At 73.0% G+C, this 56,443-nt stretch carries 50 protein-coding genes, 1 tRNA gene, 1 pseudogene and 1 riboswitch (1 of these 53 running past the window's edge); of the genes and pseudogenes, 13 read left to right on the top strand and 39 right to left on the bottom strand.

Annotated features, from left to right (window positions below; translation table 11 throughout):
• The 4 genes from ACZ3X1_RS17490 to ACZ3X1_RS17475 form a co-directional block, all read left to right on the top strand.
• Positions 1-1,481 carry the 3' portion of a SpoIIE family protein phosphatase gene (locus tag ACZ3X1_RS17490; RefSeq protein WP_467280170.1) on the top strand. The gene continues 1,369 nt to the left of window position 1, outside the view, so the window shows 1,481 of its 2,850 coding nt (coding positions 1,370-2,850); its start codon lies beyond the left edge, outside the window; its stop codon occupies positions 1,479-1,481.
• Between the two features lie 94 nt (positions 1,482-1,575).
• Complete coding sequence (locus ACZ3X1_RS17485) at positions 1,576-3,168, top strand: sugar ABC transporter ATP-binding protein (RefSeq protein WP_467280169.1); 1,593 nt, start codon at positions 1,576-1,578, stop codon at positions 3,166-3,168.
• Positions 3,165-4,187: an ABC transporter permease gene (locus ACZ3X1_RS17480; protein ID WP_467280168.1), complete on the top strand. Its 1,023-nt coding sequence runs from the start codon at positions 3,165-3,167 to the stop codon at positions 4,185-4,187. The genes ACZ3X1_RS17485 and ACZ3X1_RS17480 overlap by 4 nt, the downstream gene beginning before the upstream one ends.
• 50 nt (positions 4,188-4,237) lie before the next feature.
• On the top strand, positions 4,238-5,350 hold the full coding sequence (locus tag ACZ3X1_RS17475; protein WP_467280167.1) for a substrate-binding domain-containing protein: 1,113 nt from the start codon (positions 4,238-4,240) through the stop codon (positions 5,348-5,350).
• Positions 5,351-5,378: 28 nt separating this feature from the next.
• Here the strand turns inward: ACZ3X1_RS17475 and ACZ3X1_RS17470 are convergent, their stop codons facing one another.
• Together ACZ3X1_RS17470 and ACZ3X1_RS17465 are read right to left on the bottom strand one after the other, a co-directional pair.
• A complete protein-coding gene (locus ACZ3X1_RS17470; RefSeq protein WP_390073912.1) occupies positions 5,379-6,290 on the bottom strand; it encodes a hypothetical protein in 912 nt (303 codons plus the stop codon).
• Positions 6,287-7,699, bottom strand: a complete 1,413-nt coding sequence (locus ACZ3X1_RS17465) for a phenylacetate--CoA ligase family protein (RefSeq protein ID WP_356809940.1) — start codon at positions 7,697-7,699, stop codon at positions 6,287-6,289. Before ACZ3X1_RS17465 ends, ACZ3X1_RS17470 begins: the two co-directional genes overlap by 4 nt.
• A 398-nt stretch (positions 7,700-8,097) precedes the next feature.
• Here ACZ3X1_RS17465 and ACZ3X1_RS17460 point away from each other — a divergent pair, with 398 nt between their 5' ends.
• Positions 8,098-8,916, top strand: a complete 819-nt coding sequence (locus tag ACZ3X1_RS17460; RefSeq protein WP_356809942.1) for an IclR family transcriptional regulator — start codon at positions 8,098-8,100, stop codon at positions 8,914-8,916.
• Positions 8,917-9,044: 128 nt separating this feature from the next.
• Here the strand turns inward: ACZ3X1_RS17460 and ACZ3X1_RS17455 are convergent, their stop codons facing one another.
• From ACZ3X1_RS17455 to ACZ3X1_RS17405, 11 genes and pseudogenes are all read right to left on the bottom strand, one after another.
• The gene (locus tag ACZ3X1_RS17455; protein WP_467280166.1) at positions 9,045-9,617 is read right to left on the bottom strand and encodes a GNAT family N-acetyltransferase; all 573 of its coding nucleotides are present in this window, start codon (positions 9,615-9,617) and stop codon (positions 9,045-9,047) included.
• Positions 9,618-10,347: 730 nt separating this feature from the next.
• Positions 10,348-10,421, bottom strand: a tRNA-Pro gene (locus ACZ3X1_RS17450).
• Positions 10,422-10,525: 104 nt separating this feature from the next.
• Complete coding sequence (locus ACZ3X1_RS17445; RefSeq protein WP_362623204.1) at positions 10,526-10,888, bottom strand: MmcQ/YjbR family DNA-binding protein; 363 nt, start codon at positions 10,886-10,888, stop codon at positions 10,526-10,528.
• A gap of 78 nt (positions 10,889-10,966) precedes the next feature.
• Entirely contained in the window at positions 10,967-11,266 is a 300-nt protein-coding gene (locus tag ACZ3X1_RS17440) for a hypothetical protein (protein WP_467280165.1), read from the bottom strand.
• 44 nt (positions 11,267-11,310) lie between these two features.
• Positions 11,311-11,701 (bottom strand): annotated as a pseudogene (locus ACZ3X1_RS17435) (ATP-binding protein); the annotation flags it as partial.
• Positions 11,679-12,110: a DUF742 domain-containing protein gene (locus ACZ3X1_RS17430; RefSeq protein WP_467280164.1), complete on the bottom strand. Its 432-nt coding sequence runs from the start codon at positions 12,108-12,110 to the stop codon at positions 11,679-11,681. The pseudogene ACZ3X1_RS17435 and the gene ACZ3X1_RS17430, both read right to left, overlap by 23 nt.
• Positions 12,107-12,541 (bottom strand): roadblock/LC7 domain-containing protein, encoded by a 435-nt coding sequence (locus ACZ3X1_RS17425; RefSeq protein WP_467280317.1) that lies wholly within the window; start codon positions 12,539-12,541, stop codon positions 12,107-12,109. The genes ACZ3X1_RS17430 and ACZ3X1_RS17425 overlap by 4 nt, the downstream gene beginning before the upstream one ends.
• Positions 12,542-12,558: 17 nt before the next feature.
• Positions 12,559-14,892, bottom strand: a complete 2,334-nt coding sequence (locus ACZ3X1_RS17420) for a sensor histidine kinase (RefSeq protein WP_467280163.1) — start codon at positions 14,890-14,892, stop codon at positions 12,559-12,561.
• Positions 14,893-15,189: 297 nt separating this feature from the next.
• Complete coding sequence (locus ACZ3X1_RS17415) at positions 15,190-16,431, bottom strand: MBL fold metallo-hydrolase (RefSeq protein WP_467280161.1); 1,242 nt, start codon at positions 16,429-16,431, stop codon at positions 15,190-15,192.
• Between the two features lie 145 nt (positions 16,432-16,576).
• Complete coding sequence (locus ACZ3X1_RS17410; RefSeq protein ID WP_467280160.1) at positions 16,577-17,362, bottom strand: SGNH/GDSL hydrolase family protein; 786 nt, start codon at positions 17,360-17,362, stop codon at positions 16,577-16,579.
• A 163-nt stretch (positions 17,363-17,525) separates the two neighbouring features.
• Positions 17,526-18,530 (bottom strand): M23 family metallopeptidase, encoded by a 1,005-nt coding sequence (locus ACZ3X1_RS17405; RefSeq protein WP_467280159.1) that lies wholly within the window; start codon positions 18,528-18,530, stop codon positions 17,526-17,528.
• A gap of 2 nt (positions 18,531-18,532) precedes the next feature.
• A riboswitch (cyclic di-AMP (ydaO/yuaA leader) is annotated at positions 18,533-18,715 on the bottom strand.
• A gap of 308 nt (positions 18,716-19,023) precedes the next feature.
• Between ACZ3X1_RS17405 and ACZ3X1_RS17400 the strand changes: the two genes are divergently transcribed.
• Positions 19,024-19,815 (top strand): tyrosine-protein phosphatase, encoded by a 792-nt coding sequence (locus ACZ3X1_RS17400; protein WP_467280158.1) that lies wholly within the window; start codon positions 19,024-19,026, stop codon positions 19,813-19,815.
• Between the two features lie 45 nt (positions 19,816-19,860).
• Here the strand turns inward: ACZ3X1_RS17400 and ACZ3X1_RS17395 are convergent, their stop codons facing one another.
• From ACZ3X1_RS17395 to ACZ3X1_RS17320, 16 genes are all read right to left on the bottom strand, one after another.
• Positions 19,861-21,267: an aspartate aminotransferase family protein gene (locus ACZ3X1_RS17395; protein WP_467280157.1), complete on the bottom strand. Its 1,407-nt coding sequence runs from the start codon at positions 21,265-21,267 to the stop codon at positions 19,861-19,863.
• Positions 21,264-22,295, bottom strand: coding sequence for an adenosyl-hopene transferase HpnH (gene hpnH / locus ACZ3X1_RS17390; protein WP_356815730.1), 1,032 nt, complete (start codon positions 22,293-22,295; stop codon positions 21,264-21,266). The genes ACZ3X1_RS17395 and hpnH overlap by 4 nt, the downstream gene beginning before the upstream one ends.
• A gap of 5 nt (positions 22,296-22,300) precedes the next feature.
• Entirely contained in the window at positions 22,301-22,978 is a 678-nt protein-coding gene (locus ACZ3X1_RS17385) for a phosphorylase family protein (RefSeq protein ID WP_467280156.1), read from the bottom strand.
• The gene (gene shc, locus ACZ3X1_RS17380; RefSeq protein ID WP_390073893.1) at positions 22,978-25,203 is read right to left on the bottom strand and encodes a squalene--hopene cyclase; all 2,226 of its coding nucleotides are present in this window, start codon (positions 25,201-25,203) and stop codon (positions 22,978-22,980) included. The genes ACZ3X1_RS17385 and shc overlap by 1 nt, the downstream gene beginning before the upstream one ends.
• Before the next feature lie 119 nt (positions 25,204-25,322).
• The gene (locus ACZ3X1_RS17375) at positions 25,323-26,501 is read right to left on the bottom strand and encodes a polyprenyl synthetase family protein (protein WP_390073892.1); all 1,179 of its coding nucleotides are present in this window, start codon (positions 26,499-26,501) and stop codon (positions 25,323-25,325) included.
• Positions 26,498-27,877 carry a hydroxysqualene dehydroxylase HpnE gene (gene hpnE / locus ACZ3X1_RS17370; protein ID WP_362623246.1) on the bottom strand — a complete coding sequence of 460 codons (1,380 nt, stop codon included), beginning with the start codon at positions 27,875-27,877 and terminating at the stop codon, positions 26,498-26,500. The genes ACZ3X1_RS17375 and hpnE overlap by 4 nt, the downstream gene beginning before the upstream one ends.
• On the bottom strand, positions 27,874-28,296 hold the full coding sequence (locus ACZ3X1_RS17365; protein WP_467280154.1) for a hypothetical protein: 423 nt from the start codon (positions 28,294-28,296) through the stop codon (positions 27,874-27,876). Before ACZ3X1_RS17365 ends, hpnE begins: the two co-directional genes overlap by 4 nt.
• Positions 28,293-29,273 carry a presqualene diphosphate synthase HpnD gene (gene hpnD / locus ACZ3X1_RS17360; RefSeq protein WP_390073890.1) on the bottom strand — a complete coding sequence of 327 codons (981 nt, stop codon included), beginning with the start codon at positions 29,271-29,273 and terminating at the stop codon, positions 28,293-28,295. Before hpnD ends, ACZ3X1_RS17365 begins: the two co-directional genes overlap by 4 nt.
• On the bottom strand, positions 29,270-30,154 hold the full coding sequence (gene hpnC / locus ACZ3X1_RS17355; RefSeq protein ID WP_467280153.1) for a squalene synthase HpnC: 885 nt from the start codon (positions 30,152-30,154) through the stop codon (positions 29,270-29,272). The genes hpnD and hpnC overlap by 4 nt, the downstream gene beginning before the upstream one ends.
• Positions 30,155-30,585: 431 nt before the next feature.
• Positions 30,586-31,368 carry an ABC transporter ATP-binding protein gene (locus ACZ3X1_RS17350; protein WP_356811940.1) on the bottom strand — a complete coding sequence of 261 codons (783 nt, stop codon included), beginning with the start codon at positions 31,366-31,368 and terminating at the stop codon, positions 30,586-30,588.
• Entirely contained in the window at positions 31,361-32,290 is a 930-nt protein-coding gene (locus ACZ3X1_RS17345; protein ID WP_356811939.1) for an ABC transporter permease, read from the bottom strand. Before ACZ3X1_RS17345 ends, ACZ3X1_RS17350 begins: the two co-directional genes overlap by 8 nt.
• Positions 32,291-32,384: 94 nt before the next feature.
• Positions 32,385-33,266 (bottom strand): glycosyltransferase family 2 protein, encoded by an 882-nt coding sequence (locus tag ACZ3X1_RS17340; RefSeq protein ID WP_467280316.1) that lies wholly within the window; start codon positions 33,264-33,266, stop codon positions 32,385-32,387.
• A gap of 8 nt (positions 33,267-33,274) precedes the next feature.
• The gene (locus ACZ3X1_RS17335; protein WP_362623259.1) at positions 33,275-34,054 is read right to left on the bottom strand and encodes a CDP-alcohol phosphatidyltransferase family protein; all 780 of its coding nucleotides are present in this window, start codon (positions 34,052-34,054) and stop codon (positions 33,275-33,277) included.
• Positions 34,032-35,093 (bottom strand): iron-containing alcohol dehydrogenase family protein, encoded by a 1,062-nt coding sequence (locus ACZ3X1_RS17330; protein WP_030649386.1) that lies wholly within the window; start codon positions 35,091-35,093, stop codon positions 34,032-34,034. Before ACZ3X1_RS17330 ends, ACZ3X1_RS17335 begins: the two co-directional genes overlap by 23 nt.
• On the bottom strand, positions 35,081-35,833 hold the full coding sequence (locus ACZ3X1_RS17325) for a phosphocholine cytidylyltransferase family protein (protein ID WP_356811936.1): 753 nt from the start codon (positions 35,831-35,833) through the stop codon (positions 35,081-35,083). Before ACZ3X1_RS17325 ends, ACZ3X1_RS17330 begins: the two co-directional genes overlap by 13 nt.
• The gene (locus ACZ3X1_RS17320; RefSeq protein ID WP_467280152.1) at positions 35,830-37,464 is read right to left on the bottom strand and encodes a DUF5941 domain-containing protein; all 1,635 of its coding nucleotides are present in this window, start codon (positions 37,462-37,464) and stop codon (positions 35,830-35,832) included. The genes ACZ3X1_RS17325 and ACZ3X1_RS17320 overlap by 4 nt, the downstream gene beginning before the upstream one ends.
• On the opposite strand from ACZ3X1_RS17320, the gene ACZ3X1_RS17315 reads away from it, so the two are divergent.
• The 3 genes from ACZ3X1_RS17315 to idi all read left to right on the top strand — a co-directional run bounded on the left by ACZ3X1_RS17315 (position 37,441) and on the right by idi (position 40,067).
• Positions 37,441-37,578 (top strand): hypothetical protein, encoded by a 138-nt coding sequence (locus ACZ3X1_RS17315; protein ID WP_356811934.1) that lies wholly within the window; start codon positions 37,441-37,443, stop codon positions 37,576-37,578. The genes ACZ3X1_RS17320 and ACZ3X1_RS17315 overlap by 24 nt on opposite strands.
• Before the next feature lie 430 nt (positions 37,579-38,008).
• Positions 38,009-39,319, top strand: a complete 1,311-nt coding sequence (locus tag ACZ3X1_RS17310; RefSeq protein WP_467280151.1) for a GNAT family N-acetyltransferase — start codon at positions 38,009-38,011, stop codon at positions 39,317-39,319.
• Positions 39,320-39,467: 148 nt separating this feature from the next.
• Positions 39,468-40,067 (top strand): isopentenyl-diphosphate Delta-isomerase, encoded by a 600-nt coding sequence (idi, locus tag ACZ3X1_RS17305; protein ID WP_030649398.1) that lies wholly within the window; start codon positions 39,468-39,470, stop codon positions 40,065-40,067.
• Positions 40,068-40,118: 51 nt separating this feature from the next.
• On the opposite strand, the gene ACZ3X1_RS17300 is transcribed toward idi, so the two are convergent.
• Entirely contained in the window at positions 40,119-40,649 is a 531-nt protein-coding gene (locus tag ACZ3X1_RS17300) for an ATP-binding protein (RefSeq protein ID WP_356811932.1), read from the bottom strand.
• 94 nt (positions 40,650-40,743) lie between these two features.
• Positions 40,744-41,442: an HdeD family acid-resistance protein gene (locus tag ACZ3X1_RS17295; protein ID WP_467280150.1), complete on the bottom strand. Its 699-nt coding sequence runs from the start codon at positions 41,440-41,442 to the stop codon at positions 40,744-40,746.
• 97 nt (positions 41,443-41,539) lie between these two features.
• On the opposite strand from ACZ3X1_RS17295, the gene ACZ3X1_RS17290 reads away from it, so the two are divergent.
• Positions 41,540-42,280, top strand: a complete 741-nt coding sequence (locus ACZ3X1_RS17290) for an enoyl-CoA hydratase/isomerase family protein (protein ID WP_390074653.1) — start codon at positions 41,540-41,542, stop codon at positions 42,278-42,280.
• An 88-nt stretch (positions 42,281-42,368) separates the two neighbouring features.
• On the opposite strand, the gene ACZ3X1_RS17285 is transcribed toward ACZ3X1_RS17290, so the two are convergent.
• Positions 42,369-42,998 (bottom strand): DJ-1/PfpI family protein, encoded by a 630-nt coding sequence (locus ACZ3X1_RS17285; protein ID WP_467280149.1) that lies wholly within the window; start codon positions 42,996-42,998, stop codon positions 42,369-42,371.
• Between the two features lie 154 nt (positions 42,999-43,152).
• On the opposite strand from ACZ3X1_RS17285, the gene ACZ3X1_RS17280 reads away from it, so the two are divergent.
• The gene (locus tag ACZ3X1_RS17280; RefSeq protein WP_467280148.1) at positions 43,153-44,790 is read left to right on the top strand and encodes an ABC-F family ATP-binding cassette domain-containing protein; all 1,638 of its coding nucleotides are present in this window, start codon (positions 43,153-43,155) and stop codon (positions 44,788-44,790) included.
• Between the two features lie 82 nt (positions 44,791-44,872).
• Here the strand turns inward: ACZ3X1_RS17280 and ACZ3X1_RS17275 are convergent, their stop codons facing one another.
• The 5 genes from ACZ3X1_RS17275 to ACZ3X1_RS17255 all read right to left on the bottom strand — a co-directional run bounded on the left by ACZ3X1_RS17275 (position 44,873) and on the right by ACZ3X1_RS17255 (position 51,010).
• Positions 44,873-45,652: an SDR family NAD(P)-dependent oxidoreductase gene (locus tag ACZ3X1_RS17275; protein ID WP_467280147.1), complete on the bottom strand. Its 780-nt coding sequence runs from the start codon at positions 45,650-45,652 to the stop codon at positions 44,873-44,875.
• Positions 45,649-46,836 (bottom strand): MAB_1171c family putative transporter, encoded by a 1,188-nt coding sequence (locus tag ACZ3X1_RS17270; RefSeq protein ID WP_467280146.1) that lies wholly within the window; start codon positions 46,834-46,836, stop codon positions 45,649-45,651. The genes ACZ3X1_RS17275 and ACZ3X1_RS17270 overlap by 4 nt, the downstream gene beginning before the upstream one ends.
• Positions 46,826-47,326 carry a hypothetical protein gene (locus ACZ3X1_RS17265; RefSeq protein WP_467280145.1) on the bottom strand — a complete coding sequence of 167 codons (501 nt, stop codon included), beginning with the start codon at positions 47,324-47,326 and terminating at the stop codon, positions 46,826-46,828. The genes ACZ3X1_RS17270 and ACZ3X1_RS17265 overlap by 11 nt, the downstream gene beginning before the upstream one ends.
• Positions 47,327-47,629: 303 nt before the next feature.
• On the bottom strand, positions 47,630-50,062 hold the full coding sequence (locus tag ACZ3X1_RS17260; RefSeq protein ID WP_467280144.1) for a Tex family protein: 2,433 nt from the start codon (positions 50,060-50,062) through the stop codon (positions 47,630-47,632).
• Between the two features lie 84 nt (positions 50,063-50,146).
• On the bottom strand, positions 50,147-51,010 hold the full coding sequence (locus ACZ3X1_RS17255; RefSeq protein ID WP_467280143.1) for an SCO6745 family protein: 864 nt from the start codon (positions 51,008-51,010) through the stop codon (positions 50,147-50,149).
• 551 nt (positions 51,011-51,561) lie between these two features.
• Here ACZ3X1_RS17255 and ACZ3X1_RS17250 point away from each other — a divergent pair.
• On the top strand, positions 51,562-53,079 hold the full coding sequence (locus ACZ3X1_RS17250) for a M1 family metallopeptidase (RefSeq protein ID WP_362623280.1): 1,518 nt from the start codon (positions 51,562-51,564) through the stop codon (positions 53,077-53,079).
• Between the two features lie 169 nt (positions 53,080-53,248).
• On the opposite strand, the gene ACZ3X1_RS17245 is transcribed toward ACZ3X1_RS17250, so the two are convergent.
• Complete coding sequence (locus ACZ3X1_RS17245) at positions 53,249-54,145, bottom strand: oxygenase MpaB family protein (protein ID WP_467280142.1); 897 nt, start codon at positions 54,143-54,145, stop codon at positions 53,249-53,251.
• Positions 54,146-54,275: 130 nt separating this feature from the next.
• Here ACZ3X1_RS17245 and sph point away from each other — a divergent pair, with 130 nt between their 5' ends.
• A complete protein-coding gene (sph, locus tag ACZ3X1_RS17240; RefSeq protein ID WP_390073879.1) occupies positions 54,276-55,274 on the top strand; it encodes a sphingomyelin phosphodiesterase in 999 nt (332 codons plus the stop codon).
• Here the strand turns inward: sph and ACZ3X1_RS17235 are convergent.
• Positions 55,171-56,112: a recombinase family protein gene (locus tag ACZ3X1_RS17235; protein WP_467280141.1), complete on the bottom strand. Its 942-nt coding sequence runs from the start codon at positions 56,110-56,112 to the stop codon at positions 55,171-55,173. The genes sph and ACZ3X1_RS17235 overlap by 104 nt on opposite strands.
• Positions 56,113-56,443 lie beyond the last annotated feature (331 nt).

The following is a 56,443-nucleotide window of genomic DNA, read 5'->3' as shown; positions in this document are numbered from 1 at the left end:
GCACGGTGGTCCACGGCATCCGCGACGACTGCCCGTTCCACCCCGTCGGCCACCAGGTGCGGCTGGACCCCGGCACCCCCCACATGCGCTGCCTGCAGGGCGAGCCGGCCGTGCTGGAAACCGACCTCCAGGCCACCACTCCGGCCTGGATGCTGCCGGGCATCGAGCACGCCCGGGGGATCCTGGCCCACCAGGTGCACTCCATGATCTGCGTCCCCCTGCTCGCCCGCGGCGTACTGCTCGGCATCGCCGCCTTCTACCGCTCGCAGGACCCGGCCCCCTTCGGGGACGACGACACCCGGCTGGCCCGGGAACTGGCCGCCCGCGCCGCCCTCTGCATCGACAACGCCCGCCGCTACACCCGCGAGCACACCCTCGCCCTGGCCCTGCAGCGCAGCCTGCTCCCGCGCGGCCTCCCCGAGCAGGGCGCCGTGGAGGTCGCCCACCACTACCTGCCCGCCGAGTCCGGGGTGGGCGGGGACTGGTTCGACGTCATCCCCCTCTCCGGCACCCGCGTCGCCCTGCTGGTGGGCGATGTCGTCGGGCACGGACTGCACGCCGCCGCCACGATGGGCCGGCTGCGCATCGCGGCACGCAACTTCGCCGAGCTGGAACTGGCCCCCGACGAGCTGCTCACGCACCTGGACAACCTCCTGGTGCGCCTGGACCGCGAGGAGGACGACGCGAGCGCCACCGGCAGCAACGGCATCGTCGGCGCCACCTGCCTGTACGCCGTCTACGACCCCACCTCGCAGGTGTGCACGATGGCCCGCGCCGGCCACCCCCCGCCCGCCCTGGTCGCCCCCGACGGCAGCGTCACCTTCCCCGACCTGCCCGCCGGACCGCCCCTGGGCCTGGGCGGGCTGCCCTTCGAGACGGCCGAGATCCGGCTCCCCGAGCACAGCACGCTGGTCCTCTACACCGACGGCCTCGTGGGCGGCCGCCACCGCGACATCGACGTGGCGCTCGACCAGCTGCGCCACGCGCTGGCCCACCCGGACCGGACGGCGCAGGACACCTGCCGGGCCGTCATCGAGGCCGTGGCGCCCGAGCATCCGGGCGACGACGTCGCGCTGCTCGTCGCCCGCACCCGTACCGTGCCCGCCGACCGGATCGCCACGTGGGACCTGGCCCCGGACCCGTCCCTCGTCTCCGACGTCCGAGGAGCCGCCACCCGGCGGCTCGCCGACTGGGGGCTGGACGAACTCGCCTTCGCCGCCGAGCTGATGCTCAGCGAGCTGGTCACGAACGCGGTCCGCTACGGCAGCGAGCCCATCCAGGTGCGGCTGATCCACGACCGGACCCTGATCTGCGAGGTCTCCGACGGCAGCAGCACCGCCCCCCACCTGCGGCGGGCCGCCACGACGGACGAGGGCGGCCGCGGCCTGTTCCTCGTCGCGCAGCTCTCCCAGGCCTGGGGCGCCCGGTACACCCCCCAGGGCAAGGTCATCTGGGCCGAATGCGCCCTGGACGCGGCATGACCCGCAATGTCCGGCATGCGGCGATAGCTCCAAGTAGCATCCTGAGTGTTCCGTAACGCAGCATCACCTCCCCCAGGCGGCCCCGGAGAAGTCCGTGCATGACACTCCCGTCACCTCGACGAGCCCGCCCCCGCGCTCCGACGGGGAACCCCTCGTCCGGATACGCGGTCTCAGCAAGCGGTTCGGCGGCACCCTCGCTCTGGACTCGGTCGGCCTCGACCTCCACGGCGGCAGCGTCCTCGCCCTCCTGGGACCCAACGGGGCCGGCAAGTCCACCCTGATCAAGGTGCTCGCGGGGGTGCACCACGCCGACGCGGGCGAGGTGACCGTGGCCGGCCACCCGCTGCCCTCAGAGGCCGCCTCGCGCCACATGTCCTTCATCCACCAGGACCTCGGTCTCGTCGAGTGGATGACGGTCGCCGAGAACATCGCCCTGGGCGCCGGCTACCCGCTGCACCGCGGCCTGATCTCATGGCGGCGGACCCGGGAGCGCTGCGACGGGGCCCTGCGGACCGTCGCCGGGCACCTGGACGCCGACGCGCGCATCGCCGACCTCGCCCCCGCCGAGCGGTCCCTGGTCGCCATCGCCCGCGCGCTGGCGCGCAGCGCCCGGCTCCTCGTCCTCGACGAGCCGACCGCCACCCTCCCCGCCGCCGACTGCGCCCGGCTCTTCGGCGTCCTGCACTCCCTGCGCGACCGGGGGCACGGCATCCTCTACGTCAGCCACCGGCTCGACGAGGTGTACGAGGTCGCCGACACCTTCGCCGTCCTGCGCGACGGCCGCCTCGTCAGCCACGGGCCGCTCGCCCCGTACTCCCCCGCCCGCCTGGTACGGGACATCGTGGGCCACGAACCGGCCCGCCGCCGGCCCGAGCACGCGCCCGGCCCCGCAGCCGCATCCGTTGCCGCCTCCGGCTCCACGGCCGCGGAGCGCCCCGCCGTCCTGAGCCTCGACGGTGTGTCGACCGCCCGCACCGGGCCCGTCGCCCTGGACCTGCGCGAGGGCGAGATCCTCGGCATGGTGGGCCTGACCGGCGCCGGCCACACGCACCTGGGCCGCGCCCTCGCCGGCGCGCTGCCGCTCCTCGGGGGCCGGGCACTGTTGGACGGCCGCCCGTACCGTCCGCACACGGTCGCCGAGGCCCTGCGCTCCGGCGTCGGCTTCGTCGCCGGCAACCGCCAGGAGGAGGGCTGCGCCGCCGATCTGACCGTGCGGGAGAACTTCCTCGCCAATCCGCGGGCCGCCGGTGTGCCCGACTGGCGCTGGACCGGTCCGCGGCGCGAACGCGCCGAAGCCCGCGCCCTGATCGAGCGGTTCTCGGTGCACCCCCGGGACGGCGAGGTGCCCATCGCCACCCTCTCCGGCGGCAATCAGCAGAAGGTGGTCGTCGGCCGGTGGCTGCGGGGGAACCTGCGCCTGCTGATCCTGGAGGAGCCGACCGCCAGCGTGGACGTCGGCGCCAAGGCGGCGATCCACCGCATCCTCGACGAAGCCGTGGCGGCGGGCCTCGCCGTCCTGCTCATCTCCACCGACTTCGGGGAGGTCGCCGACCTCTGCCACCGGGCGCTGGTCTTCGGCCGCGGCGCCGTGGTGGCCGAGCTGGCGGGCGGGACCCTGAACGCCACCGAGCTCACGCGCGCCGCCTCGGCCCTGCCCGCGATCACCGGAAACGGTACGGGCCGGTGATTCGCCGGCGCGCCCACTTCGTCGGCACCTACGGCCTGCTGACCCTGACGCTCCTGCTCTTCCTGGTCTTCTCCCTCGTCCTGCCGGACACCTTCCCGACGATGGACAACGTCTCCTCGATCCTGTCCAACCAGTCGATCCCCGCCATTCTCGCGCTCGGCGTGACGGTCCCCGTCGCGGCCGGCCGGTTCGACCTGTCCATCGGCTACGGCCTGGGCCTGGCGCACGTCATGGTGATGCACCTCATCGTCGACGAGCACTGGCCCTGGCAGTCGGCCTGCCTCACGGTGGTCGCCGGTGGGGCGCTGGCCGGCGTCGTCAACGGCATCATCGTCGAGTTCGCGCGCATCGACTCCCTCATCGCCACGCTGGGCACCGGCAGCATCATGTACGCGGCGACCGGCTGGATCACCGACGGCAGACGGATCGTCCCCGGTCCCGCAGGCCTCCCGGCCGCCTTCACCGGCCTGTACGACTCCAGGTTCCTCGGCCTGCCCCTCCCCGCCTTCTACGTGCTCGCCCTCGTCGCGGTCCTCTGGGTGCTGCTGGAACGGCTGCCGCTCGGCCGGTACCTGTACGTCATCGGCTCCAATCCCCGGGCCGCGGCGATACTCGGCATTCCCACCCACCGCTACTCCGTCGTCGCCTTCGCCGCGTCGGGTCTGATCGTCGGTTTCGCCGGGGTCCTCCTCGCGGCGCAGCAGCAGATCGGCAACCCGAGCGTCGGCCTGGACTACCTGCTGCCCGCGTTCGTCGGCGCCCTGCTCGGTTCCACCGCGATCAAACCGGGCCGTGCCAACGCCCTGGGCACCCTCGTCGCCGTGACCGTCCTCGCCGTGGGACTCGCCGGGATCGGGCAGCTCGGCGCGCAGTTCTGGGCGACCCCGCTGTTCAACGGCGCCACCCTGCTCATCGCCGTCGGCCTGGCCGGCTACTCCGCCCGCCGCCGGCTGCGCGCCGGCGCCACCGCGACCGGAGGGCCCGCACGCGCCCGGCACGGCCGGCAGGACGCCCCTTGAGACCACCCGGCAGCGCACAGAGCGTCAGGAGCACCGTGTACCCCAACCGCATGGCCCTTCTCGCGGCCGCAGCCCTGCTCACGGCGGCCGCCGCCGGATGCGGCGGCGGCACGGCCGGCACCACCGGGCCTTCGGCGGCCGGCTGCCCGGCCGTCCTCCAGGAGGCGCGGGCGGACGTCGGGAAGGCCGAGAGCACCGACAGCAGGTGGACCGGCCCCACGACCGGGCCCGCCGCGGTCCCCGGCAGGAGCATCGTCTACGTCGCGCAGACCATGACCAACCCGGGCGTCGCGGGAGTCGCTGAGGGTCTCCAGCAAGCCGCGAAGGCCATCGGCTGGCAGGTCCGGGTGATCGACGGGGAGGGCAGCCCGGCCGGGATCCAGGCGGCGCTGAGCCAGGCCGTCACGCTCAGGCCGTCGGGCATCGTCATCGGCGGATTCGACCCGCGCCTGACCTCGCAGCAGGTGGCCCGGGCCCGTGCCGCGGACATCCCGCTCATCGGCTGGCACGCGGTCGACGCCCCCGGCCCGAGCACGGACCCGCCGCTCTTCACCAACATCACCACGAAGGTGCAGGACGTGGCGAGGATCAGTGCGGACTGGGTCATCGCCCGGTCCGACGGCGGGGCGGGCGTCGTCCTGTTCACCGACGACTCGATCCCCTTCGCCAGGACGAAGGCCGACCTGATCAAGCGGCGCCTCGCCGACTGCCCCGGCGTGGAACTGCTGGCGTACGAGAACATCCCGATCCCGGACGCGAGCCGGCGCACCCCGCAGGAGGTCTCCTCCCTGCTGTCCCGCTTCGGGAAGAAGTGGACCCACTCGGTCGCCATCAACGACCTCTACTTCGCCGACGCCGCCCCGGCCCTGCGCGCCGCCGGCAGGCCGGGCGGCGGTCCGCCGTCCAACATCGGTGCCGGAGACGGCGATCCGTCCGCCTTCCAGCGCATCAACAGCGGGCAGTACCAGGCCGCCACCGTTCCCGAGCCGCTCTCGCAGCAGGGCTGGCAGATCGTCGACGAGTTCAACCGTGCCTTCGCCGGCCGGCCCGCGAGCGGCTACGTCGCCCCCGTCCACGTGGTCACGGCCGACAACAGCGGCGGGGCCGCCTCCTGGGACCTCCGGGGGTACCAGGAGGCGTACGAGAAGATCTGGCGCGGGTAGCGTCCCGGCCCCCGGTCGTCGTGCCCGTTCAGGCCACCGGCCGGGCCTCGGCGCGTACCGGGGTCCGCCGGGGAGCGTCCGCGCGGTCGCGGCGGAAGACGATGTCGGCCATGCGGCGCTCCGGCCCCCGGCGGCGCAGGACCTGGTAGCCGACGAAGGCGGCCGGGCCGAAGAACACCTGGGCGGGGATGATGCCGGGGGCGTCGCCGGTGGCCGCCGAGATCAGGTGCAGGGCCGCCACGGGCGCCACGGCCCCGAAGAGCACCACCAGGGTGATTCCGGTCCGCAGCCCCGGCTTCCCGTACGCCTTGTAGGCGGTGGTCGTGAAGAGGGCGTAGGCCAGCAGGTCGCCCATGCCGACGACGGCGCCGAGGTCCTCACCGATGCGCAGGCCCGCGGCCGGTGCGTACGGATAGCCCTGGACGGCGTCGGCGAGCTCCTGGGTCAGCGGGACGACCCAGGCGAAGAAGGCGTCGTAGGCGGCGAGGGCGAGCAGGAACCACGCCACGTTCCTCAGCCGCATGCCGCCCTGGACGTTGAGGTTCGTGGCGGAGACGACGACCAGGCCGACGACGCAGCTGTTCGCCACCCAGTACGGCGGCGCGGTCTCGCCGAAGGCCAGGTGCGTGACGAGGACGCTCGCGATCAGCACGGTGATCAGCGCCCAGCGCAGCCGGCCGTTGCCGATGAGGGGCTGGTAGCCCACGGACAGTCCGCCGGCGAAGACCAGGGCGAGCACGACCGGGAGGACGGCGCCCGGCAGTGCGAGGTAGACGTACGGCAGCGCCAGCACGAAGCCCATCATCATGAAGATGTCCCGGCCGTTGAAGACGCCGACGGGCGGCCTCGCCGTACGGACGGCGCGGAAGTAGGCGATGGTGGCGACGACGACCGCGAGGGCCAGGGCCGCGGTGACCGCGAGCTGGAAGAAGACCGTCATGCGTGGCTCCGGGTGAAGGTGTGCTCCAACAGGTCACAGCGGAGGGGGAAGCGGCGCGCGGCCTCCTCGTCGTCCAGCGCCAGGACGGTGACGCCCGCGTCGATGCCCCGGGCCAGCAGCCGCCCGGTCACCTCGGCCGGGGTCGCGGTCCGCGAGGCGACCTCCACGTGGAGGCGGCCGTCGGGCCCGACCTGCGCCCGGTGGCGCAGCGGCCACGGCATGCCCGGGGTGCCGTCCAGGGCCTCCACGACGTCGCGCGGCGTCACGACCGCGTCGGCGGTCCGCAGCAGCGTGCCCGCCTTGCCGAGGATCTGCGAGACGGCGGGCACGGCGGCCAGTTCGCAGTCCGGTTCGCCCTCCAGGGTGCGTACGACGTCGCCGGTGTTGTACCGCAGGACCGGCATGCACTCCCGGTAGGGGTAGTACGGCGTGACGGTCAGCTCCCCGAGCTGTCCGGGGGCGACGGGCTCGCCCGTGTCGAGGCCGAGCACCTCGGTGTACCCCATGTTGGGGTCGATGTGGAGGTGGTGGTGGCTGCAGGTGCGGCCGCCGACGGGCAGCAGTTCGGTCATGCCGAAGTTGTCGCCGACGGTCTCGGCGCCGAAGGTCTCGCGCAGGGCTCGTACGAGGGCCGGCGACACGATCTCGCCGCCGGCGTAGATCGACCGGAGGCCGAAGTCGTCCGGTCCGTAGCCGCGGCGACGCGCCGCGGTGAGCATCCGGGCCAGGTAACTGGGGTTGCCGGTGAGCAGGGTGGGGCGGGTGCCATTGCCGCCGAGGAGGTGCTCGACGGACTCCTCGGGCGGGACCTGGCCGACGACGTGGCAGGAGGCGTTGACAAGGCGACAGACCTCCACGTCCTCCTGCACGGCTGCCGTCGCCCGGGAGCTGAGGTTGATCTGCATCCGGTCGCCGGGGCGGATGTCGCCGCGCAGTACGACGGACAGCGCGATCAGCGCCGGCCAGAGCTCCATCTCGTAGCGGGATAGCCACATCTGGACGGGTCGGCCGGTGGTGCCGGTCGTCTGGGTCGCGAGGTAGGGGGTGCTGCACAGGAAGTCGGCGGGCCGCTCGATCAGGTCGGCCTTGCGGGTGACCGGGATCCGGGTGAGCGTCTGCGTGGTCAGTCCGTCGAGGTCGATGCCGGCGAGCCGCTCCCGGTAGAAGGGCGAACGCTTGGCGAGCCGGCGCACGGTCCGCTGGAGCGCGCGGTTCTGCAGGTCACGGCGCTCGTCCGGGTCGGCGAACGGTCCGTCGGCCAGTTCGTCGACGTCGTCGCCGAGTGAGCCGAACTCCTCGAGCGTGGCGAGAGCGTCGGCGACGAGCCGCTCCACGGCCCGTACGTTCAGCTTCCGGCCGAACACCATGGCCATCGCCACCCGGACCTGCCGGACACCGGTCTCCAGCACGCGTGCCTCCCTAGAACGTGAAGAAAAGGGGTGGGGGCGACATGCCGCCCCCACCCCCCGAATCTGCGTCAGCTGGCAGAGCAAGAACCGAAGAAGACGGCCGTCATGGCACCCATGACGTACTTGAACTGCTTGGCGCTGGTCTTGATCGCGCTCATCGGATCCTCCTTTTGTCGCTCCTGGCGGACGGACGTTCCGCGCCCTGTGAGGGGCCGGTCCGTGCGTCCCTGGGTGACAACACACTGGCGCGATCGAGATGCGCGGGCAATGATCTGGTCCGTTCAACGGACCGGCGGAAGCGGAGGGCGGTACCACCGTTCTTGCTGATGGGCCGGGACGAACGGGGAGTTACGGACACCGTCCGACCGATGGCGTCCGTACGGAAGGGGGTACCGCTCATGGCCAGATCCGGCACTGAGGGGCGGGGTGTACTGGAGGGCGCGTTCGCACTCATGGAGGTGCTCGCGCACGGCGACGAGGTCGGCCTGACCAGGCTGGCGGCGGACGCCGAACTGCCCAAGGCCACGGCGCACCGGCTGCTCGGGCAACTGGTCGCGCTCGGCGCGGTACAGAGCTGTTCGGGCCGCTACCGGCTGGGACCGAGGACGTTCCGGCTGGGGCAGGCGTGGCACCCGGCGCGGGCGCTGCGGGCCGCGTCGGCGCGGCCCTTGCGCGAACTCGCCTCGGCGAGCGGCAGGTTGACTGTCAGCCTGTCGGTTCCCGAGGGGGGCCACGCCATCGTGGTGGGGAGCACGCGCAGCGAGGTGGACGACGTCTTCGCGCTGCATCCCGGGGTCGTACTGCCTCCCGGGAGCGCGGCCGAGCTGGTCCTGACGGCGTCCGCTCCCGAGGCGGGCGCGCCTGCGGGGTGGTCGCGGGCCGCGTGGTCGCGGGAGGCGGCGCGGGCCAGGGAGCAGGGCATGGCCTTCCAGTACGGGCAGTGCGTGAGCGCGCTGTCGTGCGTGGCGGCGCCGGTGTTCTCCGATGCGGGGCAGGTGGTGGCCGCGGTGGCGGCGACCGCGCTGGACGGCAAGCAGATCGCCCCGCTGGGCGAGGCCGTGGTCCGTACGGCGGCGATGGTCAGCGCCAACCTGTCGAGGCTGCCGGCCCCCACGGCGCGGCCGCGCCGCGAGTGGGAGCCCGCCCGGGGTCCGGCGGTCCAGGCCCCGGCCGACCGGGTCCCGCACGCCGTGCTGGCCCCGGCACGGCGGCCCTAGGGAGTGCGTACAGGCGGGGGGCGGCACCCGTCGCCCCCCGCCGCCGGTCGCCCCCCCGCCGCCGCCGGTCGCCCCCCGCCGCTGCCGGTCGCTGCCGGGCCGCCCGTGCGCGCCCGCAGGCGTGGGGCTCAGCGCAGGTCGAGGCGCATCAGGACCCGGGGGTGACCGGCCAGCACCGAGGCGGTTTCGGCGGCGTGCACGAAGCCGGCGCGTTCGAAGTTCTTCCGCAGACCCGCGTACGCCATGGTCAGGTCGGCACGGGCCGTACCGTTGTCGAGGGGGTAGGCCTCGATCGCGGGTGCGCCCTGGGCGCGGGCGAACTCGACCGCGCCGGCGATGAGGGCGTGCGAGATGCCCTTCTTGCGGTGGCCGGGGCGTACCCGGATGCACCACAGCGACCAGACCGGCAGCTCGTCGACGTGCGGGATCGTGCGACTGCGCGCGAAGGAGGTCTCCGCGCGCGGGGCCACGGCCGCCCAGCCGACCGGCTCGTCGCCGTCGTAGGCGATAACTCCGGGAGGGGTGCCGCTGCGGCACAGCTCGGCGACGTACTCGCCCCGCGCCGGGCCGCGCAGTTCGTTGTTGAGCTTGGCCGGGATCCGGTAGCTGAGGCACCAGCAGACGTTGGCCCCGGGGGACTTCGGGCCGAGCAGGGTGCGTACGTCCTCGATGACCGATGCGGGACGAACTTCGATGGTCATGGAACCACAGTGCCACGAGTGACGGCAGACCACCGGCCGACGGGTACGACCGACGGTCACCTTCGAGAGGTCACCCGAGCATGTCCCTGGCAGCTCCCTCTTTCAGCGTGCTGCCTCACCGGTCCCGCCGGTCCTGACCTACCACGTCGCCGACGCCAAGGGCTCCCTCGTCCACAGCGCCGAGGTCCCCGGCGCGAGCGCCGCGCTCAACCCGCCGCCCGCTCCTGCACCCGCCGCTGGACGGTCGACCTCACCGCCGCCACCGTCGACGAACACATCATCGACGACCTCGCCGTCGGGTTCCCCACCCTCAACGAGGACTACCTCGGCGCCGAGAACCGCTACCAGTACGCCATCGCCTTCCCCGACGAGAACGGCCTCGGCCTCCCGACCCCTCGTCCTCGATGCCGCCGGCCCCGACCGCACCGCCACCGTCCACCTCCCGCACCGCGTCGCCGCCGGCCTCCACGGCTCCTGGATCCCCGGCACCCCCACGTCACGGCCCGAGACCGGGCACAACACTCAGGGGCCTGCGACGTGCCACAGCGGGACGGCAGACGTTCGCCGTGTCGTGGGCGTCCTCGCGGGGCAACACCCGGATCACGTCATGGCGGCCGGTCGGCGATTCACGAACATGGTCGGGCCTCGCTGCGCCCCTCGTGGGCCCGGACACACGAAAGGCCGTCCTCCCATGTACGAGAGAACGGCCTCCGACCTGCAAAAAGCAGAGTCGGGACGACAGGATTTGAACCTGCGACCCCTTGACCCCCAGTCAAGTGCGCTACCAAGCTGCGCCACGTCCCGATGCCCGCTGACCTGGGGTTTCCCCGGGCCGAACGCGCATGAGAACGATACCGCATTTCCGTGGGTGGTCGCGCGCGCCTTTCCGCCATCGGTTCGCGGTCAGGTCAGCCGGTGCCCCCGGCCAGCTCCGGGTGGGCCGCAACCAGGCGTTTCGGGGCCGCCTGGAGCCAGGAGTCGATCAGGATGGAGCGCAGTTCGGCCTCGTCCCGCACCGCCGCGAGGCGGACCCGGATCCACGCGTAGTTGTCATCGTGGCCGGCGCGCAGGAAGAACTTCTCCGGTTCCGCCGCGATCAGCTCGGCCCTGTCCTCCTTGGGACACTTCACCCCGATCGAGGTGTCGTCGTCGGCGAGCGCGGCGAAGATCTTCCCGCCCACCCGGAAGGTCGGCATGCCCCATGCCGGTTTTTCGCTGCTGTCCGGGAGGGACAGTGCGACCAGGCGGACGTCCTGCACGGTGGTGGCCATCCCCGGGACTCCTCTCCAGCCTCCTGCTCCGGTGGATCCTCGTCCGACGACCGTAGCCCCCACCACCGACAGGCGTGCTCATGCGCGCCGGTCCTCGCGCTCGTGCAGCAGGGCCACCAGCTCCGCCGCCAGCCCCTTCGCGGTGGCGAGTCCCTCCGTGCCCCACCGCCGCGGCACAACGTCCACCGCGCACACCGTGCCCAGTACGATCCCGCGCCGGAAGACCTGGCGCTCCTCGCCGACGAAGTTCACCCCCGCGTGGGGCGCGCCGAGGACGTCCGCCGCGCGTCGCGCGAAGGCGTCGAGCCCGGTGTCGGCCCGCTCCCCCAGTCCCAGCTCGCGCAGCCGGACGGCCCGCGCGGGCGCCTCCCGGCCCACGGGCGTGAGCAGCAGGCAGGTGACGGACCAGGGCGGCCGGCGTCACCCGTCGCGGAGCTGGTCAGGCGCGTGCCGCACCGTACGACGGGCACCTCGGGCCCGAGGCCCACCGCGTCCCGGACCTCGTCGGGCGTGTAGCGGTGGCATGCGCCGAACTCGTCCACGGCGGCGATGAAGCCGATCCCGCGCCGCTCGAAGAAGTCGACGGCCGGGAAGCAGTCCGCGAGGCGGCGGGTCCGCGATCACCACGGCCCCGAGCGCGCCTGCGGACAATGCAGCGGTCGGCGCCGGCGCCGAGGTCGCTGAGCAGTTCCTCAGGGCTCAGCGGCTCGATCTCGCTCACCGCGCCGCCGAAGGTGGTCTTGCCCGCCCGAAGCCCCCCGCGACCAGGATCTTCAGGGTGACGGGGGCGTCACAGTCGTCGGCGCAGGCCATCGAGCACCGCCAGCAGGAGGGACTGGTCGTCGGCGGCGAACGACCCTCCACCCGGGAACCGGGGCGCCTGCGCCATGACGGCCCCGTACTCCATGAGATCGGACAGCAGCACCTTCACCACCGCGGCGGGGAGCCGCAGCTGCCCCGCCAGCTCGGCGACCGTGACCGCGGCGGCGCCGGCGCACAACCGCAGGGCGAGGGTGTGCTCGGCGCCGAGCGGGACGCGCGGGCGCACCCCGGTCGCGGTCATCCGCGACAGCAGGTCGAGCGCGACGCCCGGTCTGGTCCGGCCGCCGCTGGCGGTGTACGGGCGCATCACCCGCCCCGCCGAGCCGTCGAGCCACGGTGTGTCCCGCCCCTGTCCGTATGCCCCGTACTCCCCGTGCGCCCCCCTGCCGCGGGCCCTCATCGCTCCACGTTCGCGGCGGGCCGCCGGGGTGCGGCCGAGAGGTACGGCCGGACGCTCTTGACCAGCATCGCCATCTCGTAGCCGAGCACGCCGGCGTCGGCCTCCCGGTCGGCGAGGACGGCGAGGCAGGTCCCGGATCCGGCGGCCGAAACGAAGACGAGCGCGGTGTCGAGCTCGACGACGACCTGCCGTACCTCGGCGCCGTCGCCGAAGCGGGCGCCGGCGCTGCGGCCGAGGGAGTAGAGCCCGGAGGCAAGGGCCGCGAGGTGGTCGGCGCTGTCGGGGTCCAGGCCGTGTACGCAGCTCATGAGCCCGTCGGCGGTGAGCAGTACGGCGCTGCGGGTGTACGGCACGCGTTGGACCAGGCCGCTGAGCAGCCAGTCGAGATCCGAGAGCCGGCCGCCGGTCTTCGTCGCCACTTCGCCGCCCATGGTGATGCGCTCCTTCGTCATACCTGGTCCTCCGACTGTGCGAGGCCGAAGCCCCGCCGGAAGGCGGCCATGAGGCCGGGGTCGTGTACGGGTTGCTCGGGGTCGGCGGGAGGCCGCGGTGCGGGCGCTTCGCGCAGCTGGGGCGCGAGGTGCTGCTGGGCCCGACGCCGCGGCAGCACCGGCCTCTCGCCGCCGACGCACTCGTCCCCCGCCCCCTCACCCCGCCGCGTGTCCCGGCCCCAGGCGTCCGCCGCGGGGTCGAGCCCTTGCCCGGCCGCGGACTCGCCCGGCCGTCCGGGCGCCGGTTCGGCCCAAGCCACCGGCCCGGCCACCGCCCCCGTCCCGGACTGCCCCGACGGGTCACCGCCGAGTGCGCCCCACACCGCCTCGGATGCGGTCGATTCGGTCCGCCGTCCCGCCGTCCATCCGCCTGCGGGCGCAGGCGCGGCCTGCGGCCCGGCCTCGAACTCGGCAGCCGGCCCGGCCCCGGGCCCACCCGGCGACCCACCGCCCACCACGTCCCGCAACGCCGCCGCAGGATCAGGCTCCGGCTCGCCCGGCCGGCCGGGCGCCGGTGTGGCCGACGGCTCGGCCGCGGGCGCCGTCCGGGGCAGGACCCCCGGTCCGGCCCACGGTGCCGCCTCGGCGGCCGGCCCCTGCCCGGCCGGCTGCCCGGCCGCAGGCGCAGTCACCTGCGGGCCGGCCTCGAAAGCGGGCCCCGGCCCGGCCTGCCGGTGGGTTTCGGGCTGCTGCCGGGTCCTGGGCTCGGCCGCGGCTCCTGGACGGGCATCCTGCCCGGTACCGGGGCCGGCCGGCGGCCCGCTCGTGGCGGGACCGGCCTCGGGGGCGCCCGACGTCCCCGGCGCGGGGACGGGCCGTCCGGCCGTCGGGTGCCCGGCGCGCGGCTCCGCCCGCGGCCCGGGATCGGGGCTCGGGGCGGGGGCCGTCCGCGGCTCGGTGGGCCGGGCGGGCCAGAAGTCCGGCTGCGGCGAGCCGCCGGGTACGGTCCAGGCGTCCGCCCCCGTCACGGCCCGCCCCGCGTGGGGCTCGGGGCGGGGGGCGGGGATCGTGGGCGGGGCTCCCGCCCGACGCGGCATCGGCATCGGCATCCGCGCCGGCTCCAGCGGCGGCGTCAGCCGCGAGCCCTGGGCCGCCTCCGCGCCCAGCAGCTCCTGCGGCAGCACCAGCACCGCGAGGACGCCGCCGTAGATGTTCGATTTGAGCTCGACGGCGATCCCGTGCCGGCGGGCCAGCGCCGAGACGACGTACAGGCCGATCCGCCCGTCCGCGAGCAGGCTGCGGACGCCGACCTGGTCGGGGTCCCCGAACAGGGCGTTCATCCGGTGCTGTTCCTCGGGCGGCATGCCCAGCCCCCGGTCCTCCACCTCCACCGCGATACCGGCGGTGACCCGCTCGGCGCGCAGCACCACGTCGGTGTCGGGAGGGGAGAACACCGTGGCGTTCTCGACGAGTTCGGCCAGCAGGTGGACGACGTCCGCCACGGCGTGTCCGCGTACGCTGCCGCCCGCCGGCGGCACGACCTTGACCCGGGTGTACTGCTCGACCTCCGCGACCGAGGAGCGCAGCACCTCGCTCAGGTCGATGGGCCGGGTCCACTGGCGGCGGGACGCCGCACCGCCCAGCACCGCGAGGTTCTCGGCGTGGCGGCGGATCCGGGTGGCGAGGTGGTCGACGTGGAAGAGCTCCTTGAGCAGGTCCGGGTCCTCGACCGTGTCCTCCAGGTCGTCCAGCAGCGAGATCTCGCGGTGGACGAGGGAGTGCAGCCGGCGCGCGAGGTTGACGAAGACCTCGACCTTGCGCTCGCTGTCGGACGGGGTGGCCGGTCCGGCGAGCCGTACGAGGGCGGTGTGGGCCTGTTCGCGGGCGCCGCGCAGCTCCTGGGAGAGGAGCCAGAACTCGTCCACGCCGGCCGGGTCGCCGCCGGTGAGCGGCGCGATCGGCCCGCCCCGGACCGGCCGCGGCGGGGCCTCGCCCCGCTCCAGCCGTTCGGCGGCCGTCCGCAGCTCCTGGCGGCCGCGCACGCTGGAGCGGCGCAGGGCCTCGCACCGGTCCCGTACGGCCTTGGCCGCGCGCTGCGCGCCGAGCAGGGCGGCGGCCAGGGCTCCGACCACGAGCAGGGCGCAGCCGGTGAGCACCGGCCAGAGCCGGGCGTCGCGGTCGCCGGCCCCGCCGCCGAGCTGAAGGGTGAAGATCACCGCGGCGGCGCCGCTGAGGGCGGCGGCGAGCGTGGGCAGGAGGGCGGCTCGTACCAGCTGGGGGCTTATCTGCCGGGCGGGACCGGTGACGGCGTGTCTCGACGGGGCGTGGCGGGCGGCGCGGAGTCCGGACATCGGCGTCCTCGGTACGTGGGGCCCGGCCCCCAGCGTTCCCGGGGCCCGGTGTTGATCACCGAATACCCACGCTAGACCTCACCGTCCCGCCCCGGAATGCCAGTTGGCGAACTTCACGGGGCTGCTTCCCGCTCCCGACGGAGCGCTCGCACAGCAGCCCGAATGCGCCGGTCAGGCCGCTGGGGCCGCCCGGCGCCGCCCACGCCCCGCGCCGCCCACGCCCCGGGCCGCCCCCTCCCGGCGCCCGAACGGCGTCGGCCGCCCCCGTGCTGTGGGGCGGCCGGTACCCGCCGCCGGCTACGACCCGACGGACTCCGGCTCCTCCTGCCCGCCGACTGCCGACGACGCCACACGGGCCGCGGTCGCCGCCGCCCCGCCGGCCTCGTGCACGGGCGGCGCCGCGGGCCCGTCGACGGGTCCGCCCGCAGACGCCCCGGCCACGAACGGGCGCCACCACGGTTCGGCGGGCGCGCCCTCGGTTCCGGGTTCGAACGGCTGGCCCGGGATGGGGAGTGCCACGGCCGCTCCGGCCCCCTCTGCGGCGGTCAGGGTGCCCTCGCCGGGCTCGTCCCACGGGTGCGGCGCCAGGTTGAAGGTGCCCCAGTGGATCGGCAGCATCGTGCCGTGCGCGGCGCCGCCCTGGAGGTCGAGGTGGGCGCGCATGCCCTCCTCGGGAGTCATGTGGATGTCGGGCCAGTACTCCGAATACGCCCCGATCTGGATCATCGTGGCGTCGAAGGGGCCGTGCTCGGCGCCGATCTCCGCGAAGCCCGAGAAGTAGCCGGTGTCCCCGCTGTGGTAGATCCGGTGCTCGTCGCCCGCGACCACCCAGGAGGCCCACAGGGTGTGCTGCTGGTTGCGCAGACCGCGGCCGCAGAAGTGCCGGGCGGGGGTCGCCGTGAGGGACAGCCCGTCGATCTTGGTGGTCTCGTTCCAGTCGAGCTCGCGCAGCCGGTCGGCCGGCACCCCCCAGCGCTCGAGGTGCGCGCCGACTCCGAGCGGGACGGCGAAGACCGTGTCCGTACCGGCCAGTGCCTTGATCGTCGGCAGGTCGAGGTGGTCGTAGTGGTCGTGCGAGATGACCACGACGTCGACCTCGCCCAGCGCGGCCAGCGCGACAGGCACCGGGTGCAGCCGCTTGGGGCCGGCGAAGGGGAAGGGGGAGCAGCGATCGCCCCACACGGGGTCGAACAGCACCCGGTGCCCGTCGATCTCCGCGAGCACGCTGGAGTGCCCCATCCAGGTCAGGCGCAGTCCGCTGACCGCCGGCTTCGCCAGGTCCGCGAGGGTCGTGGGGTGCACCGGGATCGGGGCCCCGGGGCTGCGCCGGATCCGCTGCTCGCGGTGGAAGTAGGTCTTCGCGAACTCCGCCATCGACCCCGATGGCCTGCTCCGGGCCCCGACCGGGTTCTGGAAGACGCCGTCGGCGAAGTTCGGCGAGCGGCGGATCCGCTCCAGCCGGGCGCCGGACGGGTCCGCGCCGAAGGCTTCGGGCCGCAGGGCGCGCAGCCGAGGACGGAGGGGACGGGAGCCGGTCAAAGCGCCTCCTGGGAGGGATGGGGTCGGTGCGGTCGCATGGCTACGACCATCCCAACGCGCACCGGCCCCGAAGGATTCCGCTCGCCGCTCCCGCCCCTCGTGTCCTTGTCCCCGTTCCTTGCCCCCGTGCTCTCGTGTGCTGTGGCTACAGCGGCAGCAGGTCCGGCCGCTTCGCCGCGACGTGATCGCCGGAGGACTCGCCGCGCAGCCGGCGGCCGATCCACGGCACCAGGTACTCGCGGGCCCACTGGATGTTGTCGCGGGTCACGTCCACCGACCCGCGCGGGCGCAGCTGCGGCCACGGCTGGTCGGGGTCGGCGGGCACCTCCAGGCCGAGCACCTGGGCGGCGCGCAGTGCGACACGGGTGTGCCCCTCCGGCGAGAGGTGGAGCCGGTCCGCGTCCCAGGCGCGCCGGTCCTGTACGGACTTCAGCGACCAGAGGTCGAGGACCGGGCAGTCGTAGCGGTCGGCGATGGCGCGCACGTGCGCGCTGTACGTCGCGACCTTGCCGCGGAGGTGCTTGAGGACGGGCACCCCCCGGGTGTCGAAGCCCGTGGTGATCATGACGCGGCCGACGGCTCCGGTGAGGTCGGCCACGGCCGCCTCGAACCGCTCCGCCACGTCGTCCGGGTCGCTGCCGGGCCGGATGATGTCGTTGCCGCCCGCGCAGAAGGTGACCAGGTCCGGGGCGAGGGCCTTGGCCCTCGGCACCTGGTCCGCCACGATCTGGTCGAGGAGCTTCCCGCGCACCGCGAGGTTCGCGTACCGGAAGTCGTGCTCGTCGCGCTGATCGGCCAGGAGCACGGCGAGCCGGTCCGCCCAGCCGAGAAAGGAATCCCCAGGCCCCGGGTCCCCCACGCCCTCAGTGAAGCTGTCCCCGATCGCCGCGTACGAGCCGATGGTCTTGAGTTTCGTCGTCGTCGCTGCCACGAGAGCCCATCCTTCACTCCCGCACGCAACCTACGCCAACGTAATGAGGGGTTGACGGCCCGTGATCTCTACCACGCCGGGCATAAGGAATGGGTACACGTGAGGCCGGGACCCCCCTCGGGTCCCGGCCCCACGCGTGTCGGTGCTCCGTCGGCGGGTGCCGTCAGAGGCTGGCGCCCTTCGAGCGGAGGTAGGCGATCGGGTCCATGTCCGAGCCGTAGGACGGGCTCGTGCGGATCTCGAAGTGCAGGTGAGGGCCGGTCGAGTTGCCCGTGGAGCCGGAGAGGCCGATGCTCTGGCCGGCGGTGACGCTCTGGCCGGAGGAGACGGAGAGCTGGGAGAGGTGGGCGTACTGGGAGTACTTGCCGTCCGCGTGGCGGATGACGACCTCGTTGCCGTAGGCGCCGCTCCAGCCGGCGGAGACGACGGTTCCCGCGCCGACGGCCTTGACGCTGGTGCCCATGGCGGCGATGAAGTCGACGCCGGTGTGGTAGCCGGAGGACCACATGGCGCCCGCGACCTTGTACTGGGTGGAGATGCCACCGCCGACCGGGGCCACGAATCCGCCGGCGGCGGGCTGCGCGGCGGGAGCCCCGGCGGGGGCGGCGGGCGCCTCGGGGGCAGAATCCTGCCGCGCCTGCGGGGCGGCGGGTCGCCCGGCAGGCTTCGGCGCCTTCGGGGCCGCCTTCGGGGCCGCCTTCGGGGCCGCCTTCGGCGCGGCCTCGGGGGCGGTGCGCGGGGCGGGGACGGCGTCGGCCGGGGCGGCGGCCTCGCCGCGGCCGCCGAGGGTCAGCTTCAGGCCGGGGTGGATCAGCGACGGGTTGGCGCCGACCGCCTCGCGGTTCTCGGCGTACAGCCGCTGCCAGCCGCCGGAGAGGTTGCGCTCCGCGGCGATCTCGGAGAGGCAGTCGCCCGGGACGACCGTGTAGACGGTCGGCGCGGCCTGCACGGCGGCCGCGGGAGCGGCGGGTGCGGCCTGGAGGGCGGCGGGGGCCTGCGGGGCCACCGCGGGTGCGACGGCCGGGGCCGCCGCCGGAGCGCCGGCCGCGTTGGCGCCGGCGGCACCCATCAGCGGCAGGGCGAGGGCCGCGCCGCCGGTGCCTGCGACCGCGAATCCGCGGGAAATGGAAAGGGACTTGGGACGGCGGTGCTTACCCTTTGCAGGCATGGCGCATTCCTCTCCGGCGCCTACGAGGTGAGCTGTCGGGTTCGGACTGGAGATGTCCGGCCGTACATGTACGGGACATGAACGGCTTCACCCCGAGCCGTACCGGAGAAAAGATCTCCGAAACAGCGGCTTACCTGGTTCCCCCGCTCCTGCCGCGCGAAATGGTTTGGTTGCGGTTTCCGGGCGGCGGCAGGATTCGGCGATCCACCCGGATCGATCGCGAAGGTAATCCCTTGCGGGCACACCGAACAAGCCGCGAATTCCCTGACGGATTCACAGGCATGAGGGACCGCCGGAATTCCGGTCACCCTCCGTCCATTCCGTTCCGCCAACAGCCGCCCCCACCGGGCCATTCGGCTTCGGCGATCAGGCACTCACGGTCACCGTATGATCTGGCTCACGGGGACGCGCCCGATCTCGCCTCCGGTTATGGCAAGTTGGCGCCAAGTAGCTCAATTCGGACAGAGGACACGCGAGAGGCGGAGGAGTTCCCTTGACCCAGCAGATACAGGAGCCGGAGCTGACCGGGGTGCGCAATTTCCGCGATGTGGGCGGATTGCCGACTTCTGATGGACGAACGGTCGGTACGGGACGACTCTTCCGAAGCGGACATCTGGCACATGCCACCGAAACCGATGCAGAGTTTCTCACCTCGCTCGGTCTCCACACCATCTTCGACTTCCGCAACGGCGCCGACCACGCCCTGGAGGGCCCGGACGTCGAACTGCCCGGCGTGCGGAACGTCAACATCCCGCTCTCGGACCCCGCGGACGGCCGGGAGTTCTGGCGACTGGTCCGCGACGGCGACCTCGACCAGCTCCGCTCGATCCTGGGCGACGGCAAGGCGGCGGCCCGGATGTCGCTCTCCTACCGCCGGATCATCCGCGACCGCACGACCGAGCACGGCCGCGTCGTCCGCGCCATCGCCGAGGACAGCGTCCCCGCCCTCCTGCACTGCGCGGCCGGCAAGGACCGGGCGGGCCTCTCCGTCGCCGTCACCCTGCTCGCGCTCGGCGTCGAGCGCGAGGCGATCGTGGCGGACTACCTGGAGTCCAACGCCCCGCACCGCCGCTACCGGGTGCGCCGCAGCTCCGCGTCGGCCGAGGCCCGCTCGCCCGAGGTGATGGAGCTGCTCGCGCCGCTCTTCGACGCCCGCGCCGAATACCTGATCGCCGCCTTCGACACCATCGACGAGGTCTGGGGCGGGGTGGACCGCTACCTGGCGGAGGGCCTCGGACTGACGCCCGAGACCCTCGACCGGCTCCGGGACCGGTTGCTGGTCTGATCAGCCGGCCGGGGGACCGGCGACCGGTACCGGGGAGGCAGGCCGTCAGCGCGCCGCGACGGCCTGCTTCACCAGCGTCCTGCCGAAGTCCCACATCAGACCGGACCCGCCGTGCGCCTCGTCCATGACCTCGCGGAAGGCGCCGACGAACCGGTCGACGTCCTGCTCGGCCAGGACCAGCGGCGGAATCAGTTTGATCACTTCCAGATGGTCCCCGGAGACCTGCGTGAGGATCCGGTGCTTCTGGAGCAGGGGCACCACGACCATCTGCGCGAAGAGGCCCTTGCGGGCCGCCTGGAGCATCGTCCAGCGGCTGCGCAGGCCGAGCGAGGACGGCCGGCCGAACTCGATGCCGATCATCAGCCCGCGCCCCCGCACCTCGTGCAGCAGCTCGTACTCGTCCACCAGGGCGGCGAGCCGTCCGCGCAGCAGCTCGCCCGTCGTCCGGGCGCGGTCCACGAGGTGCTCGTCCTCCATCACGGCCAGCACCGCCAGCCCGGCCGCCATCGCCTGCGCGTTGGAACCGAAGCTCGCGGAGTGCACGAGCACCCGGTCCATGGACGAGTAGACCTTTTTGAAGATCCAGTCCTTGCCCAGGGTCGCGCCGACCGGCACGTAGCCGCCGGACAGCGCCTTGGCCACGCACACCAGGTCGGGCTCCACACCCGGCTCGTGCTGGTACGCGTAGAAGTCCCCGGTGCGTCCCAGTCCGGTCTGCACCTCGTCCGCGATCAGCAGCGCCCCCCGCCGGTGCAGCAGCTCCTGCGCGGCGAGCAGGAAGCCGGGCGGGGCGGCGAGGACCCCCTTGCCCTGGATCGGCTCGACGACGAAGGCGGCGACGTCGCCGCGCCTCAGCTCCCGCTCCAGGGCGGCCAGGTCGCCCAGCGCGACCTTGGTGTCGGGCAGCAGCGGTGCGAAGCCGTCCCGGAACCCGCCCTCGCCGTTGACCGAGAGCGAGCCGGTCGTCAGCCCGTGGAAGGCGTGGTCGCAGTAGAGGATCCTGGGCCGCCCGGTGGCGTACCGGGCGAACTTCAGGGCGGTTTCGACCGCTTCGGTACCGCTGTTGCCGAAGAAGACCCGGTCCAGGTGCGGGCTGTACGAGAGGAGCTTCTCGGCCAGCAGCCCGGGCAGCGGCTGGCAGTCGAAGCGGGTGAGGTCGGCGAGCTGGGCGTCCAGGACGTCGTGCAGGGCCCGGCGGACGACGGGGTGGTGGCGGCCCAGGCCCATCACCCCGAAACCGGCCAGCATGTCGAGGTAGTCGTTGCCGTCCGCGTCCCAGAAGTGGGCGCCCTCGGCCCGCTCGTAGACCTTGTCGAAGCCGATGGTGTGCAGCATCCGGGGCAGTTGGTGGTTGAGGTGGCGGGCGTGCAGCTCGTACCGCTCCGCCCCGCGCGCGGCCAGCAGGGCGCCGAGGTCGAAACCGGCGCCCCGCCCCTCTTCCGCCGGGCTCATGCCGACCTGTCCCGGTTGCCTCCGAGCGTCTCCCGGGCGGCCCGCAGGGATTCCTTGAGGGAGCCCATGGTGGCGAGGACGGCGGTGGGCTCGTAGCCGCAGTGCGCCATGCAGTTCGCGCAGCGCGGGTCCTTACCGCGGCCGTACTTGTTCCAGTCGGTCTCCTCGACGAGTTCCCGGTACGTGGGCACGTAGCCGTCGCTCATCAGGTAGCAGGGGCGCTGCCAGCCGAAGAGGGAGTAGTTCGGAATGGCCCAGGCCGTGCAGGGGAAATCGACCTTTCCTTCAAGGAAGTCCAGGAAGAGCGGGGAGTGGTTGAGCCGCCAGCGCCGCCGGTTGCCGCCCGCGAAGGCCTTCCTGAAGAGTTCGCGGGTCTGGTCGACGCCCAGGAAGTGCTCCTGGTCCGGCGCCTTTTCGTAGGCGTAGGCGGGCGAGATCATCATTTCGTCGACCTGGAGGTCGTCATTGAGGAAGTTGAGCACCTCGATGATCGTCTGCGGGGTGTCGGTGTTGAAGAAGGTGGAGTTCGTGGTCACCCGGAATCCGCGCTTCTTCGCCTCCTTGATGGCTTCGACCGCCTCGTCGAAGACGCCCTCCTTCGCCACCGATTCGTCGTGGCGCTCGCGCAGGCCGTCGATGTGCACCGCGAACGCGAAGTACGGGGAAGGGGTGAACTTCTCGATCTTCTTGCGCAGCAGCATGGCGTTGGTGCAGAGGAACACGTACTTCCGCCGCGCCACCAATTGCCGCACGATCTCGTGGATCTGCGGGTGCATCAAGGGCTCTCCGCCCGCGATGGACACCATGGGCGCACCGGATTCCAGCACGGCGCCGACCGCCTGGGCCACCGGCATGCGCTGCTTGAGCACTCCGGCCGGATGCTGGATCTTCCCGCACCCCTCACAGGCCAGGTTGCACGCGTAGAGGGGCTCCAGCTCGACGATCAGCGGGAACTTCTCACGCTTGCGAAGCTTCTGTTCGAGCAGATAGGTCCCGACCCTGATGGTCTGGCGCAGCGGCATGGCCATCTGGCTCACCTCCTGGGGAGCAGCGAAGAACGGTGCCATTCGTAAAACGCGGGCAGTACGGCACGCAGGACACGGAAGGCCGATATTCCCCCGCGCACCGTGCCGATTCGGACGAGCTCATGCTCCGGAGCGTCCACGATCACCCGGACGGCCGCAACAGGGCGGTCGGCACCCCGGACGGCGGCCCAGAGGGTCGCCGCGGACTCCATGTCGACCGCCACGGCGCCCGTGGCGCGCAGCTGTGCGCGCTCCTGGCCGCGGACGACGTGGTCGGAGCCGGTCAGCGGGCCGGTGTGCACGGTCCGGCCGGGGGCGGCCCGGGCGAGCGCCTCGGCGAGCAGCGCGGTCCCGGCGCAGGGGACGGTCCCCCGCGGGTCGCGGGTCTCCTCCGCGACGACGAGGTCGCCGGGGCTCATCCCGGGGACGAGACCGGCGCAGAACCCGGTGGCGAGGACGGCGGCCCGGTCCATGCCGGGCCGGTCCAGGGTCCGGCGGACGGCGCGTTCGGCCGCGCGCGGGCCCATCCCGGTGCGCAGCAGGGTGTACGCCCCGGCCGGAGCCCCGCCGGTCGCGCGTAAAAGGCCGCGCCCGGTGCTGCCCAGCGCCACCTGCTCGATGCGCAGTGCGCACGCGACCAGCAGCGGGCCGGCCTGCCCGGCGCGGTCCCCTCCGGCGGCGGGCATCAGGGCCGCCCGGGGGCCGAGCCTGCCGGGGCGGACGGTTCCCCGTACAGGTAGCGGCCGAGCGCCGTCAGCGGGAACACCTGCCGGTAGAGGTGGTAGTTGATGGAGAAGTCCCAGGGGAAGCCGGTGCCGGTGAAGTACGGCTCGTCCCAGGAGCCGTCCTCCCGCTGGGTGCCGACCAGGTGCGCGATGCCCCGTTCGACGGCCTTGCCGTCCCGCTCGCCGGCCGCCAGCAGGGCCATGAGCGCCCAGGCGGTCTGTGAGGGGGTGGAGGCGCCCTTCCCGGCCCACGACCGGTCCTTGTAGGAGCGCTGGTCCTCCCCCCAGCCGCCGTCCTCGTTCTGTACGGATTCCAGCCAGCGCACGGCGCGGCGGACCGCGGGATGCCTCGGGGCGATGCCGGCCGCGGTGAGGGCGGGCACCACCGCCCCGGTGCCGTAGACGTAGTTGGTGCCCCACCGGCCGAACCAGCTGCCGTCCGGCTCCTGCGCGTCGAGCAGCCAGGCGATGCCGCGCCGGGTCCGGGCGTCGCCCGCCCGGCCCTCGAACGCGAGCATCTCCACCACGTGGGCGGTGACGTCGGCCGACGGCGGGTCGATGACCTCGCCGAAGTCGCAGAAGGGCAGACGGTTCGGGAAGGGGCTGGTGTTGTCGGCGTCGAAGGCGCCCCACGCGCCGTCCTTCGACTGCATGCCGAGGTTCCAGGACACTCCGCGGGCGATGGCCGCGTCGAGCCGGACCGGGTCCGGGTGCCTGATGCGGCGCAGGGCGAGGACGACCTCGGCGGTGTCGTCGATGTCGGGGTAGGTGTCGTTGTGGAACTCGAACGCCCAGCCGCCCGGGGCGAGGCCGGGCCGGCGCACCGCCCAGTCGCCGGTGCGGGTGATCTCCTCGCCGAGCATCCAGTCGGCGGCCTTGACCAGCGCCGGATGGTCGGGGCGCACGCCCGCGTCGGCCAGTGCGATCGCGGCGAGGCAGGTGTCCCACACCGGGGACTGGCATGCTTCGATCATCCGGGCGCCGTCCTCGCGCCGCACCGCGAAGCGGTCCAGGGATTCCAGTCCAGCGCGCATCACCGGGTGCCCGAGGTCGTAGCCGAGCAGGTGCAGCGCGATGACGGAGTACACGGCGGGCGGCTGGATCCCGCCCCAGCAGCCGTCGTTCTCCTGGCGTTCGACGATCCAGCGGGCGGCGGTGTCCATGGCCGCCTTGCGCAGCCGGCGCGGCGCGAACCGCCGGTAGACGTGCAGGGCCCTGTCCATCCGCTGGAAGGCGCCGTCCCAACTGGTCAGCGGTGCCATGCGGGTGGCGGGGTACGGGGTCCGCGCGTCGGTGTGGAGCTCGTCGAGGGCGAAGGGGGCCGGGCGGACCGGGCGCAGCGCGGAGACGACGGTGAGCGGGACGATCGTCTGGCGGGCCCAGCAGCCGAAGTCGTAGATGTTCAGGGGGACCCAGGGCGGCAGGAACACCAGCTCGGGCGGGAGTTCGGGCAGGTGGTCCCAGCTCCACCAGCCGAAGAGCGCGAGCCAGATCCGGGTGAAGACGCGGGCGGCGGCGATACCGCCGTTGGCCCGGATCCAGGCGGAGGCGCGGCTCATGTGCGGGGCGTCGGGCCGGTCCCCGGCGAGGCGCAGCGCGACGTAGGCCTCGATGGTGGCGGAGAGTTCGGGCGGTCCGCCGTGGAAGGTGGCCCAGGTGCCGTCCTCGCGCTGCTCGCCGCGGATGAACAGGGCGGCGGCGTAGGTGGTGGCCTCGTCCCGGATGCCGAGGAACTGCCGCAGCAGGAGGTCCTCGGCGTCCATGGTGACGTTGGTCTCCAGGTCGCCCTTCCACCAGCCCGCGGGGTCCTGGCGGTCCAGGAGGTGCAGGGTGGCGCGCGCGGTGGCCTCGTACACCTCGCGGGGGCAGCCGTCGGGCGGCCGGGGCAGGTCCGCCGCCGTCGCCGTCCGGCCGGGACCGGGCTTCCCCGGCGGCCGGTAGGCGGCCGGCGGGCCGGTTCGCCGGCCCGGGTCGGGCGGGGCGGCGATCCGCTCGCTCAGCGCGACCGGCACGGAGGGCACGGCGCCGTGCCGGGGGCCGGCCTGGACGGCCGGGTCGGGCGGGCCCGGGAGCCCGTACTCGGTCCGCGGGGCGGCCGCCCCGGCGGGGCCGGGCGGCGGGGCGCCCGGCGTGGATTCGCTGCCGGCGCCGGCGCTCTCCGCGCTGCCGTCGGTCGTCGCTGTCATGGCTTCCCCTTAGAACAGTGTCCTGTGCTGTGCTGGGGTCCGCCGTCGGCCGGAGCCGCCACGATCAGGTGGGGGCGCCGGCCGGCGACTCGCGATTCATATCCGCTGTCGGGTGGCGGTCACCTCTTGCGTACGACGACGAAGTCGGCGAGGTCCACGAGCTGTTCGCGCACCCGCTGCGGCATGTCGACGTCGTCCAGGGCGCGGATGGCGACGGCGTGCTGGCGGCGCGCCTCGTCCGCGGTCCACTGACGGCCGCCGGCCTCCTCGATGAGCGCCGCCCGGGCCGCGAACTCCTCCTCCGAGAAGTTCTCGAAGTCGCTGCTCTTGGCGTCGGCGGCGAGCAGCTCGGCGAGCTGCTCGGAGGCCGGCCCGCCTGCGGCGAGGGCGGCGACGACCGGCAGGGACTTCTTGCGCTGGCGCAGGTCGCTCCAGGTCTGCTTGCCGGTGGACTCCGGGTCGCCCCAGATGCCGAGGAGGTCGTCGACGGCCTGGAAGGCGAGGCCGAGGTGGTAGCCGTACTCCTCCAGCTTGTCGGCCGTACGGTCGTCCGCGCCGCCGAGCACGGCACCGATGGAGACCGCGCAGGCGAGCAGGGCGCCGGTCTTGTTGCCCTCCATCTCCAGGCACTCCTCGACGCTGACGCGCTCGCGGTGCTCGTAGGAGATGTCCTGGGCCTGGCCGTCGATGAGCTTGCGGCTGGCGGTGGTCAGCCGGCGGGTCGCGCGGCCCGCCTCGACGGTGCCGAGCTCCAGCAGGACCTCGTTGGCGAGGGCGAAGAGGGCGTCGCCGACCAGGATCGCCTGCGCCGGTCCGTGCACCTTCCACACGGTGTCGCGGTGGCGGCGCTGCTCGTCGCCGTCCATCAGGTCGTCGTGGAGCAGCGAGAAGTTGTGCACGAGCTCGACCGCGACGGCACCGGGGATGCCGACCTCGGGTGCGGCGCCCGCGGCCTCCGCGGAGAGCAGGGCGAGGGCGGGGCGCACGGCCTTGCCGCCGTCGCCGTCGGCCGGGTGGCCCTGGGCGTCGATCCAGCCGAAGTGGTAGGCGGCGACGGTGTCCATGGGCGCGGCGAGCCGGTCCACTGCGTCGCGGAGTGCGGGGGTCGACATCGTACGGCCGCGTTCGAGGAGTGCGACGGTGTCCGCCTTCTCCACGCCCCTTCCGGCTGCGCCCACACTGGCATCCGTGTTCTCGACAGCCGGATTCCCCGGGTTCACTGGCTCTCCTCTTGTTCCTGTACGTGCTGTGCTCGTGGTGCTCGTGGTGCCGGCCGTGCCGGTGGTGGTGGTCCTCATGCCGCCTCCTGCAAAGGGTGTTCGCGGTGGCGGCCGAGCGCGGCGAGTGCGGCCTGCGCCGCGCTCAGCCCGCTCCGGACGGCGCCCTCCATGGTCGCGGGCCAACCCGTGGCAGTCCACGCACCGGCCAGGTAGAGCCCCGGCGTGTCGGTCCGCGTCCCGGGGCGCAGCCGGCCGACGCCGGGCGTGGGTGCGAAGGTCGCCGTCCGCTCCCGCGTGACGAAGAAGTCCCGTACCTTGGCCCCCCGCGCGGCGGGCAGCAGCCGTTCCAGCTCGGGCAGGTACTTGGCGCGCAGCACCGAGACGGGCTCGTCGATGTCGTCCTGGGCGGCGGACTGGGACAGCGCCAGGTACTGGCCGCCGTCGGGGAGTCCGGAGGAGTCGGTGCGGTCGAAGACCCACTGCACCGGGGAGCCGAGTGCGGCGAAGAAGGGCTGCTTGAGCACCTTGCGGTCGTAGACGACGTGGACGTTCAGGATCGGCGCGGTGCCGATGTCGAGGAGCTTGTCGGGGTCGGCGAGGGCGCCGGCGGGCAACAGCCCGTGCGCCTCGCGCTGCGGTACGGCGAGGACGACGGTGCCCGCTTCCAGGGACTCCTCCTCGGTGTCGACGCGCCAGGCGCCCTCGGCGGTGCGGGACAGGGCGGTGACGCGGGTGCGCAGCTCGGTCCGCACCCCGGCCGCGTCGAGCTGTTTGCGGGCGAGGGTGTCGTGCAGGTCGCCGAGCGGGACGCGGGCCCAGCCGATGTCGGCGGCGCCCTTCTCGGAGAGCAGGCCGGTCTTGAAGACCATGGCGGCCAGGCCCAGCGAGGAGTGCGCGGCGGTGGCGTTGAGGGTGGCGATGCCGACGAGGTCCCACAGGGCCTCGATGGTGCGGGGGGACTGGCCGTAGCGGCCGAGCCAGGTGGCGAAGTCCAGTCCGTCCAGCGCCGGGTCCGCCGGGTCGAGGCGGCGCAGCGCCAGGGCGGCGCGGCCCACGCTCGCGCGTTCGGCGAGGGACAGGTGCGGGTAGCGGGCCAGTGCTCCGGCGAGGTGCAGGGGCACGGGCAGACCGCCGCGGCGCAGCCGTCCCAGGCGCGGCCCGCCGGGCCGGGCGACGTCGAGGACGGGTACGTCGAGCCGGTCCTGGAGCGGGGCGAGGGCGGCGCCGTCGACGCGGTCGAGGAACCACCGGTAGGCCGTGCAGCACCGCAGGTAGACGTGCTGGCCGTTGTCGACGTTGAGGTCGCCGCGCTTGAAGGAGAAGGCGAGCCCGCCGAGCCGGGGGCGGCCTTCGAGCAGGGTGACGCGCAGCCCGGCGTCGGCGAGTTCGAGGGCGGTCGTGACCCCTGCGAGTCCGCCGCCCACGACGACGGCGTGCTGGTCGGTGCCGGTCACGCGCCCTCCCCCGTGGTGCGGTCGCCCGGTCCGGTGGGCAGGCCCCGGTCCGCAGGAAGGGACGCGTCCGCCGCCGGCGTGGTTGCCCCGGCCGGCGCGCGGCCGGGACGGCACGCCGCGCCCGTACGCCGGGCGCCGCCGGCGCACGCCGGGTGGGTGCTCGGGGGCGTCCCCGGCGCGCCGGACGGGCCGGTGGTCCCACCCGTGACGTGCGGGGCGGTGCCCGCACGCGTACGTGCGCCCTCCGGGCCGGCCGGGAGGTCCCGGACGGCGCCGGCGGGACGGAACACGGCTGCCGCCCGGGCGGTTGCCCGGGCCGCGGCGGCGGCCGGGCCGGCCGGGAACGGGGTCGGCAGGGCCGTGGAGTGCCGTCGGGCGGTGGCGGCGCGCGGCGGGGCCGCCTTCGTCGGAAGCGTCACATCCGCCTCCGGACGGCCTGGCGGGAGACGGTGCGGGCGTCGAGGCCGGACAGGCCGCGCACGGCGACGTACGCCTTCTCGTGCGGCGGCAGCGAGACACGGCCGCGCAGGACCGCCTCCGGCTCGCGCTCGATGCGGTCGAGGAGGCGCCGGTAGATGCCGGCCATGGCGGCCACGCAGGCGCCGCTGCGCCGGTCGAGCATCGGCAGCAGCCGGTAGCCCTCGGCGAACAGTGAGCGGGCGCGCCGCACCTCGTGGTGGACCAGGCCGGCGAAGTCGGCTCCGGCGGGGAGCCGGCCCGCCCGGAAGCCTTCCGAGCAGCCGAACTTGGCGAGGTCCTCGGCGGGCAGGTACGTGCGTCCGTTGGCGGCGTCCTCGCGGACGTCGCGGAGGATGTTGGTGAGCTGCAGGGCGAGGCCGAGGGTGTCGGCGTACTCGGCGGCGCGCTCGGCGTCGGGCCTGCCCGGGCCCGGTGCGTTCACCGTGCCGAAGACGCCCAGGGAGAGCCGTCCGATGGCTCCGGCCACGCAGCGGCAGTAGGTCTTGAGGCCGTCCCAGGTCTCGTAGCTCTCGCCGCGGACGTCCATCAGCACGCCGTCGATGAGCTCGTCGAGGCCGCCGAGCGGGATCGGGAAGCGGCGGGCGGCGTGCGCCAGCGCGACCGCGACCGGGTCGGTGTCGTCCTCGTCGACCTCCCCGGCCCGGATCCGCCCCAGAACGGATCGGGTCTCCTCCAGGCGGGCGAACTTCGCCTCGGCGGGCAGCGTGCCGTCGCCGATGTCGTCGACCCGCCGCGAGAAGGCGTAGAGCGCGGACATCGCCTGGCGCTTGTCGGTGGGCAGCAGCCGGATTCCGTACGCGAAATTGCGCGCCTGTGAACCGGTGACGGCTTCGCAGTAGCTGTAGGCCGCCGAGACCGGTGCGGACATCACAGTCTGTGCGGACGCGTGTGTGGGGCCCTCCACGGTCGGGCTCACCTCTTTCTCGGCGCTGTGCGCAGGACGGCGGCAACCTCGCGGAGCAGGCCGCTCTTGGTCGGTTTGGGCGGGCCGGGGAGTACGTCGAAGCCGGCGGCGGTGACGGCCCGCAGGGCAGCGCGCCCCCCTCCCACGAAGCCCGCGAGCAGCAGTCGGAGCCTGCCGTGCACGCTGCCCACGAGCGGGAGCCCCTCGTCCAGCAGCGCGGTGGCGCGCTCGGCTTCGAACGCGACCAGGGCGCGTACGGAGGCGCCGGCGGACGGAGCCGCCAGATCGGCCTCCGACACGTGGAAGCGCCGCATGTCCTCGGTGGGGAGGTAGATCCGGTCGCGGCCCAGGTCCTCTGCCACGTCCTGGACGTGCTCGACGATCTGGAGGGCGGTGCAGACGGCGTCGGAGAGGCGGATGCGTTCGGGCGTGCCGGTGCCGGTGAGGGACAGCACGAGGCGGCCGACCGGGTTGGCGGACAGCTCGCAGTACGCGACGAGGTCGCCGTAGGTCTCGTAGCGCGTGACCCGCTGGTCCTGGCGGTTGGCCTCGATCAGTGCGAGGAAGGGCTCGGGGGTCAGGCCGTGGGCGCGCACCACGGGCTGCAGGGCGAGCAGCAGGGGGTGGCGCGGGGGGCCGTCCGCGGAACCGAACACGCGCAGCAGGTCGGTCTCGAAGGCGTCGAGCAGGGCGAGCCGGTCGTCCACCGCGGCCGGGTCGAGGCCGAGGAGCACGGCGTCGCGTCCGCCGGGGGCGAGGTCGCCGTCGCCGATGTCGTCGACGAGGCGGGCGTAGCCGTAGACGGCCATCAGCCCGTCGCGCCAGGCGCGGGGCAGGAAGGCGGGGGCGACGGGGAAGTTCTCCGCCGTCGCCTTGTCGAGGGTGGCGCTCACGTGGACCGTGTCGGACAGGGGTCGGGTGCCGTGCCCCGGGTTCACCGCCCGCCGCCCGGGGCGGGGACGGCCGCCGTCCCTGGGGGCCGGAGAATTCCCGTAGCCATTGCCGTCACATCTCCCGTTCTACACTGCCGACCCAATACATCCCATTTCGGACACGCCGCCGGGGTTTTACCGGGGCCGCCCCAGGGCCGTTCACCTGCGGGGAATCGTCCCCTCTTGCCGCGATTCAGGACCGCATCAGCTTACGCTGTAGAACGTCGCGGAGGCCGCTCGGGTATTCGCTGCGCCACCGAATGTCGTCGCGCAATACGAGAACGCGCATGCGACGTAATGCGAGAGCACGCTTAAAGGCCCCCGCCGCGCTGCGCGGCGGGGGCCTTCGGTGAAGCGGAGAGGCGCTCGCGGGGCGCCTCGCGACCCGGAGGTCAGCCGTTGGTGGCCTTCTCATAGGCAGAGACGACTTCCTCCGTGGGTCCGTCCATCAGGAGCTCGCCCTTCTCCAGCCACAGCACCCGGTCGCAGGTGTCCCTGATCGACTTGTTGTTGTGGCTGACCAGGAAGACCGTGCCGGCCTTCTCCCGGAGTTCCTTGATGCGGTTCTCCGAACGCACCTGGAAGGAGCGGTCACCGGTGGCCAGTGCCTCGTCGATCATCAGCACGTCGTGGTCCTTGGCCGCCGCGATGGAGAACCGCAGTCGCGCCGCCATGCCGGAGGAGTAGGTGCGCATCGGCAGGGAGACGAAATCGCCCTTCTCGTTGATGCCAGAGAAGTCGACGATGCTCTGGTAACGCTGCCTGATCTGCTCGCGGCTCATTCCCATGGCGAGACCGCCGAGGACGATGTTGCGCTCACCGGTGAGGTCGTTCATCAGCGCGGCGTTCACGCCCAGCAGCGAGGGCTGGCCGTCGGTGTAGACCTTGCCCTCCTCGCAGGGCAGCAGGCCGGCGATGGCGCGCAGCAGGGTGGACTTGCCGGAGCCGTTGGAGCCGATGAGGCCGATGGCCTCGCCGCGGTAGGCGGTGAAGGAGACGCCGCGCACGGCGTGGACCCGGCGGACGCCCGGCGCGTCGCCCTTCTTCCGGCGCACTATCTTGCTGAGCGCCGCGGTGGCCGCGCCCCTGCCGCTGCTGCCGGTGTTGACGCGGTAGACGATGTGGACGCCGTCCGCGATCACGGTGGGGACGCGCCCCTGGGTGTTGTCAGCCACGGCCGTAACGCTCCTCAGACTTCCAGAAGTACACGAAGCCGCCGAGGCCGATCACCACGGCCCAGCCCACGGCGAAGAGCCACACGTGCGGGGGCAGGTTGCTCGAACCGTAGTCGTCGATCAGCGCGAACCGGATGAGGTCCATGTAGATCGCGACCGGGTTCCACAGCAGGACGTCGCTGATCCACTGCGGGTGGTCCTTGAGGTAGATCCCGATCGGGAACATGACGCCGGAGGCGTACATCCACGTACGCATCACGAACGGCATCAGCTGCGCCAGGTCGGGGGTCTTCGAGCCCATCCGCGCGAAGATCATGGCGAGGCCGGTGTTGAAGACGAACTGCAGCGCCAGCGTCGGGATGACCAGCAGCCAGGAGAGCTGCGGGTAGTTCCCGAAGGAGACGGCGATCACGAAGACGACGATCATCGAGTACATCAGCTGCTGGAGCTGCTGCAGCGAGAACGACACCGGCAGGGAGGCGCGCGGGAAGTGCAGCGCGCGCACCAGCCCGAGGTTGCCCGAGATCGCCCGGACGCCCGCCATCACCGAGCTCTGCGTGAAGGTGAAGACGAAGATGCCCATCACGAGGAACGGGACGTAGACGTCCTTCGGCATCTCCCGGCCCGCGCCGAGGATCAGGCCGAAGATCAGCCAGTAGACCAGCGCGTTCAGCAGCGGGGTCGCCACCTGCCAGACCTGGCCGAGCTTCGCCTGGCTGTACTGCGCGACCAGCTTGGCCCGGGAGAAGGCCAGGATGAAGTGGCGCCTGCCCCAGAGCTGCCGCACGTACTCGCTCAGACCCGGCCGGGCACCGCTGACCGAGAGGCCGTACTTCCTGGCGAGCTCGGCGGCGCTGAGCCCCGCGTCTGCGGACGGCGGCCTGCTCGTGGCGAGGGCGCCGTCGTGGGTTGTGTCACTCACAAGTTGAAACTTTCGTCTTCAAGATGCGGCCAGGTGGGCATCAGGCTGGTGGCTCGAGGCCCGTGATCGCGCCATGTTCCCAGACGCGGGCTTGTCAGATGACGGGAGGTCTGCCCAGACGGGTCAACCGCCAGACCGTACGCCATCTCATCGGGCGGCGGGGTCCGCAGGGAGTGGTCCATCCCTCTCGGAATCCGCCGAACCAGGCTTTGAGCGCGGGTCCCGAGGGCTTCCGTACGAGCGTCAGCAGGAGCCAGACGCCCAGGTAGACCGGGACCAGCGGGGCGGGCAGGTTGCGGCGGGCGAGCCACACCCGGTTACGGGCAACCATACGGTGGTAGACCGCGTGCCGGGAGGGGGCAGTGGTCGGGTGGAGCAGCACCATGTCCGCCCGGTAGTCGATCAGCCACCCCGCGTCGAGTGCGCGCCAGGCCAGATCGGTCTCCTCGTGAGCGTAGAAGAACTCACCCGGCAGGGCTCCGACCTGCTCGAACACCGTCGTGCGGACGGCGTTGGCGCCGCCCAGGAAGGTGGTCACGCGAGAGGACCGCATCGGGTCCGAGGCCCGCAGCCGCGGCACGTGGCGGCGCTGCGTCCGCCCGGTCTCCGGGTCGGCGATCCGGAAGCTGATGATCCCGAGCGCGGGGTCCTCGGCGAAGGCCTGGCGGCACAGCTCGGCGGTGTCGGTGCGCTCCAGCAGCCCGTCGTCGTCCAGGAAGAGCAGCACGTCCACGTCGCGGCCGCCGGGGCCGAAGGCCTCGATGCCGACGTTGCGGCCGCCCGGGATGCCGAGGTTCTCGGGCAGGTCGACGCAGCGGACGCCCGAAGGCAGGTCCACCACCTCGGCGACCTTCACGCCCTGGCCCACGACGACGACCTCGATCGGGTCGCCGTCCTGGCGGGCCACCGAGTCGAGGAGCGCCTTGAGCTCGTCGGGCCGGTTGCCCATGGTGATGATCACGGCGCCCAGCCGCATCGGGGCGCTCACTTGAGCCTGCTGGACGCGAGGATCGACACCAGGTGCAGCACGGTCTGGAGCATCGCGATGCCCGCGAGGACTGCGACGCCGACCCGGGACCAGTACAGGTCGCCGCGCATCTGGTCCAGGACGGCCAGCCCCAGGATCAGCAGCGAGGCCTCGATGCCGAGGATCAGGCGGTGGAACTTGAGCGCGGCGGCGGCCCGGCGCGCAAGGGCCATGCCCTTGGCGCGCGGCTCGGCCGCGGCGTCCTTGACCACGGGCTTGCCGGCCTGGTGGCGGGCGACGCCGACCAGGTCGGTCTCCGCCTTGATCAGGATGGCGCCGAGCCCCGCGAGGGTGCCCAGGAAGGCCCACAGCCAGTCGGCACCGCCGGTGCCCCACAGGTCGGCGGCGCGCAGGCCGAAGCCGACCAGGACCGCCGCGTCGCACAGGTAGGCGCCGACCCGGTCCAGGTAGACCCCGGAGAGCGAGTACTGCTTCTTCCAGCGGGCGACCTCGCCGTCGACGCAGTCGAGCAGCAGGTACATCTGGACCGCGACCACGCCGAGGACGGCGCCCCAGATGCCCGGCACCAGCAGGGCGGGCAGGGCGAGGACGCCGGCGAGGGTCATCAGGTAGGTCAGCTGGTTGGGCGTGACCTTGGTGGTGACCAGGAAACGGGTGATGCGCAGGGAGATCTCGCGCATGTAGAGGCGCCCGCCCCAGTGCTCGCCGCTGACCCGGTCCTTCACGCCCGCGGGGTGAACGACGGGCCGGAGTTCAGCTACGGATGGTCTTGGCATAGTCGGCGTAAGCGTCCCTGATCTCGGCGGCGGACAGGTTGAGGTGCTCCAGGATGGTGAAGCGTCCCGGGCGGGTCTGGGGGGCGTACTCGACGGCCGCGACGAACTCGTCGATGCTGAAGCCGATCTCCTCGGGCGCCACCGGCAGGCCGTGCCGGCGCAGCACCTCGACGAAGTGGCCGGCCGCGTCCGCGGCTCCGCGCAGGTGCATCGCGAAGGCCGCCCCGATGCCGACCTGCTCGCCGTGGAGCGCGGAGCGCCCCGGGTAGAGCAGGTCGAAGGCGTGGCTGATCTCGTGGCAGGCGCCGGACGAGGGGCGGGAGTCCCCGCTGATCGACATGGCGATGCCGGAGAGCACCAGCGCCTCGGAGAGCACGGTGAGGAACTCGTCGTCGCCGCAGCCGCCGGGGTGGCGCAGCACGGACTCGCCCGCGGTACGGGCCATGGCGGCGGCCAGGCCGTCCACGGGCTCGCCGGTGGTCCGGTGCGAGAGCTCCCAGTCGGCGATCGCCGAGATGTTGGAGATCGCGTCGCCGATGCCGGCGCGGATGAACCGCACCGGGGCTTCCTTGATCACGTCGAGGTCGATCACCATGGCGATCGGGGTGGGGACGCCGTAGGAGCCGCGGCCGTTGTCGTTGTCCAGGATGGACACCGGCGAGCAGATGCCGTCGTGCGAGAGGTTGGTGGCGACGGCCACCATGGGCAGCCCGACCCGCGCCGCGGCGTACTTGGCCACGTCGATGATCTTGCCGCCGCCCAGGCCCACGACGGCGTCGTAGCGGCGGCCCTTTATGTCGTCGGCCAGCTTGACCGCGGAGTCGATGGTGCCGTCGACGACCGCGTACCAGTCGGCGTGCGGCAGCACGGGCTCCAGCTTGGCGCGCAGCGCCACGCCGGAGCCCCCGCTGATCGCGATGGCCAGCTTGCCGGAGGCGGAGATCCGCTGGTCGGCCAGGAGACCGGCCAGGTCGTCCATCGCCCCGCGACTGATGTCGACGACGACGGGCGAGGGGATGAGCCTCGTCAGTACTGGCATGCGATGGTCCGGCCCTTGGCGAGGTCGTCGTGGTTGTCGATCTCGACCCACTTGACGTCGCCGATGGGGGCCACGTCGACGGTGAAGCCGTCGTTGACGAGCTGCTGGTAGCCGTCCTCGTAGTACAGGTCCGGGTCGCGCTCGAAGGTGGTCTTCAGGGCCTCGGCGAGGGCCTCGGCGGCCTCGGCCTCGATCAGCGTGACACCGATGTACTCGCCGGTGGCGTCGGCGGGGTCCATCAGCTTGGTGATCTTCTGAACGCCCTTGCCGTCGGCGGTGACGACCTTCATCTCCTCGTCGGCCAGGCTCTTGACCGTGTCGAGGGCCAGGATGATCTTCTGGCCGTTGCCGCGGGCGGCGAGGAGGGTCTCCTCGACGGAGACCGGGTGGACGGTGTCGCCGTTGGCGAGGATCACACCGCGCCGCAGGACCTCACGCGCGCACCACAGGGAGTAGGCGTTGTTCCACTCCTCGGCCTTGTCGTTGTCGATCAGCGTGATCTTCAGGCCGTACTTGGCCTCCAGCGCGGCCTGGCGCGCGTAGACGGCCTCCTTGCGGTAGCCGACGACGATCGCGACCTCGGTGAGACCGACCGCGGCGAAGTTGCCGAGGGTCAGGTCGAGGACCGTCAGGCTCTCCTCGTCGCCCTCGGGGCCGACGGGCACGAGGGCCTTGGGCAGGGTGTCGGTGTAGGGACGCAGGCGGCGTCCCGCACCGGCAGCGAGTACAAGGCCGATCATGCTGGTTCTCCTTCGTCATGTACGGCGGGTGCCCCGGAGGAGACCCAGAAGCGGATGCTCTCCACGAGCACCACGAGTGCCACGAACACGGCCACGACCGTGAGCGCGACGGGGAAGTCCGATGCGCGGTCCACGAGGACGGCGGCGAGGACCGTGGCCAGCAGGACCCGGCCCTCGTGGCCGCCGATCGTCCGCACCAGCCAGTGCGGGGGCGCGCCGGTGCCGCCGCGAATGCGGTACACCGTGTCGTAGTGATGGTAGGCGACCGCCGCGATCAGGCCGAATGCCGCGGGAAGGGCCCCGGGCACGCCCGCCTTGGCGGCGAGCGCGAGGACCGTCACGTATTCGGCCGCGCGGAACAGCGGCGGGATCAGCCAGTCGAGCGCACCCCCCAGCGGGGCGGCGACGGCGAGACCGGCGGTCATGGCGTAGATCACGGCCACGGCGATCAGCCGCGGGTCGCCGAAGGGGAGGTAGAGGGCGGCCCCGGCCATCAGCACGGTGCCGAGGGCTGCGACGTACACGGAGCCGAAGGATCCGGCACGGCCGCGCAGCAGGCGGGCCTGCAGCTCGGCGAGGGGACCGGAGTCGGCGAGGTCGGCGAGCGCCTGGGCGGCGCGGTCGGTGCGCCGGGCCTTGCGGGTCAGGGAGCGGAGCACCCGGCCTGCGGTGGTGTAGAGCGCACCGAAGGCGCAGCCGACGATCAGGGCGTAGAAGACGATCCGGGGGGTGGTGCAGGCGGTCAGGAGCGCGATCATCGCCCAGCGCTCGCCGATCGGCAGGATGATCATCCGCCGGACCCAGACCGTCCAGCCCACGCTGTCGAGCCGGTCCGAGAGGGCGGCCGTGGGGCTGGTGTTGGCGGTGGCGTCGTGATTGGCCTCGTTGAAGGAGAAGTCCACGACGTGCCGGCAGGTCATCAGGATCATCGCGCCGAGGGCGAGACCCCAGACGTCGTCGCCGTTCCGGGCCGCGCCGAGCGCGAGGCCCGCGTAGAAGGAGTACTCCTTCGCCCGGTCGAAGGTGGCGTCGAGCCAGGCGCCCATCGTCGAGTACTGCAGGGAGTAGCGGGCGAGCTGCCCGTCGGTGCAGTCCAGGACGAAGGAGACGATGAGCAGCACACCGGCCGCGACGTAGCCCCAGCGCTCGCCCGTGGCGGCGCAGCCGGCCGCGATCAGCGCGGTGATCAGCGAGGCGGTGGTGACCTGGTTGGGGGTCAGGCCGCGGCGCGCGCACCAGCGGGCGATGTAGCGCGAGTACGGGCTGATGCAGAAGGTGGTGAAGAACCCGTCGCGGGACTTCACGGCGGAGCGCAGGCGTACGGCCTCCTCGTCCACGGCGGCGACGGCGGCCGAGGCCGCGGCGCGCTCGTCCGCGTCGGCGGGGACGGCGGCGACCAGGCTGCCGAGCTCGGGCCGCTGGACGGCGGTACCGGTGGCTTCGACGGCGGCGGCGAGCCGGTCGGCGTAGGGGCGGGAGCCGTCGGCGCCCTCGGTGGCGACGGCCTTGTCGAGGGCCTCGCGGGCACCCGCCTGCACGCAGAGCGCGCCGGTGACGGCGCAGGCGTCGAAACGCGGGTCGGTCAGCGCGAGCCGCAGCGCGTGGACGTGCCCGACGAAGGCGGTGTCCACGACGGCCACCCGCTGATCGGCGGGTACGCCGGCCAGTGCGGCGGCGGCGTCCTGGGGGCCGGCGGCCGGGCGGACCTCGAAGCCGAGGGAGCGGAGCTCGTCCGCGAGCGGTGATCCGGGGACCGGCAGGCCGGTGAGGATGACGGTCGGCAGACGAACTCACTCCTTGTAACGGATTCCGAACGGGCGCGCCCGTGGGGCGGCGGCACGTCGGCAGAGGCTATCGGATGAATGGAAGCAGGGGTTCATCACCCGTTCACGCCCCGACAAGCCGAATATCCGGGCTCCGGGCCGGGTCGCGATCATCATCGGTGATCACGACGCGGTACCACAAACGGCGTGGATGTTACGGTGGACACGCCCCTGAAGGTGTCGGGTGGAAAGAGGTGGGTTGATGACCGTCGCAGTGGTCGCGGCCGAGCGCTGCGAACTCCGGTGCATCCCCACTTCCCCCCGGGCGACCGGCCGGGCCTGATCCACCGCTCCCCCAGCGTGCGCCGAGGGGAGCCCCAGATCGGCCGGAGCCCCTTTTCAAGGGTTCACGTTGACCGACGACACCGATTTCACCGGCACCATCGACGACGCCGTCGAGGCGTTCTTCACCCTTCATCACGCACTGCCCCGGCAGGCTCCGGGCTCCGACGCGAGCACCCGCCGCCTGCTGTCCCTGTGCGGACCCCTGCCCGAGCGGCCCCGCGTCCTCGACCTGGGCTGCGGTCCGGGCCGCAGCGCGCTGCTGCTCGCAGCCGAGGCGGGCGGGTCCGCCGGCGGCGGCGCCGAGGTGACCGCCGTCGACCTGCACGCCCCCTTCCTCGACGAGCTCCGCACGGCCGCCGCCGCCCGCGGGCTCGCCGACCGGGTCCGCACCGTCGAGGCGGACATGAACGCGCTCCCCGCCGAGGAGGTCGAGGACGGCTCCTACGACCTCGTCTGGGCGGAGGGCTCCGCATACATCCTGGGCTTCGACACCGCGCTCGCGCGGTGGAAGCGGCTGCTCGCCCCGGGCGGCACGCTCGTGCTGACCGAGTGCGAGTGGACGGCCGCGCAGCCGTCCGCCGGAGCACGCGCCTTCTGGGACGCCCAGTACCCGCTGCGCTCGACCGCCGGCAACCTCGCGGCCGCCCGGGCCGCCGGCTACCGGGTACTCGGAGTGCACCCGCTGCCCGGCTCCGACTGGGACGAGTACTACGGCCCGCTCGCCGAGCGGGTCCGCGACCTCGGTGGCGAGCCCTCCCCCGCGATGGCGCGGGCACTGGCCGCCACCCGCGAGGAGCTGGGCGTACGGGCCCGTCACGGCCACGAGTACGGGTACACGGGCTACGTCCTGCGCCCGGTGGAGGCCGGTGACGGCGACGTCTGGCCGACCCGGCCGGAGACCGCGGCGGACACGGCCGCCGTACGGGCGGTCAATCTGGCGGCCTTCCAGACCCCTCTGGAAGCGGATCTCGTGGACGCCCTGCGCGCGGACGGCTCCTGGCTGCCGGGGCTGTCGTACGTGGCCGAGGCCCCCGACGGGTCGGTCGCGGCGCACGCCCTGCTCACCCGGTGCGAGGTCGGCGGCGCCCCGGCGCTGGCGCTGGCCCCGGTGGCCGTCGATCCGGCGCACCAGCGCTCGGGGGCGGGCAGTGCGGTCGTCCGGGCCCTGCTGGCGGCGGCCCGGGAGCGGGGCGAGTCGCTGGTGCTGGTCCTGGGGCACCCGTCCTACTACCCGCGCTTCGGTTTCACGGCCGCGTCGCGGTTCGGGATCCGGGCGCCCTTCGAGGTTCCGGACGGGGCCTTGATGGCGCTGGTGCTGGACGGTTCCGTCCCGGTCCCGGCGGGCACGATCACGTATCCGGCCCCGTTCGGAGTCTGACGCGCGTGAGCGGTGCGTGACGCGATCCGCCCCCCGTCGCCGAGGTCCTAGCACGCGACGGGGGGCGGACATGCACGGATCTCCGAAGTGGGGACAAGCCTCTTTTGTACGGCAGACTGAAGGCCGAAGTCCGAAGCGAAGGATGGGTATGCCGACCACACCAGCCACCGCCGCGAACAGCGCGTCCAACGGCACCGGTACTCAAGAACCGATCATGCTCGAACTGGTCGACGAGTCCGGCAACACCATCGGCACGGCGGAGAAGCTCTCCGCCCATCAGGCGCCCGGGCAGCTGCACCGGGCGTTCTCCGTGTTCCTGTTCGACGAGCAGGGCCGTCTGCTGCTCCAGCAGCGGGCCCTCGGGAAGTACCACTCGCCGGGCGTCTGGTCGAACACCTGTTGCGGCCACCCGTACCCCGGGGAGTCCCCGTTCGCGGCTGCGGCCCGACGGACCCACGAAGAGCTGGGGCTGTCGCCGTCGCTGCTCGCGCAGGCGGGAACGGTGCGCTACAACCACCCGGACCCCGCGTCGGGGCTCGTGGAGCAGGAGTTCAATCACCTGTTCGTGGGACTTGCGCAGGCTGCCGTGCGGCCGGATCCGGAAGAGGTCGAGGACACCGCCTTCGTCACCGCCGAGGAGCTGGCGAAGCGGCACGCCGAAGTGCCGTTCTCGGCCTGGTTCATGACCGTGCTGGACGCGGCGCGGCCCGCGATCCGCGAGCTGACCGGCGACGCGGCGGGCTGGTAGCCCGTACGCCGTCCCCGTCTCCCCCGCCGCTCGCCGTCGGCCGTCCGACGCTCAGCGGACGGTCGGCGGGGTGGCGAGCGGGAGGGCCGCCCAGATGACCTTGCCGCCGGTCGAGGTGTGCTCGACGTCGCAGGCCCCGCCGGCCTCCAGGGTGATCTCCCGGACGAGCAGCAGGCCGCGGCCGCCGGTCTGGCCGAAGTCGGCCTCCAGCGCCTTGGGGCGGTAGGGGTGGTTGTCCTCGACTGCCACCCGGATCCACTCGCGGCCGATCGCGACTTCGACCGCGACCTCGGGCGAGAGCAAAGCCGCGTGCCGGACCGAGTTCGTCACGAGTTCGGAGACGATCAGGAGCAGGGAGTACACGAGGTCCTGATCGGCCGGCACCCCCTGGCGCCCGAGCAGGTCCCGGACGGCCCGGCGGGCCTGCGGAACGGATTCTTCTACTGCGGGAGCGGTGAACCTCCACACGCCCTCGTAGGCGAGGGGGTCGGCCGGAGCCCCCGGCGCCCCCTCCTCGGCTTGCGGGCCGCTCCCGCTGGCGTCCATCTTCCGGCCCCCGTCTTCACGCTCGATCGTCTCCACGCGACAAGAGTGGGGAAGCCGCGGGTCGGGGCCGTACTGCTGACCAGAAGTCAGCGGCAATCGGACACTTTCTGACCACTGGCTTATGACAGCGTCAGTTGTTGGTCTGTTCCTGATCTTCTGCCGGACGCTTCTCGGCCGCATCGCCCGCCCCCTGCTCGGCGCCGGTCTCCGGCCCCGCCGCCGTCCCCGCCTCGTCTTCCCTGACCAACCCCAGAATGCGCCGCGCCCCCATGCCCATGGCGATGAGGCTCAGGCCGTCGAACAGCAGGGCGAGCGAGAAGAAGGTTCCGATCACGTACAGACTGTTGCCGGGCCAGTTGGAGAGGATCAGGAAGCCGAGCAGCACGCCGAAGGCTCCCTGGACGAGCGCGAGCCCGAAGTCGGCCCCGCGTACCACCAGTGCGCCGACCAGCCGGACCAGTCCCCCGGTGAGGAAGAGCAGGGCCGCGAACATGGTCAGCGCCTCGGCGCTCGCCTCTGGGCGGCGCAGGATCACGAAGCCCGCCGCGATGTTGAGTGCGGCGACGATGACGGCGAGCCAGAAGTGGCTGCTGCCCCGCGACTGCACCGCCTGCACCAGGCCGACCACGCCGCCGATGAGCAGCAGCCAGCCGAAGAGGAGCATCGAGGTCAGCGTGGCCAGGCCCGTGTGGACGAGACCGACCGCACCGGCCAGCACGAGGAGCACCCCGAGCACGGCCATCAGCCCGAAGCTGCGGCTGGCCTTCGCCTTCTCCCGCTGCGGTTGCCCGGTCCCGGCCGCGGTGCGCCGCGCACGGTCTGCGCCCATGGGCGTGCCACCTCCTCGCACCCCCGATGCACCCCCGGCGGACTCTCTGATCATAGGATTCACCGCCCGGGATAGCATCCGGCGCATGGACGCAGCCATGGACGCAACCCTCCTGCACACGGTCTCCGACGGGGTCGCCACCGTCGTCGTCTCGCACCCCGCCAAGCGCAACGCCATGACCGCCGCGATGTGGCGGGCGCTCCCCGGGCTGCTGGACGTCCTGGCGGGCGACCCGGCCGTACGGGTGCTCGTCCTGACCGGGGCCGGGCCGACGTTCTGCGCGGGCGCCGACATCTCCTCCCTCAACGGGGACGACGACCCGCGGGCCCTGGCCGTCGCGGCGGAGGAGGCCCTGGCGGCCTTCCCTAAGCCGACGCTGGCGGCGATCCGCGGGTTCTGCGTGGGCGGCGGCAGCCAGCTGGCGGCCGCGTGCGACCTGCGCTTCGCCGAGGAGGGGGCCTCCTTCGGGGTGACCCCGGCGAAGCTGGGCATCGTCTACCCGGCGTCCTCCACGCGCCGGCTCGCCTCCCTGGTGGGTCCGGCCTGGGCCAAGTACCTCCTCTTCTCCGCGGAGCTGATCGGGGCGGAGCAGGCGCTGCGCGCCGGGTTCCTGAACGAGCTGCTGCCGGCCGGTCAGCTGGACAAGCGCGTGGCCGAGTTCACCCGGATCCTGGCCTCCCGCTCGCAGCTGACCCAGGCGGCGGCCAAGGAGTTCGCGGACGGCCGCACCGACCGGGACGGCCACTGGGAGGCGCAGGCGGCCGGGAGCGACGACACCGCCGAGGGGGTCGCCGCGTTCCTGGACCGCCGGGCTCCGCACTTCACGTGGACGCCGTGACGACGGAGGACACGCTCTGAGGCCGTGTCCGCAGAGTCCCGCCCGCGCGGCGGGCCGCGGGCGGCCGACGCTCCTCTGCGGACACTCGCTAGCCCGGCATCCCGTGGCCGCGCAGCCGCGCGACGAGGGCGGCCGGGGCCTTGTCGGGCGAGCCGGCGTCGTAGGGCGGCTGGGGGTCGTACTCGGTCATCAGCTGGACGGCCCGGGCGAAGTCGTCTCCGGCGATGCGGCCGAGCAGGGTGAGTCCCATGTCGATTCCGGAGGACACCCCGGCGGCGGTCACGTACTTCCCGTCGAACACCACGCGCTCGCCGGTGGGCTCGGCACCGAACTTCGCCAGCTGGTCCAGGTACAGCCAGTGGCTGGTGGCCCGCCGTCCCTCCAGGAGCCCGGCGGAGGCCAGCAGCAGGGATCCGGTGCACACCGAGGTGGTCCAGGTGCTGCTGGCGTCGACCGTGCGCAGCCAGTCCATGACCACGCGATCGGCCATCTCCACTTCGGGGTGCGGCCCGCCGGGCACGAGGACGACGTCGGGGCGGGTGACCTCGTCGAGCCCCTTGTCGGCGACGAGCGCGAGCGCCCCGTTGTCGGTGCGCACGGGCCCGGGCCGCTCGGAGACGAAGACGACCTCGGCGCCGGTCAGCCGGCCGAGGGTGTCGAAGGGGCCGATGGCGTCGAGGGCGGTGAAGCGGTCGTAGAGCAGTACGGCGATCTGCATGGCTCCTCCGGAGCGGTCGAACGGCTGCGGCCCGGTCCCTGCACCCCCCGCACCGGCCCGTGGCAACGTATCGTGTTCGGACCACCTCACCTCGTGACCGCGGACCTGCCGTCAACCGGGGCCGGGTCGGCGCGCCGATAGGATCGGCCTCATCATGACTGCAACCCTCGTCGCCAAGAAGCTCACCGCCGCGCACGGCGAGCGCACACTGTTCGCCGATCTCGACCTCGTCGTCGCGCCCGGTGACGTCATCGGTCTCGTCGGCGTGAACGGCGCCGGGAAGTCGACCCTGCTGCGCCTGCTCGCCGGGCTGGACGCCCCCGAGACCGGGGAGCTGCGGCTCTCGCCGCCCACCGCCGCCGTCGGCCACCTCCCGCAGGAGCCGGAGCGCCGGCCCGAGGAGTCGGTCCGGGACTTCCTGGCCCGGCGTACGGGCGTGGCCACCGCTCAGGCGGAACTCGACGCGGCGACGCAGGGCCTGGTGGACGGCACGCCCGGCGCGGACGACGCGTACGCGACCGCGCTCGACCGGTGGCTGGACCTGGGCGGCGCAGACCTGGACGAGCGCGCCCAGGAGGTGGCCGACGAGCTGGGTCTCGCGGTCGGCCTGGACCTGCCGATGACGGCGCTCTCCGGCGGCCAGGCGGCCCGTGCGGGCCTGGCCTCGCTCCTGCTCTCCCGCTACGACGTCTTCCTGCTCGACGAGCCGACCAACGACCTGGACCTGGACGGTCTGGAACGGCTGGAGCGGTTCGTCAAGGGGTTGCGCGCCGGCACCGTCGTGATCAGCCACGACCGCGAGTTCCTGGCGCGGACCGTCACCAAGGTGCTCGAACTCGACCTGGCGCAGCAGCAGATCAACCTCTACGGCGGCGGCTACGACTCCTACCTCGAAGAACGCGCGCGGGCCCGCAGCCACGCGCGCGAGGAGTTCGAGGAGTACGCGGACAAGAGGGCCTCGCTCGAGGGGCGGGCCCAGATGCAGCGCAACTGGATGGACAAGGGCGTGCGCAATGCCCGCCGCAAGACCACCGACAACGACAAGATCGGCAAGGCGCTGCGCGGCGAGTCCAGCGAGAAGCAGGCCGCCAAGGCCCGCCAGACGCAGCGTGCCATCGAGCGGCTGGAGGTCGTCGAGGAGCCCCGCAAGGAGTGGGAGCTGCGCATGGAGATCGCGGCCGCCCCGCGCTCGGGCTCCGTGGTGGCCACTCTGCGCGAGGCGGCCGTCAAGCGCGGGGACTTCGCCTTCGGTCCGGCCAGCCTGCAGATCGACTGGGCGGACCGGGTGGCGATCACCGGGGCCAACGGCGCCGGCAAGTCCACCCTCCTCGCCGTGCTCCTGGGCCGGCTGGCCCCGGACTCCGGCTCCGCCGCCCTCGGTTCGGGCGTCCTGGTCGGCGAGGTCGACCAGGCACGCGGCCTGTTCCTCGGCGGCGAGCCCCTGCTGGAGGCGTTCTGCGCGGCGGTCCCCGACACCGAGCCCGCCGAAGTGCGCACACTGCTGGCCAAGTTCGGGCTGAAGGCAACTCACGTCCTGCGCCCGGCGGCGACCCTCTCCCCCGGCGAGCGCACCCGCGCGGCCCTGGCCCTGCTGCAGGGCCGCGGGGTGAACCTGCTGGTCCTGGACGAGCCGACCAACCACCTCGACCTGGCGGCGATCGAGCAGCTGGAGTCCGCCCTGGAGACTTACGAGGGCACCCTGCTGCTGGTCACGCACGACCGCCGGATGCTCGACGCGGTCCACGTGACCCGCCGCCTGGAGGTCTCGGCCGGCAAGGTCACCGAGCTGTAGCGGCGGCCGGGCCCGTCGCGCGTCCGGGCCGGTGACCCGTACGGGCCCGTCACACGTCCGGGCCCGTGACGCGTCCGGCCCGTCACGCCTCCGCGTCGGTCGGGGGGCGGCGCTTGCGGGCCATCTTCCGGGCGACGAAGGTGCGCGGGAGGTGGCGGACGGCGAGGGCGTAGGCCTGGTAGCGGCGGCCGGTGATGCTGACCGGGCGGCGCAGGGCCAGGTCCTTGAGCGCCTGCTCGACCACGGCCTCCGGCTCCAGCCAGACCGCGTCGCGCAGCGCGCTGACGTCCATCCCGGCGCGTTCCTGGAACTCGGTGCGGGTGAAACCGGGGACGACGGCCAGGACCCTGACGTTGTAGGGCTCCATGTCCACCCGGAGGGACTCGCTGAACGCGGTGATCCAGGCTTTGGCGGCCCCGTAGGTGCCCGTGGGCAGCAGTCCGGCCACCGAGGAGACGTTGACGACGGCCCCGCGGCGGCGCGCGCGCAGGCCGGGCAGCGCGGCGTGGGTGAGCCGCAGCGGGACCTTGACGAGCAGGTCGAGCATCCGCTCCTCGTCCTCGGCCGGGCTGTACGGGAAGGGCGCGGGGAGCCCGAAACCCGCGTTGTTGACCAGGATGTCCACGGGCCGGGCGCGGTCGGCGAGCCGTTCGGCGACCGCTGTCAGGTCCGCCGGGTCCAGCAGGTCGGCGGGCAGCACCTCGGAGGCGGTGCCGTACTCGCGGGCCAGTGCGTCGGCGACGGCGCCGAGCCGGTCCTTGTCGCGGGCGACGAGGACCAGGTCGCAGCCCTTGGCGGCGAATCCTCGGGCGAAGGCCGCGCCCAGTCCGGCGCTGGCTCCGGTGATCAGTACGGTGGTCACGACGCGTTCACTTCCTCGGTGGTGGCCGGCGAGGTGTAGGCCTCGGCGACGTCGACGAGGAACCGGGCCTCGTCCGCCAGGTCCCCGCCTTCGTTCGAACTCTGGATGGCCGCGGGCAGTTCCAGCGCGGCCGCCTCGCCCGCCTGCCCGGGCAGTCCGGCGAGCTTGGCCCGCCGTGCGTCCTTCAGTACGCGGGCCAGCGCGGCCGCGGTGCGCCGCTGCTCGGGGATCCCGTGGCCGGCGACGTGGCCGCGCGCCTGCTCCAGGGCGCCCGGACGGGCGTACTCCCCCAGGATCAGGATGGCGTCGCGCGTCTCGATGACCTTGCGGTAGACCAGCAGGTCGCGCTGGACCGGCGGCCACAGCAGTTCCGCCACCCGGGAGCTCCTCGGCTTGTTGAGGGCGACGTGCGGAACCGCCTCGACCAGGTCCCGCCACAGCGGCCACAGGCGCCAGGCGGTGGCGATGTCGGCGAAGGTGCGGCGGAAGGTGAACAGGGTGGGCACGAGGATCGCGGCCGCGCGCAGCAGGCCGTGCAGGTTCATCAGCAGCGGGAGGGCGGGCATCGCCCAGGTGCTGGCGAACAGCGCCTTGGCCAGGTAGGCCAGCCAGAACAGTCCGGCGAGCGCGGTACCGAGGCCGAAGAGGCGCAGGCCGGCCGCCAGCCCGCGGCTCCGGGTGCGCCGGCTGTAGCGCCAGCACAGCGCCACGCAGAGGGTGTTGGCGATGACGTGGGCCGAGATCAGCACGAGCCAGTACGCGAGGGACGGCACCGGGTCGCCGACCGGGGGCATGGTGTGCGTGCCGTGGCCGGGCGCGGCGGCGTCCAGGGCCACGAGGACGGCCAGCCAGGCCGTGGTGGCGGCGCAGGAGGCGAGTTGGAGGCGGCGGCCGCGGGTGGCGGCGGCGACGAAGTAGAGCACGGCGCCCGCCGACAGCACCCCGATGAGGTTGCGGACGAGGCCGATGGCGTGGGCGTAGGCCGCGCCCCGGTCCATGGCGTAGGCGACGACCTCGGGCAGGTTCAGGGTCATCGCGGCGGCGGCGGTCGCGACGGCCAGCCACAGCCCGCGCTGCTGGGGCGAGCGCAGGGCGCCCGGGGCGCGCAGCAGCACGGCGGCCCACAGGCACACCACGCCGGGGACGGCGAGCCAGTTGCCGAAGTCGGTCAGGTCATTCGCCATCGGTGCCCCGCTCGTACCCCATGGCGGACTCCAGGCGGGCCAGGGTGCCCCGTTCCCGGGCGGGGGTGCGCGGGCCGGCGTTCGCGGTGCGGATGCGGATCATGCTGGCGAGCATCTCCGCCTCCTGTTCCTGGCGGGTGGTGTAGTTGGTGCGTCCGAGCACGACGGGGGCGCCGTCGTCGGTGTCCTCGCCCTCCAGCGAGTTGTGTCCGAAGAGGATGTGGCCGAGCTCGTGGAGGACGATGTGCTCGCGGTGCAGCGGGGTGGTCTGCGCCTCGTAGAAGACGTAGTCGACGCTGGCCGTGCCCACCCACAGGCCGCAGACCCCGGATTCAGCCGCCTCCTTGGGGAGCGGGTGGAGCCGGATGGGGCGGCCGCGCTGCTCGGCCATCCGTGCGCACAGGACGTCGAGGGAGAACGGGTGGGTCAGATCCAGATGGCCGAGAATGTTCTCGCACCTTTTGCGAAGGCTGAGTTGCCGGTGGGACATGTGATCCCTCTTCGGACCCTTTCCGGGGCAGCGTCGGTAGGCGTGTGTGGGCATGGGCATGACGTCCTGTGCCTTCAAGGCGGCCTCGGGGAATGCAGTCCTGAGGGAGGAAACACGGAAGCCCGTCCGCCGGTGACGAACGGGCGTTCCACCATGCCTACAGATCTTGTACGCGAGTTGGCAAGGAAAGTCCCCAGGTGGGGAACCTATTCGGCCATCACGAACGAAGATCCTCACGCGCCGGGTGGCCGGGGGCCGCCCCTGGGGGTGCGGAAGTCCTCCCGCACCCCCGCGACGCCCGGGTCACCGCTTGCGGCGCTCCTCGGGAGCGGTGAGGCCGGCCCGGCGCAGGGCGTCGGCCATCGCGCTGTTCGCGGGGGCGGGTGCGCCGCCGCCCTGCCGCTGCCGGCCCTGGCCGCCGCCCTGGGACTGGCCGCGTTCGCCCTGGTTGCGGCCGCCGCCCTGGCCGGCCGCACCGCCGCGCTGCTGCGGGGGACGGCCGCCGCCGCGCCGCTCGTCGCGCTGGCGCGGGGCGCCGGCACCGCGTTCCGCCCCGGCCTCGTCCTCCAGCCGCAGGGTCAGCGAGATCCGTTTGCGCGGGATGTCGACGTCCATGACCTTGACGCGGACGATGTCGCCGGGCTTGACCACGTCCCGGGGGTCCTTGACGAAGGTCTTCGACAGCGCCGAGACGTGCGCCAGACCGTCCTGGTGGACGCCGATGTCGATGAAGGCGCCGAAGGCGGCCACGTTGGTGACGACGCCCTCCAGGATCATCCCCGGGGCCAGGTCGCCGATCTTCTCGACACCCTCCTTGAAGGTCGCCGTCTTGAAGGCGGGGCGCGGGTCGCGGCCGGGCTTCTCCAGCTCGCGCAGGATGTCGGTCACCGTGGGCAGACCGAAGGCCTCGGTGACGAACTGCTCGGGCCGCAGGGAGCGCAGGACGCCGGTGTTGCCGATGAGCGCGGCCACCTCGCCGCCCGCCGTCTTCCCCATCGCCCGGACCACCGGATAGGCCTCGGGGTGCACGGCGGAGGCGTCCAGCGGGTCGTCCCCGCCGCGGATCCGCAGGAAGCCCGCGCACTGCTCGTACGCCTTGGGGCCGAGGCGGGCCACGTCCTTGAGGCCCTTGCGGTTGCTGAAGGGGCCGTTGGCGTCGCGGTGGGCGACGATGTTCTCGGCGAGGGTCCCGCTGATGCCGGAGACCCGCGAGAGCAGGGGCGCGGAGGCGGTGTTGACGTCGACGCCGACGCCGTTCACACAGTCCTCGACCACCGCGTCGAGGGAGCGGGACAGCTTCACCTCGGACAGGTCGTGCTGGTACTGGCCGACGCCGATGGACTTCGGGTCGATCTTGACCAGTTCGGCCAGCGGGTCCTGGAGGCGGCGGGCGATGGAGACGGCGCCGCGCAGCGACACGTCCATGCCGGGCAGTTCCTGCGAGGCGAAGGCGGAGGCGGAGTACACGGAGGCGCCCGCCTCCGAGACCATCACCTTGGTGAGCCCGAGGTCGGGGTGGCGGGAGATCAGGTCCCCGGCCAGCTTGTCGGTCTCCCGGGACGCGGTGCCGTTGCCGATGGCGACCAGCTCGACCGCGTGCTCCTTCGCGAGGCGGGCCAGCTTGGCGATCGACTCGTCCCACTTGTTGGCGGGCACGTGCGGGTAGATCACGTCGGTGGCCACGACCTTGCCGGTGGCGTCCACGACGGCGACCTTCACACCGGTACGGAAGCCCGGGTCGAGGCCGAGGGTGGCCCGGGTGCCGGCGGGCGCCGCGAGCAGCAGGTCGCGCAGGTTCGACGCGAAGACGCGCACGGCCTCGTCCTCGGCGGCCTGGCGCAGCCGCATCCGCAGGTCGATGCCGAGGTGCACCTGGATTTTGGTGCGCCAGCACCAGCGGACCGTGTCGGCGAGCCACTTGTCACCGGGGCGGCCGCGGTCGGCGACGCCGAAGCGGCGCGCGATCATGCCCTCGTAGGTGGAGGGGCCGGGGGTGCCGGCGTCCTCGGGGGCCTCCGGCTCCAGGTTGAGGTCGAGGACCTCCTCCTTCTCGCCGCGCAGCATGGCGAGGACGCGGTGCGAGGGCAGCGCGGTGAACGGCTCGGCGAAGTCGAAGTAGTCGGCGAACTTGGCGCCGGCCTCCTCCTTGCCCTCGCGGACCTTCGCGGCGAGCCGGCCGCGGCCCCACATGCGCTCGCGGAGCTCGCCGATGAGGTCGGCGTCCTCGGCGAACCGCTCGGTGAGGATGGCGCGGGCGCCCTCCAGGGCGGCAGCCGGGTCGGCGACGCCCTTGTCGGCGTCGACGAACGCGGCCGCCGCGGCGGCCGGTTCCACCGACGGGTCGGCCAGCAGGCCGTCCGCGAGGGGTTCCAGGCCGGCCTCGCGGGCGATCTGCGCCTTGGTCCGGCGCTTGGGCTTGAAGGGCAGGTAGATGTCCTCCAGGCGCGCCTTGGTGTCGGCCGCGTTGATCCGGGCCTCCAGCTCGGCGTCGAGCTTGCCCTGCTCCCGTACGGAGTCCAGGATCGCCGCGCGCCGGTCCTCCAGCTCGCGCAGATACCTCAGCCGCTCCTCGAGGGTGCGCAGCTGGGCGTCGTCGAGCATCTCGGTCGCTTCCTTGCGGTAGCGCGCGATGAACGGCACGGTGGAGCCGCCGTCGAGCAGCTCGACGGCGGCCTTGACCTGCCGCTCCCGTACGCCGAGCTCCTCGGCGATCCTGCCTTCGATGGACATCGTCACGATCGGGTCCCGCCTGCCTTCGTTTGCACTGGAAGGCTGCCAATTGTGGCAGGTGGTCGTGACGGACCGCGGGAGCCCTGCCCGTCAGGCCCTGCCCATGAGGTCCCTCGGGAAGGCTCCTGCGGTCACGGCCTTGACGACGAGGGCGCCGCCGAGCTCGGTGAGGCGGGCCAGTCCGTCCGCGCCCAGGTGCTCGTAGGGTGCCGCGTCGAGGCGGTCGGTGTCGCTCTCCAGCTGCTCGCGCAGGGCCGCGCCGTCCTCGGTCAGCTCGCCGGCGGCGTCGAGCACGCCGCGCTCGCGCAGGCGGCCGGCCGCGGCGTCGAGGTCGTCCTGCGTCCAGCCGCGCATGCCCTTGAGCCACTTCGGGGTCATGCCCTTGCCCGTGGCGGTGTGGCTGACCAGTGCCTCGACCGGGTCCAGGCCCGCGAGGAGGAGGGCGGCGAGGTGGCCGTCGCCGCGGTGCTCGCGCAGCAGGGTGGCGGCGTGCCACAGCCGCAGGTGCGGCTCTTCGGGTACGGGCAGGTCGGCGTGGGCCGCGTACAGCGTGCGGCCGTGCCGGGTGCAGCCTTCGGTGGCGCGCATCGCCAGGTCGGCGGCCTCGGCCACCTCGGGGGACTTCACGGTGTCGGCGCCGAGCAGGCGGGTCAGGGCGGCGTCCGCGGCGCGCAGCCGGGCGGCGAGGGCCTGGTCCGGGGTGACGGTGTTCCAGACGGCGGGCAGGTGCCGGGCGACGAGGTCGTGGCGGTAGTTGTAGAAGGCGGCGGTGACCGCGCCGGCCCCGACGGCCCCCATCGCGGCTGAGCGGTGCGCCAGGTTGACCGCGACGGGGTCGGTTGTCCCGAGGGCGGCGAACTCCTCGGCGATCTCCGGCGAGAAGTACACGGTGGCGTGCAGCGGGTTGACGGCAGCATGCCAGCAGCGTCGCGCGGCGAGCGGGTGAAGGGTCATGCGCGGCACGATACCGACTGTTCGGTATCCCTGACAGCCTGCCGGGAGCCTCGTCGGGCAGTGGTCTGTCAGCAACTGGGCAGCCGCTGTCGCCACGACACCGCGCCCGAAATTCCGAGTGCCAACGACACCGCCAACGCCGCGATCTCCATGGCGCCCCCTCCGGTCGACACTCACGAGCCTCCGTTCCCCACCGGGCGCTGCCCCACACTGCCGAGGGGGCGTGAAGGCGACCGGACGCCTTCGGGGACGGGTGCACGGCGGGCAGGCGTCGTGCCGATCCGGACGATCCGCCGGGTGCGGACGGGGCGGTCGGCGGCGGCGTCGGGTCCGGGTGGCCGGGCGGTCGGACCGCAGGCCGGGGCGGGTGCGGCCGGGTGCGGGCAGCACCCGCGCGGGCGGCTCAGCGGCGTTCCGCCCGCGGACACGTGACGGCCGAATGGCGATCGTGTGACAGCGGGGGTCATGGACATGACCTGAGGGTCCAGGGGTGAATACGGTCGAGCGACGACCTTGAACCGAGCTGTCTCCCCTACCACTTGGAGTCATTCGTGCACCGCAAAGTCATCGTCCCGAGCGTGCTCGCCGCTTCCCTCCTGCTGGTGATCCCGGCGTCGGCGGCGAGCTCCGGTCCGGGCGCCCCGGGTATCGGCGATCCCTACTACCCGGCCAGCGGCAACGGCGGATACGACGTGTCGCACTACGACCTGCGCCTGAAGTACCAGCCGACGACGGACCTGCTCGAAGGCACCGCGACCCTGATCGCCACGGCCAAGCAGGACCTGTCGCGCTTCAACCTCGACTTCGGCCTGCAGGTCAGGGAGATCCGGGTGAACGGCGCCAAGGCGAAGTTCGCCACGTCCGGCGCCCACGAGCTGGAGGTGACCCCGGCGAAGCCGCTGGCCCGCAACACCCCGCTGACCGTGGTCGTCACGTACGCGGGCAAGCCGTCCGAGCTGAAGGTCGACGGCTGGACGGCGTGGCACCGCACCCCCGACGGCGGTGTGGCGGCGCAGGAACCCGACTCGGCGGTGTGGTGGTTCCCGAGCAACGACCACCCGCTGGACAAGGCCACCTTCGACGTCTCGGTCAACGTGCCCGACGGCACCCAGGCCATCAGCAACGGCGTCCTCCAGTCGCAGACCTCGCGGCTCGGCTGGACCCGGTACAACTGGCGCTCCAACAAGCCGCAGGCCACCTACCTGGCCACGCTTGCCGTCGGCAAGTTCGACATCACCACCGACAGGACGGCGAGCGGCCTGCCGATCGTCAACGCGTACAGCAAGGACCTCGGCGACAACGCGGGGGCCGCGCGCGCGAGCGTGGAGCGGACGGGCGAGGTCACCGAGTGGCTGGAGGGGGTCTTCGGGCCGTACCCCTTCAACGCGCTGGGCGGCTACGTGCCGAACGTGAACGCCGGCTTCGCCCTGGAGACCCAGACACGGCCGTTCTACGGTCCGCGGCAGTTCCAGAACGGCGCGAACGTCTCGGTGGTCGTGCACGAGCTGGCCCACCAGTGGTACGGCGACAGCGTCTCGGTGGAGGGCTGGAAGGACATCTGGATCAACGAGGGCTTCGCCCGCTACAGCCAGTGGCTGTGGTCGGAGAAGGAGGGTGAGGGCACCGCTCAGGAGCTCGCCGACTGGGCCTACTCCCTGCGCCCGGCGCAGGACGCCTTCTGGCAGGTCAAGCCGGGTGACCCCGGTCCGGAGAACCAGTTCCACGGGGCCGTCTACGACCGCGGCGCGATCGCCCTGCAGGCGCTGCGCAACGAGATCGGCGACGAGAAGTTCTTCCAGATCCTCAAGGGCTGGCCGACCGAGCGGGCCTACGGCAACGCCAAGGTCGGGGACTTCGTCCGGTACGCGGAGAAGGTCTCCCGCAAGCCGCTGGCCCAGCTGTTCGAGACCTGGCTCTACACCCCGGGCAAGCCCGACGCGTCGGCACTGAACCCGGCGGCGGCCACGGCCGAGGCCCGCTCGGCCCAGCGGTCCGCCCCGGCGAAGCCCGACGCGGAGCCGAAGTCCTGGAAGAAGATCGCGGAGACGAACACGATCCACAACCACTGACGGGAGCGACCGGTGGGCAGCGCCGCCGGCTCCCGGTACGCGGCTCCCGGTACGCGGCTCCCGGTACGCGGCTCCCGGTACGCGGCTCCCGGTACGCGGCTCCCGGTACGCGGCTCCCGGTACGCGGCCCCCGCAGCCCGCGGGGGCCGCGTGCCGTACCCGGGGGCCGTCAGCGGCGTCCCGCGTGCCACTCCGCGCGCGCCCGGTAGGCGATCGGCAGGTAGCGCAGCCGCTCCGGAAGCAGAGGGACGATCAGGCGGACGGCCGTGCTGAAGCGCCGCAGCCGGCGTTCCTGCGCCGGGCTCCACTCCAGCCCGATCGCGGCGCGCGCCTCCGGCGGCATGTACCCGGCGGTGACGAAGGCCCGCAGGCGCAGGAAGGCCGCCCGCACGGCGGGCCATGTCAGCCGGAGCAGCAGCCGTACGAGGAGCGGGCCGCCCTCCGGCCGGGGCAGCGGCACGTCGGTGGCGACCAGCTCGCGGGCGACCGCGGTCGGCTCGATCTCCTCGGCCAGCATCCGCGCCCAGTAGGTCCAGTACTCCTCGATGGTCTGCGGCATGTCACGGTCGCGCAGGCCGAGGATCCGGCCGACCTGGAGCCATTCCCGGTAGAGCCGCTGCTCCTGGGCGGGGGTGAAGCGGCGCAGCAGGTAGCGCCCGGCGTACAGGTAGACCGGGAAGCCGGTGGCGTGCACCCACGCGTAGCAGGCGGGGTCGAGGGAGTGGTAGCGGCGGCCGCGGGTGTCGGTGCCCTGGATGTCCTTGTGCAGGCGGCGTACCCTGCGGCCCTCCTCGGCGGCGGCCTCACCGCCGTACACCCACAGCTGGACCGAGCGCAGGGAGCGCTCGCCGCGGCCCCAGGGGTCGGTGCGGAAGACGGAGTACTGGTCGACGCCTGCCGCGATGGCCGGGTGCGCGACCTGCAGGGTGAAGGCGGCGGGCAGCATCAGCAGCGCGCGGACGTCGCCGGCGATGGTCCACAGCACGCCGCCCGGCGGGGGCGGCGCGGGGTCGGTGCGGCGCGTGGCCGCAGGTCCGGCGGGGTCTGCCGGGTCCGTCTTCGTCATATGACAAGTATGCGAGCACCGGACGGCCGTCTTACGGACAGAAAGTCGCTGCACGGGTGTTACCCAGAGGTAACTGCTGCTGCTTGTATGACGGCGTCGATCTTCCCCCGCAGGAATGACGGAGACCTTCATGCTGCTTCCCACGACCCGCTCGCGCCGCGCCGCCGCCACGGCCGTCGCCGCGGTCGCCGCAGGCGCACTGGCCACCACCGCCGCGCCCGCCGCCACGGCCGCGGAGAACGCCGCCGCCCCGCGGCTCAGCGTCCTGTCGTACAACGTGTTCCTGATGAGCAAGAGCCTTTACCCGAACTGGGGCCAGGACCACCGGGCCGCGGAGATCCCCAGGACGTCCTTCTACAAGGGCCACGACGTGGTCGTGCTCCAGGAGGCCTTCGACAACAGCTCCTCGGACGCGCTGAAGGCGAATTCCGCCGCGCAGTACCCGTACCAGACCCCGGTCGTCGGCCGCAGCAAGAACGGCTGGGACGCCACGGGCGGCGCCTACTCCTCCACCACCCCGGAGGACGGCGGCGTGACGATCCTCAGCAAGTGGCCGATCGTCCGCAAGGAGCAGTTCGTCTACAAGGACGCCTGCGGCGCCGACTGGTGGTCCAACAAGGGCTTCGCCTACGTCGTGCTGAACGTGAACGGCGCCAAGGTGCACGTGGTCGGCACCCACGCGCAGTCCACCGACCCGGGCTGCGGCGCGGGTGAGGCGGCGCAGATGCGGGCCCGTCAGTTCCGGGCCGTCGACGCCTTCCTGGACGCCAAGAACATCCCGGCGAACGAGCAGGTCATCCTGGCGGGCGACCTCAACGTCGATTCGCGCACCCCCGAGTACGCGAGCCTGCTCGCCGACGCCGACCTGGCCGACGCCGATTCGCGCACGGGCCACCCGTACTCCTTCGACACCGCGATGAACTCCATAGCGAACTACCGCTACCCGACGGACCCGCGCGAGGACCTGGACTACGTCCTCTACCGCAAGGGCAACGCCCGTCCGGCGGGCTGGGAGAACAACGTGGTCAAGGAGGAGTCGGCGCCCTGGACGGTCTCCAGCTGGGGCACCTCCTACACCTACACCAACCTCTCCGACCATTATCCTGTTGTGGGGTATGTGGCCTCGTAGGTGACCGAGGCGCTACCGACACCTTGGAGAGCTGCGCCTCCAGAGCGGCCCGCTGCCCGCCCACATCCGGCGCCGTGCGGGGGGCGGGCACGACCACCGTGCCGGCCGCGATCGCGTCGATCTCCTCCCGGACCTCGATGAGCCAGTCGTACACACGCGCCTCGACGACTGCGCGCCGGATCCACACCGTGTCGTGCACGACCGCGTGCAGGGCCTTGGCGCCGCAGTGGTAGGCGTAGCAGGACTGGCCGTGTGCGTTGTCGTTGAGCGGGTAGCCGCCGCACTCGCCGCAGCGGATGAGCCCGGTCAGCGGGTAAGCGGGATTGTGGCTACGGGGTGACATGGCACGGCGGGCCTCGCGACGCTCGCGGTAGCCGTCCCACTCCTCCCCCGTCCAGATCGCCTCGTGCTCTGCGGGCAGTTGGGAGTAGTGCGGGGGCTTTTGGCAGCGGCCGGGGTCGCCGCATTGGACGTCCCGGCGGTGGGTGACGAGCAGGCCGGCGCCGAAGCCGCTGTCGTAGTACGAGCGGACGGTCTGGTCCTGCCACGGGCGGCCGCGGGTATTCAGGACCCCAAACTCGTTCCACCGGGTGGCGATCTTGCCGTACCCGGTGCGCCCGGCGATGTAGCCCGTGAGGCCCTCGACAGACAGCTCGGCCAGGTCGGGGTGGACTTCGTAGCGCTCATCGAGATGGTCATTAAGGTCGCTGAGGCGCCCGAGCGATTCGCCTTCATCCTCCAGCGCGTCGGCAAGCTCACCCCGCACCAGGCCCGGCAGCAGGCCGAGCAGCGCGCCGAGCAGGCCGAGGCCGCCATCGCCCGCGTACGAGCCGCGCACTTGGAGACCGCCGACGGCCGGTGTTCAGGCTGCCTCGTCCGCTGGCCGTGCCCCGACGTCTGCCGCCTCGACGGCCCGCCCGGCTGCCGGAACTGCGACGAGTACCACAACCGCCCCGCCTGAGCATGCGCGAGGGGCGCATCCACCGTCCGGCACAGACCGGATGCGCCCCCAGGTGGCCACACCGTACCCCGCCCAGCCCACGGAGCACACGATGACCACCAGCACCGCCACCACCCTCGCCCAGCTCGACCTCATCGCTGGCCACTGGACCGACCTCCACCCACTGCGCACCGCCCGCCCCCACGGCGCATGGGGGGGGGGGGGGGGC

The sequence above is a fragment of the Streptomyces sp. NPDC023541 genome, assembly GCF_055559995.1.
Note: the sequence above shows the minus strand (reverse complement) of the source record. Positions and strands in the feature narration are given on the sequence as shown.

What these genes read in the sequence shown, in the direction of transcription:
- ACZ3X1_RS17475 (WP_467280167.1), top strand. Translation starts at nt 4,238, where the DNA reads ATGGCCCTTCTCGCGGCCGCAGCCCTGCTCACGGCGGCCGCCGCCGGA.
- ACZ3X1_RS17470 (WP_390073912.1), bottom strand. Translation starts at nt 6,290, where the DNA reads ATGACGGTCTTCTTCCAGCTCGCGGTCACCGCGGCCCTGGCCCTCGCG.
- ACZ3X1_RS17460 (WP_356809942.1), top strand. Translation starts at nt 8,098, where the DNA reads ATGGCCAGATCCGGCACTGAGGGGCGGGGTGTACTGGAGGGCGCGTTC.
- ACZ3X1_RS17455 (WP_467280166.1), bottom strand. Translation starts at nt 9,617, where the DNA reads ATGACCATCGAAGTTCGTCCCGCATCGGTCATCGAGGACGTACGCACC.
- ACZ3X1_RS17445 (WP_362623204.1), bottom strand. Translation starts at nt 10,888, where the DNA reads ATGGCCACCACCGTGCAGGACGTCCGCCTGGTCGCACTGTCCCTCCCG.
- ACZ3X1_RS17430 (WP_467280164.1), bottom strand. Translation starts at nt 12,110, where the DNA reads ATGAGGGCCCGCGGCAGGGGGGCGCACGGGGAGTACGGGGCATACGGA.
- ACZ3X1_RS17425 (WP_467280317.1), bottom strand. Translation starts at nt 12,541, where the DNA reads ATGGGCGGCGAAGTGGCGACGAAGACCGGCGGCCGGCTCTCGGATCTC.
- ACZ3X1_RS17420 (WP_467280163.1), bottom strand. Translation starts at nt 14,892, where the DNA reads ATGTCCGGACTCCGCGCCGCCCGCCACGCCCCGTCGAGACACGCCGTC.
- ACZ3X1_RS17405 (WP_467280159.1), bottom strand. Translation starts at nt 18,530, where the DNA reads ATGCCTGCAAAGGGTAAGCACCGCCGTCCCAAGTCCCTTTCCATTTCC.
- ACZ3X1_RS17395 (WP_467280157.1), bottom strand. Translation starts at nt 21,267, where the DNA reads ATGAGCCCGGCGGAAGAGGGGCGGGGCGCCGGTTTCGACCTCGGCGCC.
- hpnH (WP_356815730.1), bottom strand. Translation starts at nt 22,295, where the DNA reads ATGGCCATGCCGCTGCGCCAGACCATCAGGGTCGGGACCTATCTGCTC.
- ACZ3X1_RS17385 (WP_467280156.1), bottom strand. Translation starts at nt 22,978, where the DNA reads ATGCCCGCCGCCGGAGGGGACCGCGCCGGGCAGGCCGGCCCGCTGCTG.
- shc (WP_390073893.1), bottom strand. Translation starts at nt 25,203, where the DNA reads ATGACAGCGACGACCGACGGCAGCGCGGAGAGCGCCGGCGCCGGCAGC.
- ACZ3X1_RS17375 (WP_390073892.1), bottom strand. Translation starts at nt 26,501, where the DNA reads ATGAGGACCACCACCACCGGCACGGCCGGCACCACGAGCACCACGAGC.
- ACZ3X1_RS17340 (WP_467280316.1), bottom strand. Translation starts at nt 33,266, where the DNA reads ATGCGGCTGGGCGCCGTGATCATCACCATGGGCAACCGGCCCGACGAG.
- ACZ3X1_RS17335 (WP_362623259.1), bottom strand. Translation starts at nt 34,054, where the DNA reads ATGCCAAGACCATCCGTAGCTGAACTCCGGCCCGTCGTTCACCCCGCG.
- ACZ3X1_RS17330 (WP_030649386.1), bottom strand. Translation starts at nt 35,093, where the DNA reads ATGCCAGTACTGACGAGGCTCATCCCCTCGCCCGTCGTCGTCGACATC.
- ACZ3X1_RS17325 (WP_356811936.1), bottom strand. Translation starts at nt 35,833, where the DNA reads ATGATCGGCCTTGTACTCGCTGCCGGTGCGGGACGCCGCCTGCGTCCC.
- idi (WP_030649398.1), top strand. Translation starts at nt 39,468, where the DNA reads ATGCCGACCACACCAGCCACCGCCGCGAACAGCGCGTCCAACGGCACC.
- ACZ3X1_RS17295 (WP_467280150.1), bottom strand. Translation starts at nt 41,442, where the DNA reads ATGGGCGCAGACCGTGCGCGGCGCACCGCGGCCGGGACCGGGCAACCG.
- ACZ3X1_RS17290 (WP_390074653.1), top strand. Translation starts at nt 41,540, where the DNA reads ATGGACGCAACCCTCCTGCACACGGTCTCCGACGGGGTCGCCACCGTC.
- ACZ3X1_RS17285 (WP_467280149.1), bottom strand. Translation starts at nt 42,998, where the DNA reads ATGCAGATCGCCGTACTGCTCTACGACCGCTTCACCGCCCTCGACGCC.
- ACZ3X1_RS17280 (WP_467280148.1), top strand. Translation starts at nt 43,153, where the DNA reads ATGACTGCAACCCTCGTCGCCAAGAAGCTCACCGCCGCGCACGGCGAG.
- ACZ3X1_RS17270 (WP_467280146.1), bottom strand. Translation starts at nt 46,836, where the DNA reads ATGGCGAATGACCTGACCGACTTCGGCAACTGGCTCGCCGTCCCCGGC.
- ACZ3X1_RS17265 (WP_467280145.1), bottom strand. Translation starts at nt 47,326, where the DNA reads ATGTCCCACCGGCAACTCAGCCTTCGCAAAAGGTGCGAGAACATTCTC.
- ACZ3X1_RS17255 (WP_467280143.1), bottom strand. Translation starts at nt 51,010, where the DNA reads ATGACCCTTCACCCGCTCGCCGCGCGACGCTGCTGGCATGCTGCCGTC.
- ACZ3X1_RS17245 (WP_467280142.1), bottom strand. Translation starts at nt 54,145, where the DNA reads ATGACGAAGACGGACCCGGCAGACCCCGCCGGACCTGCGGCCACGCGC.
- sph (WP_390073879.1), top strand. Translation starts at nt 54,276, where the DNA reads ATGCTGCTTCCCACGACCCGCTCGCGCCGCGCCGCCGCCACGGCCGTC.